This window comes from Henriciella pelagia (assembly GCF_002088945.1).
Taxonomy (GTDB): Bacteria; Pseudomonadota; Alphaproteobacteria; order Caulobacterales; family Hyphomonadaceae; genus Henriciella; species Henriciella pelagia.
In genome coordinates this window covers 1,006,943-1,064,613 of the sequence record NZ_NCSU01000007.1, presented here as the reverse complement: position 1 = coordinate 1,064,613, position 57,671 = coordinate 1,006,943, and the positions used below count along the sequence as shown (strand labels likewise).

Here is a 57,671-nt window from a genome sequence, read left to right as displayed (position 1 = left end):
CAGGGAGCTGAGGCGCGTGCCGCTGGAAATGACGCTCGCAAGTGGACCGGGCAGGTCGCGCAGGCCGTCATCATAGCCCGACCAGTCACTGTCGGAGCCACGATAATAGACGCCGTCATTGAAATTGGACTCAGGATTGATACCGACCCCGACCTTTACGTTTGCATAGTTCTCACGGGGCGTGCGCAGCGTCTTGAGATCGATTACACCGCCGCCAAACTCGCCGGGATAGGCCGCCGAATAGGTTTTCTGCACGGCAGCGCCTTCCAGCACATCCGAGGGGAACAGGTCGAGCGGCACCGTCCGGCGCAGCGGCTCGGGGCTCGGCAGCGGCGAGCCATTGAGCAGCGCCGATGAATACCGGTCGCCAAGACCGCGAACATAGGCGAACCGCTCGCCAACAACGGAAAGGCCGCTGAGACGCGTAAGCGCCAGCGCCGCATTCGCATCACCCTGGCGCTGCAGGTCCTGCGCAGTCAGGAAGGATGCGACCTGGGAGGTTTCGCGTTGCGGGGCCGGGATGAATTCACCGCGAACAACCACAGTGTCGAGGTTGCGGTCGGCTTCAGCTTCATTCTCGAGCTCGACCGGCGTGTCCGGTTCGGTTTCCTGAGCCATCGCATTCTGCGCAGGAAGCGCGCAAAGCGCCGTTGAAAGCATGAGGTAGACGTAAAAAGATCGGTCAGTCATTTCGATGTGCCCTTTCCGGTCGGACATTAGATTTCTTGAGTTTTGCCATTGAGACCAGATGGAAGGCGCCAGACCGGACCAGGCCGGTCTGGCGCAGTTTCATCAGCAAGGATCGGAAGCTTCCAGGCCGCAGCTCCAGCCCTGCCACCAGGTATCCTGCGCGTTCTGGACGGCGCCGATATAGCTCGTGGCTTCGAAGAAGCTGTCGAGCGTGGAGGCATCAAATGCCGTTGCCGCAGTTTCAGCCGCCCCGTTGACGAAGGTCGATGTCAGGCTGCTGGCGGTCCCCGTCGTGTTGGCCGATCCGGCTGCAACAGCCTCTGGCGGGGTGGTCGTGTCGCCGGAAGCGAGGGCAAGGCCACCATCACAGTCGAAGAGTACGGAGTCGAAGCTCGGATCGACATTGACGCCGCCATAGCCAACCGTTCCGTCACCAGCAGAGGTCTCCCAGCGGAAGCACTCCTTGCCATAGTCGACGACGCCGTTGACATAGCGGCCGATCGTATTGGTGTTCAGGCGGAACGCATTCGAACGGTTACCCACGAAGGTGAAGTTCGACAGGGTGGCGTTCGAGCGCGGGTCCACCGCGCCGCCAGCGGAAGACGCTTCGACGATATTGTCGCCGCCTGCGGTCCGCTGGACAACGATGGCGAACTGGATGTTGCCATTGTAGCCATTGTCGGTGTCGATGGAGTCGTCATCGTTTCCGGTCAGCACCAGGTAGCGGACATTGACACTGCCACCGAAGAATTCGACGCCGTCATCGGCATTGTTGTGGACCTGGATATACTCAACCGAGGTTCCGCTGCCCACACCGCCGAAGGTGATGCCGTTCAGTTCATTACCGGTGGAAAGCTCGTTACCGGCGAACTTGACCTGGGTGTAGGAAAGCGCACCCGAGCTGTCTGCATCATCCGCGCCGCCATAGAAGGCGTTTGGTTCGACGCCCTCGATGATGTTTTCACAGGACGCGGTGCCCGGCGTGCCAGCGATACAGTTGTTGATCGGCGCCTGGCCAAGGATGACGAGGCCGCCCCATTCGCCAATGGCGTTCTCGGCATCGACCTGCGAATTGGTCAGATCGTCTTCCGACGTGAACACGACAGGATCAGACGCCGTGCCATTGGAGAAGATCTGCGAGCCACGATTGACCACCAGATAGTCGTCACCCTCGTCGCCAAACACCGTCACGCCTGCCTCGATCGTCAGAGCAACAGAATTACCGCCAGTTGCCGTGCCGTCTGCGCCGGTGTCGACACCGACATCCACGCGGCCGACGAGTTCGTAGACATTGCCGCTTGTCAGGCGAAGATCCTCGGTAATGGTGCCAGTGATCTGGCAGACATTCGAGCTGTTGAGATCAACGCCGGAGTCGGTCGTCCCGACCGGGCATTCAGGATCGGGGAAGAGTGCGAAGGTCCAGCCCGTTGCCCAGTTCTGATCTGCGGTCTCGGTTGGTCCGAAAGCACCGATGAAGCTGGTCGTCTCGAAGAAGGAGTCGAGGGTCGAGGCATCGAATACCGTGACGTCGCCTTCCTCTGGTCCCGGGAAGAAGCCGGACGAGAGCGAGCTTGGAGAAATCGTATTGTTCGTTCCGCCAGACACTGCGGCTGGCGGGGTGGTCGTGTCGCCGGAAGCGAGGGCGAGGCCACCATTACAGTCGAAGAGCACGGAGTCGAAGCTCGGATCGACATCGATGCCGCCATAGCCGACCGTTCCGTCACCGGCAGACGTCTCCCAGCGGAAGCACTCCTTGCCATAGTCAACGACGCCGTTGACATAGCGGCCGATCGTATTGGTGTTCAGGCGGAAGGCGTTCGAACGGTTACCCACGAAGGTGAAGTTCGACAGGGTGGCGTTCGAGCGCGGATCCACCGCGCCGCCAGCGGAAGACGCTTCGACGATATTGTCGCCGCCTGCGGCCCGCTGCACAACCACCGCATACTGAATATTGCCATTGTAACCATTGTCGGTGTCGATGGAGTCGTCATCGTTCCCGGTCAGCACCAGGTAACGGACATTGACGTTGCCGCCGAAGAACTCGACGCCGTCATCGGCATTGTTATGGACCTGGATATTCTCGACCGTGGTGCCGGCTCCGATGCCGCCGAAAGTGATGCCGTTCAGTTCATTACCGGTGGAGAGTTCATTGCCAGCAAAACGAACCTGCACATAGTTGAGCGTGCCGGTGCTGTCATTCGTATCGGCGCCGCCATAGAAAGCCTGCGGCTGCACGCCTTCGATGATGTTTTCACAGGAGGCGGTGCCCGGCGTGCCGGAGATGCAGTTGTTGATCGGCGCCTGGCCGAGAAGGACGAGACCGCCCCACTCACCGATGCTGTCGCCGCCATCATCGTTTGAAGCGTCGCTATCAGCCTGGCGCTCAAGGTCGTCAGCGGAAGTAAAGACGATCGGGGCGGATGCGCTGCCGTCGGCGTCAATCATCGATCCGCGATTGACGACGAGGTAATCGTCACCCGATTCGCCGAACAGGGTTACACCCGGCTCGATTGTCAGGGTCGCGGACGTGCCACCCGCGCTACCATCGGCGCCGACATCCTCGCCAATGTCGACGCGGCCGCTGAGGCGATACGCGACGCCTGACACGTTTGGAACGGTCAGATCAGCCAGGATCGTGCCGGAAATGTCACAAGTGGTCAGACCACCAACGGCGGCGCCTTCAGTGAAGCCGCTTGGGCACGAGGCCGTGCCGCCACCACCGCCGCCGCCACCGCTACCACCGCCGCCCGGAGGCGTGCCCGGATTGGTTGGTCCCGGCGAGGATATTTCCGACCCTTGCGTACAGGCAGCCGCAGCGAGCAGTAGCGCAAATGCGCTTCCAGCAGTTTTCAGTTTCATGAGGAACCCCATCGTTTTCCGAGCTTCAAAGTTGGACCCAGCGCTGTTTTGCGCCTTGCTCGGAGCGGACGGGTATCCTTAGTGCGTGACAGTTTGACTACAGAAAATTCATGGTTTTGTGACCGGCACAGATTGCGCATCAGGCTCGCCGCCGGCCACCTGTCAAACGCAATGTTAGCGAGCAAATCTGCTCTGATTCACGACGATTTTTTCTGCCAGAAGGGGGTGTTGTAATTTTGCTGCAAGCGCTCACGAATTGCTCGGCACGACGTCACCGGACCCGAATGTGGCACGCTCCGTTCCGTCCCATTCATCGGTGTGCGGCCTATCCCGGATCAGGTCGCGACCCGTCGCAGGCCGGCGCCATGGCCCGATTCCGCAATCGGAACCTGACCAAGCTTTCGTGAAAAGATTTCGAGATGCGCGTCCGTCCATGATTCGGGCGTGTGACACAGGGCAGATGAACGATAAAAGGCGCACTCGCTCATTGCACGGATCAAACTGTCATCAGTCGCGAACCGGTTGATCGTTTCGCAAAGCGCGGCTTCATCGCTCACCGACACGCGCGATCCGAAGCCCATTCTTTCAGCATCACGTGAGAGATACGCCGAGTCGGAAACGATCACCGGCAGGCCGCTCATCGCCGCTTCCAGGATGACCAGCCCGAAGGGCTCGGTGACCCGGCTGGGCACGATCAGCGCCCGCGCCCGCCGCGCATGGCCCGCAATCTCCTCGCGGTCGAGCCAGCCCGTAAAGGTCGCATCGGGAAACCTGTCAGCTTCGGATTCGAGTTCGCCCCTACCGATGATGGTAATCTTCTGTCCCGCATCCCGCGTCGCCCGCAGCGCGATATCAGCGCCCTTGTCGCGGCCAACCCGACCGACAAACAGGAAGCCGGAATTCTCTTCCGCCCGGATCCGCTCCTGCGTCCAGGCGCTGACGGGATTGGGAATGATGGCCGTATCCGCGGCCTCGAAGCCCGCCGCCACAAATTTGTTCCGCATCTCAGCGTGAATGAATGAGAATGTGCTGGGACTGGCCCTGAATTGCGCGAGCTGGTTCAGATGAATATGACGGGCAAAGCGCCAGTACTTGTGGAATGCATTTCGCCGGTCGCACTGCTTGAAGAAACATTCCGCCGAGAGCGGCCTCGCATCGCAGGTCTGCGACTTTCCGAAATGCAGGAACGAGCCGTTCGGGCAGACGTTGAAGAAATCATGGCAGGTGACCAGCGTTCGCTCAGCCACCGGGCGCAATGCCTTGTAGATGGTCGGCGACAGGATCTGCGACCAGTTGTTGAGGTGATAGACCGTCGCAGGCGTATCATTATCGTCAATCCACGCGCCGATCTGCTTCATCGTATCGGAATTGTGGATGCCTTTGCGAAGCGCTTCCAGCTTCGAGGTTTCGAGCAGGCCCTGCGCCCCGAGGCCGACAACCGACACGCCGAGCGCGTCGAGGGCCGCATTGGGCCCCTGCCCCGTCATCAGCGTGACCGGATAGCCTCGCGCGCGATACTGGCGGATCGCCTCCATGGCGAGCATACCGGCGCCGCCCTCGGCGACGCTATAGTCATGAATGACAACGATGCGGTCAATTTCGGCCACGCAGTCTCCCTGCGTCTGCACGTCCGGCGCGAGAGCCGTAGCCGCCTACCCGCCGCCGCACATCAATGACAACCTTCTCGCCGCGCGAGTCCATGTGGTGGCAACCAATCGCGCCCGGTTCGAAGTCCGGCTCAATCTTGCGCACCATGGTCTCGCGATAGTCATTCAGCGAAATGTGGTCGATCTTCATCACGTTCAGGCCATAGCCATAGCGGCCGTGCGAATTGTCCTGCGAAATCCGGAAGTATGCGCCGTCCTGTTCCAGGATGCGCCCGCCATTCCGCGCGGTGCGGGTATCGAACACCACGGGGTTGAGCGCATGCGGCGTCCGCTTGGTCATGGCCGGCCCGTCCGCCTTGTAGAGGTGTAGTTCAGAATTCATCTCGCCGAACGGATCGGTGGATATATTGGTAAACAGCCACCAGTCCTCCCCGATCTGCACCAGGCTGGAATCGGCGGCGATGACATCATCGAGGATGGTCGCTTTGCGTTCCCACCTTGCCGGAAACTCGACGCAGCGCCACGTCTCGATCCGCCTCGCGCCGCATGTTTCCGGCATCATGAAGAGTTCGCCTTCATGCTCGAACAGGAATGGAAATGACAAGTGATAATCGGTCTTGAGGACGGGTGTGACATCCTCCAGCTCATTCTCTGCCAGTCGTCCGACGCTGATATGCCCCTTCTGGGTCGTGTAGTCGAACACTTCAAAGAAGCAGTAGGTTTCGCCATCCCTCTCCCACAGGAATGGATCGGCATAGTATTCATTCGACGGTGCGGTGTGCGCCTTCATCACCGAAGGCTCGGCGCCTGAAATATCGCTATCCATCGTCTTCAAGAAGAACATCCCCGGACGCAAGCCGAGCCTGGTCGCAATTTTTTCGATGACGCGCGTGCCCATTCCGGCTGCGAATTTCCACAGGTAGACTGCGAAATCCGCCGCACCAGCTGGCTTTGGTGTCTCAGGCGCGCGCTTCAGCGCATCAATGTCCAGAATGTCCAGCGTTGCCCGTTTCAGCTCCCGCAGGATGAGCGGCACCGTCTTCTCACACATGAAGAGGTGATTGCGCGACACGATGAATTTGGTGTTCAGCGCAGCCGAAGCGATCACTGACCTGGGACGGTTCGCGCCGGAAATGTGCACAAGCTGAATCTCGGTTACCGGTGAATTGGTGACAATGGCCTGCATGGCAGCATTGCCCACGCCATGACGCACAACGCTCGGCCCCCAGATGCCGAACCGGAACAAAGACGCGAAGTGATCGATACGCCCTGTCGAGCTGAGATCGATCACGACGTCTGCGCCAAGCCTTTCGATACCGGCCCTGTCCAGCCTGTCGACTGCGGGCAGGGTGTCGAGGATATCTGCAAACATGTCGCTCTCGGCCGGCTGTGGCCTTGCAGCGAACTTGCGTTCGAAATTCCACCAGAAACGAATGAGGGGATGACGCGGTGCCTGGTCCGGCTCGGCATCCGCCGAAACGATCAGGCCGCACATCTGCATGTCTGCGTGACGGCATATGCCTTCAGCGAGACGGAGCATCCACGGTTGCAGGTGTTCCGGGCCATCGCAAAAGAGAGCAACTTTCAGTGCCATGCCTTGCTCCCGGATCTCCCGCGCTGGCTAACATCGCATTCAGATCGAAAACAGGTTCGCTTCATCACTATCCCCGACACTGCGCCCACGGCAGATCGACGCCGTGTTCGTGCGCGAGATCCTCCAGCGCGTTCAAGGTTTCCTGTTCAAGAGCGATGCCATGGAGAGCGCTTTCATCAAAATGGGCCCAGCGCGCCTCCCCCGGCAGCCTCGCATGTCCGGGCTCATCCGGCCCGGCAATTGTTTCGGCCAGAAATTCCATGCGGTCGCCAAAGGCTTCGGGCGACATCCAGAATGAGACGTCAAGGGCGATGAAGAATTGGCCATTGTTGCCAGCCGCGTCGACGTGCTTGTACATCGAGCCGACCTGTTTCGACACACCCGCGCCGGTCAGGACTGCGCCAAGGATTTCGACCATGATGGCAAGCCCAAATCCCTTGCCGCCCGCCGCCGGCAGCAATGTGCCGGACATCACCTTGTTCGGGTCGAGGATGGGGGCGCCTTCGGCATCTATGGCAATGCCGGGCTCGAACACTTCGCCCTTGGCGGCCTTCTCACGCACCGTCGAACCAGCCACCGCAGCAGTTGACATGTCAACCAGCACGGAACGCCCGTTTGAGCGCGGCGCGCCAAAGGTGAACGGATTGGTTCCCAGTACCGCTTTCAGCCCGCCCGGTGCAGCCACTTTTGGAAAGGAATTGCTGAGAACGAGACTGATCATGCCGCGTTGCGCCGCCAGTTCGGAATAATAGGCGCCTGCGCCGAAGAAATTGCTTTCGCTGACCCCAACGACACCGACGCCGTGCTCACTCGCCAGCTCACACGCCCGGTCCATCGCCAGCTTGCCGGCATAGTGCCCGAAGCCATTATCGGCGCGCAGCCTCTGCACGGGCGGTGACAGCGGCGTAAATTGCGGGCGGGCCTGACAGTTTATCCCCCCGGCAGCCGCGCGCTTCAGGAGGATGGGCAAGCGTTCCACGCCGTGATTGCGCCGGCCCACCATGTCACACCAGACAAGGTTTTCGGTGACTGCGCCGGCCTGTACAGCATCGACGCCGGCCGATGTCAGGACGCCGAACGTGACCTTGGCAAGATCATCGCGTGGAATCCGCATGGCGCTCCGTCCTCTTGAACACACCCGTCACTTTTCCGAAGGCACGCGAAATGTTTGCGCCACTCTCTGCAAGCGTTGGCATCGGATCGGTTAGACTGAAATAGGGTAGCACGAATTTCTGCGCGAACACTGACTTCAGCCAGGATACCGGGCCGAGTCGGCCCAGTCCGTTCAGCTCCCGCAATGCCATGAAATCACGGATCGGATACCACATCCGCAGCTTGTTATTATAGCTCGTAAAGGCCTGAACGGGCTGACCGGTCAAGTGGCAGTAAATCATTTCATCAATGGGCGCGCCTGATGCCGTCACGAGGCGATGTGCCGCCGTGAAACGCGCATTCACCTCGATGATCTTCAGCTTGCCATCGCGGGTATCACGCTTGAATTCGACATTGCCGAAACCCTGCCAGCCGATCCGGTCAAAGAGCTGCTTGCCGATTTCGGCGGTCTCCGGCAGCCATTCGGACTGATGAAAACAGCACCCGCCCCGGTTCAGCGGCCAGCGGCGGATCACGCTTTTCGTGTAGTCAAACAGGCATACGCCATCAGCCGTGCGATAAGTGTAATAGCTGGACAGGAGATCGTCCGGTCCGGGGATCATTTCGACCACCATCACGTCGTGCCCCTTTGAACGGGCCAGCGCCACCTTCTCCACAATCTCGTCGAAACTGTCCTCGATGATGAAGAGCTTGCGTCCGAACTCATGGATGAAGGCGAAGGAATCGAGCGGCTTCACCATGACCGGGAAGGTGATCTCATCGCGAATGTTCTGGACATCCAGACTGGACGTGATTTCCCAGTATTTTGGCGCGGGGACATCCACTTCGCGGGCAAGCTTCAAGGTCGCCTGCTTGTCCAGCATGATGCGGCGCAGCTCCGGCACGAACTCTTCAAGCAGATAATGCTCGGCCAGGGCATCCCTGTGCGCCTCTACAAAGGCCAGTGACTCATCGCAGAACGGGAATATGATCGCGCCCTTCAGGCGGTCCACATCGCTCACCAACAGCAGCTCACGCCAGTAATGGCTGGCCGTCATGCCTTCAGGGACCGGATAGGACTCCCTGGTGTAGCGTGAATTCATCGAACGGCAGCCCGGCAGGCCGCTCGCGATGATGCGTATGCCCTTGCGGCCGAAATTGCGGGTCACGGATACTGCGTTTTCGCGTCCTCCAAGGAGGATGACGGGGGTGCCTGGGTCGAACTGGGTCATAGGGTAATCGTGCCGGCTCCGGTTTCGAACATCCGGTTCAGAAGGAGCGGAGCGAGATCGACCGTCCGGTCGCGATTGGCGACCAGGTAGTGGTGGTGGATTCCCGGATTGACATTGACCTCGTTGAAGATCGTGTCCCCCTGCCCCAGCGGCGCCGAAATATCGCTTGCTGTGACATCGAGCCCTGCAAATCTTATTCCGAACGATTTCACCAGCCTGGCGCCAGCGTCGATAATGCTTGGGTGAACATCATCGCGCACGACATGGTTTTGCGCAGCGCCATTCTCATTCACGGCAAGCTTCACGCGCACCTCTTCGTCGGCCGCCGGGACGTGGCTTGCGGTCAGGCCGGAGGCGGCAAGCGTATTGCGGCTTTCCTGGTCCAGGATGAGAGGCGAAAGAGCTGTAATCTCCTCGCCTTCCAGCCGACGCTCATTTTCTGCTTTCACCAGTGCGGATACCGATGACGTGCCATCGCCGACAACAATCGGGGAATCGCGCCGCACCGCATCGATGAATTCGCCATCGAAATAGACAAGACGGAAAGACGCTCCGACGAGTTGTTCTTCCACCATCAGGGCCTGATTGAAGCCTGCCGCATGGCGCGCGGCGGCGTGCAGGGCCTGCACGGTCCTGATGCCTGTCGTGACGCCGCGGCCGCCGCCTGTACCGTCAGCCGGCTTGACGACAACTGGCCCATTCTGGCCTGCGAGAAACGCCTCTGCCTTCTCGATCGTGGACAGCATGAACTTCGCAAAGGCCGGCGTCCGCAGATCGGTCTCTGCCATGAAATCGAACGTCATGGCCTTGTTCGCCATCAGTCTCAGCGTGATGGCGCTGTCGAGCATCAGGTCCGAGTGATCGACAAAGGTGGATGCCTGTCCCTTGCGGATCCGGACGAGACCGTTGGGACAGCGCGAAAGCTCTGCCCCAACCGCTTCAGCCGCATCCGACCAGAGACTGTTATAGAAGGTGTTCCGGATTCTGCGGAAACGACGCCGTGCCAGTCCAGCCTGCACGTCGAGCAGGCGCCGCTTGTTGCGCAGCCAGACGCGTGTAACTGGTTGAACCGACATGGGTCTAAGCCTCTCGAGGAAAGCTTGGCTGCGGGGTCTAGTCGTTGAACGCGCACCCGGTGGAGCGCAGTTGCTCCTCGACCCAGGCATTGGAGAACACGCCGCGCTTGACGTCTTCCACATAAGCGGCCTGACGTGCCTTGCTGGCGCGAAGGCGCTCAAGGATTTCCGCACCATAGTCGCGTGGAACGACGGCGATGCCGGTCAGGTCGGCCTTGATGATATCGCCGGGATGGACAACGACACCGCCGCAGCTGATTGGCGTGTTGATCTCACCTGGACCGCGATGCAGCGGGCCGAACGGCGTCGTGCCGCGCGCATAGACCGGCATACCGGTTTCCTGAACACCCGGAAGGTCGCGAATGAGGCCATCAATGATGAAACCGGCAATGCCACGATAGGTCGCCTTGTTTGCAACGAGGTCGCCGAAGACGGCATTGGTCATGGCGCCGCTGCAGTCGACAACGACAACGTCACCCGGCTTTGCGATGTCCAGCGTCTTGTGGATCATCAGATTGTCGCCGGGGTAAAGCTTGACGGTCAGCGCCGGGCCGAGAAGTTCCTTGTCATTCGACAGGTTCCGGATTTCGCCATTCATCGCGTAGAGCCGGTTCAGGCTGTCAGAGACATCCGCCGTTTCGAATTCGGCGAACCCTTCGATGATTTCCTTGGGTGGCCGCGGGAAATTGTTCCGGATCATGAAGCCTGGTCCGGGAGTCATCTCCGCTGATTTGAGTTTCTCTGCCATGCGTTGTCCCCTCTACGCTGAAGCCAATGGGTTAAGGAAAGCGCCCTAGAGCGCTTCGGCGACGGATTTGTCTCCGAAAATATTCTCGCCAAGAGGGTCACGGCCGTCGCCGTTCACCTTGATATAAAGGATGGCTGCACCCGCGGCCTTCACACGCTCGTGGAAGATGGATGAGCCGAGAAAGACGACGAGGTCACCAATACTCTCATTGAGCATGACGCAGGTCTCTTTCTGGTAGATGTGTTCGAGATCCGGATGGTCACGATCAGTCATGAAGACCGCTTTTTCTTCCGGGTTCGGGCCAAATTGCAGCTCCGGGAAGACGCAGACGGTAGAGCCTTCCGGAAGCTTCACAGGCAGGCCGATCGATACCTCGGATGCGGCGCGGTCCTTGTGCGGTGCCGGCCATGGATTGGCAGCTTCGTCATAGACTTTGAGGTGGCGCTCGGAAATCGTGAACCCGTCAGGGCTGATGCCTGTCAACGCCGCCAGTCCGTCGCGAAATTCCTCAGCGACAGCCTGCGACGGAAACTCGAAAACGTATTGCCGCTTCTTGCCATAGACTTTCCAGTCCTCGGCCTCACCGGAAGCCGTCTTCTGGGTCTCTTCATAGAACGCCGTCATGTAGTCGACGAAGTCGTCGGCAAGCACATCTTTCAGATGCACGTAGCCTTGCTCTTTGAACTGCTTGTGCGCTGAGCCAGGCTCATACTTGAACAACATGGCGTCCCCTTTCCATGCTCAGAAAAAACAAAATTGAGCCGACACCGTACTGGCCCGTTGTCGACTGTCCCCATGACCCATTTTGCCAGACTGCGATCCGCAAACTGGTCGACTGCATTGTGCTCGCTCTTCACTGCGAGCGCAATAGCCAAGCAGGATTTTCCTTACAAAAAATCCATCTTCATTCGTGGTGCCGAGACACTGGGTCATTCTGCTCTCAAATTGAGCAAGAAGCGTTTCGGTATTGAACACTCCCGCTGGACGGCCCGGTATGCATGTATCGCGCCAGACTAGGAGAAATGGCCCCGCATTCGAGCAGAGATGGTGCCACTAGCCGGCGGCACAGCGTCTTGCTCGACATTTGGAGCGACCACGTCGGCAGGCACCCGGCGATAAAAGAGGGACGCGCAGGCCAGACCGGCCATGACGAAGAAATGTATGCCGAGATCCACCGAAGATGATGACACCGCAGATGCGACAAAGATGGTGAAGCATCCGGCGCGGGCGGCCGCCGCATACTGGCGTGACTCATTGTCGGCGAGCCCTGATCGCGCCGAGCGGTCGACCAGGAACAGGCGCGCGAGAAATACGGTGAAGAATACCGCTCCAATGATGCCGAGATTGGCCAGCACGCCAACAAGGAAGCTCGACGTGCGAACACTTCCGATCCCTGCGCCAAGGCCGAACGTTTCAAAGAAGGCCCGCAAGCCGACCATGTTCCAGGATGTCCGTTCGACACCACTGGCGCTGCCAAGCTTGTTGGTGATCGATGCATCGAACGTATCGACGATGGGTGAAATCAGGTCGGGCTTGATGGCGACCGCCGTTGCTCCGGCCAGGACAAGAAGCGGCCCGAGCGACAGGAATATGGCGCGATTGGTCGAAGACCGCATCGCATAGGGCGTATTCCGGTCCGAGCGGATGAGCAGGCTTGAATAGGCGATGGTCAAATAGACGATCAGGGCAATATAACCCGTCGTCGAAAACGAGAAGAGGATGGCTGCCAGCGTTCCGATTGTGACCCAGCCTGTCATCCGGGTCCGGACACCGCCCCGCCACAGCCTGAAATTATAGGCAAACAAACCGACGGCAACTGCCGCGAAGGCAGATGCCTCTGGAAACGAGCCGGTCACGCGTTTCACGCCCATGAACTTGTGATAGAAGATCTGCGAATAATCAGCGTTGCGAATGAAATCGAGCATCGCGGACGCCCCAACCGCGAACGTCACTGTATCCACCAGCACGATCACCAGGTTCACGACCCCGGCAATGATCAGCGCCCCGCCTGCCTTCTTCATCATCTCGTTCGTGCGCGCCATGGAGGCCACGAAGGAGAAGACGAACAGTCCACTCATGAAGTAGACAGCGTGATTGAAATTCGAGCCGGAAGGATAGAGCGGCTCCTCGATGATGAACTTGAAATCCGGCGTCATCGGGAACACCATCAGCTCGCCCGCAAACAGCCTTGGCAGGAACATGCCCGACACCAGGCCCCAGAGGCAAAGCAGCAAGAGCACGAAGCCCGGTCCGCCGCGCTGCATGGGAAGGGTCGCATAACCGATACCATCGCGGCGGACGATCACCGCCAGAACGAAAAAGCCAAGGCTCAGATGACCAGGCGTGATATTGGCCCCGCCAAAGGCCATGGCTGACGCTGCACCGAGCAGGCCCATACAGCAGAGCACCGTCAGCGCCATGGCGGACGACCGCAACATCGCAAAGCCACCCAATGCGACCGTAATCAGTCCGATAAGTTCTATGCCCAAGAGATCACTCCTGGCGCAAAGGTGCCGAAGCACCCGATGACAGGTAAAACGGCCCGGTGGTCTGCACTGCCGACATTCTGATCACGACTTTGCAAGGCAACCTTTTCCTCAGGCTGAATGAACTGAACCGAAACGTTACGGCTTCCGCTCGGACACGCAAGAAACTTGCCGCTCCGCAGATCCTGTTCGGGCAGATCAGGCGGTCTGGGCCTGCAACTCCACGATCTTGCGATTGAGCGGCTGTTCGTAGTTCAGGAATACCGCCCTCGAAAGGGCAAGGAGAAGGATTATCACCGCCGGCAACACGAACGCGGCGACGGCCCATCCCGGCATCATCTGGCTTGCCCAGTACATAATGCTGAGCCCGATCACCTGATGGAGCAGGTAGAAGGAGTATGACGCTCGTCCAATCTGGACCAGAGGCTGCCATGCGAGCAGGTTCTTGAACGGTTCGTGCCACAGCGCCGCCCAGAAAAGGATAAAGATGGTCGCATAGCCGAAGACAAATTCAGCACTGAACGGTTTTCCACCCGTCAGGTGCAGGACCAGCACAAGTGCGTGGAGTGCGCTCAGACCGAAAGCCACCCTCATTCCGGTCGAGAACCGGCGTTCAGAATACACTTTGAAGGCAATCATTCCGAAGGAAAAATAGACCACATCCTGATAGAAGAGCAGTGATCCGATCTTGTCGAGCACGCCAAGATTCGTGAAGGAAAAGCCGAGCAACAGCAGCGCACAAATCCCCTGGAATGCGAACCAGCCAGTCATCCAGCGAGACTTCAGAAGATAGTAGCAGACACCGATCATCGCATAGAACCGCACTTCCACCCACAGCGACCAGTATGCCCCGTCGAGCCAGCCCCAGTCCGACTGGCCAGTGAGGTCGCCGATATATTGAGGGGGAAACGCAAAGATGCTGAGCAGGAACTCGGCCGGGCTGGCCTTGAACTGCTCTGGACCGATCGCGAGAGCGATGAGCCATGTCAGACACCCGCACAAAACCAGCGTTGGCCAGATGCGCGCCGACCTGCGCACTGCGAAATCAATCAGCGACGCCGTTCTCTCAAGGGTCATGAGGATGACGAAACCCGAAATCATGAAGAACAGGGTGACGCCGAGATACCCGACGCTGGCAAAAGGCACCCAGGCAAGCAGGTCACCATAGGGCAGCAATGGGTCCCCAGCCCCTGAGGGCGCCCAGAACGAACAAAAATGGAAGATAGCGACCCAAGCGATTGCGATGCCCCGCAGGGCGTCGAGAGGTGCCAGACGGCTACCGGCGCGTGCGCGCGGCGATTTACCGATGCGTGTCGCCTCGGTTGCTACTATACTCATAAGCATGTCCCTGACTTCACATCACATGGGATTAATGCTTATGCAAACCTCTGGCCAACTGGCGTGATCGCTGCACGACAGCCATGATTTCGAGTCCCGGAAACTGACATTTAGCCCGAGGGCCGCGTCCCGTTCAGACGCTCACCCTGCACGCGCCTGAGCGACGTGTTCATCACCAAGCAATGCGTTGGCGAAGCGGACGATAGCCTCCCGCGTCGAGCGCTTTGCCACGGCCAGCTGGAAGGGTGAAATCCCTTCCGACAGGGCGCTTCGAAGCAAGGGCACAATCTTCTCTTCCTGACTCAGTGTGTCGCAACCGATCAGATATCTGGACCGTCCCTTGCCATCGAAAAAGCCTGTCATCTTGGAGTCCCAGTGCAATCCGATATGCGGCACGCCGTATGAGAACGCGACAATATTTGCGTGAAGGCGGTGGGCGATGACCGCGTCAAACCCGGCGATCATCGAAGCCAGTTGATCGGGCCGTTCTGGCCGGGCCCGGAGAGACACATCACCAGCATCAGCGAGCCGGGATTGAATGCGCCGATAAACTTTTGCGGCACAAGACTGATCGTTGGTCGCTCCATTCGTGAAGAGGCTCACCGCAAAGCCCTCGCCCGTCAGCGTGCAGGCAAGGTCAGCATACCGGCTTATCCAGTCGGTATCATGCGCCCCTTCACCGGTATCGGCGTGGAGACGCAGAATGTTCGGGTCGGTGATGCCAAGCCCCACCCTCGGCTTCACGCGGTCGGCGCGCCGCTTTTCCGCCGGATAAAGATCGCTGGCAAGCATGCCAGGGTCATGAACCAGGCTTGCGCGCGGTGTATCGAACATGGCGTTCCACCTCTCAAGCGAAAGCTCATCCCGCAAGCCCACGGCCTCGAGACCGGGGTCAAAGGCGGCACGGAACAGTGCCTTCCCCTTGCCACTGACATGCTGTCCGACGCCCGCCCCGAATATCGCGACTCTCGCTCCGTTTTGTCGGGCAATCTCGACAGCGGACGAGATCTTCAATGGAAAATTCAGGCCCGCATCGGCAATCAGCTGGCCACCGCCAATGACGGCAATGTCGGCATCGCGCAGGTGCCAACGATAATGGTCGAGCGCATGCGACTTCAGTTGATAGCGAACAAGGCTGGCGAGCGCCGGACTGCGTAAGGACGACGGCAGCATCCCCATGACGCCGAGGACCAGACTGCGCAGGCCTGGATTCCGGCTTTGAAAGTCTGTGCGTCCCGCCAGATCACAGCTCGACACATCAAGGCGTGGGACTGCTGCGCGAAGCGCATGTTCGAAGCACTCCGCGATGATCCCGTCGCCGAGATTTGGAGAATATTTGACGTTCAGCAGCACGACTTTCATGTCGGCCCTTTCCAAGTTGCTACGATTGCCACCCCCTGTTCTAGAGGTGCTGGATGTAGGTCGGTGAGATCTTCCCTGTGAGGGCATGCCGAATGGCGAGCCAGTTCCCCTTGGCACGGCCCCAGCGGTCTACCCACGGTTCGGGCGCCACGGTACGTGCGTGATTGGCGAGCATATTCCGGCTCATCATGGTCCATGCCTTGTGCTTTGGCAGAGTGCCCTTCTTCATCAGGTAGACCGGGTTTGCGATCTGTGAATAGCCGAGGCGCAGGCCTGGAGACCGCGAAGTCTTCACACCGCAATGTACGCCGGCAAACGCGTTCGTGTGCACGAGCCGACCGCGCCCCAGAAGCTGGTTCGAGAAGTCATTATCTTCAAGCCAGCCATAATAGAGCAGATTTTCGTCAAAGCGCGTTTCGCCGATGGCCGACGCGCGATAAGCCATATTGCAACCGTACAGGCCGTCGGACTCGCCAAATTCCCGCACGGGCGGGCGCGGTTTGGCATCATATGCCTCCACAATGCGGCAGGCTTCGGCATATTTGATGCCCGGCCCCTTGATACCGTCGGCCAGCACATGACCCATAATGCCGACGATGTCCGGATTGTCATTGAAGTAGGCTTCAATCCGCTCGAGTGCGAATTTCGAGGCGACATAATCGTCATCAAAGAAAATGATGTAATCGACATCCTCCTGAAGGGCGTCGAGCGCGCGATTTCGCTGGGCGCAGAGCCCTTTCGAACCAAACACCGTCTCGATCCCGGTCATGTCGATATTGTCCGGCAGGTCTTCCGGGCCGGTTACAGACAGCAGGATCCGGTCAGCCGGGCGGGACTGACGACGCAGAATCTCGATATTTTCAGCGACCGTGTCCGGACGGCCAAGTGTTGCAATCGCTACCGCTAATCTGGTTTTTCCTGCCATCGAGATTTCCCTGTTGTTCCCGTCGGGGAAACTACAATCAGAAGCGAAGAGGCACCAGCCCATGCAATCCGCTTGCCATAGCAACAATCTGGTGCAGACATTGCAGTAACAGGCCTGCAGACCATGTGGGAGAAATAGTGGCCAGACTTGAACACGTCGTCGTCATACATGACAGTATCGAGGCTCGCGGAGGCGCGACGGGTCTCGCACGCCTGTCTGCGATTCAGTATCGCAAGCTTGGCCTGGATGTCACTTATCTGACAGGCGCAGAGGATGACAGCAGCCTGTCACAATTCGGGATCGAGACGATCGGTCTCGGCCAGAGCCGGGTCCTCGAACAGTCACGCCTTTCCGCCTTGAGGTCTGGCCTGCACAATAGCGAGGCCGCAAAACTTGTATCAGATTGGGTCAGCCGAAACGACACGCCTTCGACCGCCTACCACCTGCACAACTGGGCTCATATCCTGTCACCCAGCATTTTCGGCGCGCTCCGTCCTGTCGCCGCTCGCACGGTCGTGTCCTGCCATGACTTTTTCAATGCCTGCCCGAATGGCGGTCTCCTGCACTATCCGAGCGGAACGCCCTGCGAGCTAAAACCCATGTCCGGCGCCTGCTGGATCAGCCAGTGCGACCGGCGCAGCAGTTTGCACAAATACTGGCGCATGGCGCGGCATCTCAATCTCAATCGCGTGGCAGACTTTCGCACGAGTGACATGACCTTTGTCTGCCTTCACGATGGCATGAAATCGGTGATGCAGGACGCCGGGTTCAACCCGCCCCATCTTACCAGTATCGCAAACCCCGCAACCGCCTATCTCGACATCCCCGTCGAGGCCGCAGAGAACCGGACCTTCCTGTTCATTGGCCGGCTGAGCCGTGAAAAAGGCGCTGATATTGTTGCAGAAGCCGCCATGGAGGCGGGCGTACCGCTCACGATGATCGGCGAAGGACCACTCGGCAGTGAACTGGCGGAAAGGTTTCCCGCCATCACCTTTGCCGGTTTCTGCAGCCGCGAACAGATCGGCGAGCATGTGCGCACGGCCCGCGCGCTGGTTGTGCCGGGTCGGTGGCGGGAACCTTATGGACTGGTTGTCGCCGAAGCCGCGCTGAGTGGCCTTCCCGTATTGATCTCCCGGCCCAGCACGCTCGCAGCGAAAGTCGAGGAATTGCAGATCGGCGCCGTCTTCGACCCGCACCTCAAATCCGGACTTGCGCAACGTCTGCAAGTCTGGGCGGGCGATGATGAAACCGTGCGCAGGATGAGCCGCAACGCCGCGCCCAGGGCCAATCAGATTTGCACTTCTCCTGAAGGATGGGCAGAACAGTTCATTGAACTGATGGAAGCCAAGCTTCAGACAAGCGTGACGGACCCAGAATGACTGAACAGCCGATCAATCCCGTTGTCCTCGTTGCCAGGGAAACCCCCGAAAAGGTCCGTGAAGTGTTGCGCAGTGTCGAACTCGCCGAACTGAAGAAACTCGCAACCAGCTCCCGCCTTGCCACGTCGAATGACATGCGCGGCAAGAGCCATGACGAAGTGGTCGAACTGGTGCAGCAGCGCGCTGAACTGCGGCTCGCCTCGAGACGCCCAACCGCCTGACCGCGAACCGGTGGTGGCCGGTCCGCAGCGGCAATTCTAGTTCGTGTAATATTTCGCGTAGGACTTGTAGCCCGAGTGTCCGTAGCCTTGACGGTGGTACCGGTTTGTATCCACCCGGTTGATCGCAACACCCGCCACTTGTGCGCGGAAATCGCGCAGCAATGAGAGCGCCTGCTTCAGGGCCGCCCGGTTGGTCTTCAGCCAGCGTGACACGACAACGACCTGGTCGACCTTGCTGGTGATGATGCGGGTTTCTGCCAGCAGCAGAAGCGGGCCGGTATCGATCAGGATGAGATCGTAGCGCTCCTCGAGCTGCTCCATCAGATTATCGAATGTCCGCGATCCGAATACGTCGCGCGGCGTATGCCGGTCTGGTGTAAGCGGCAGGATATCAAGACCCGTCTCTTCATCGGTCGTGATCGCTTCTTCAATCGTGCATTCACCGAACAGACATTCCAGGAAGCCCTTTTCCGCCGGCTCCTTGAGCACCGTCTCAGACAGGCGCTTGCGGCGGAAGTCACCATCCACGATCAGGGTCTTCGTACCAGACATGGCCGACATGATGCCAAGGCCATGCGTCAGCGTCGTCTTGCCTTCATCCGGCTGGGACGAGGTGATCGCGACGGTCTTCATGTCATTGTCGAGGTCCGCGAACATGATCGACGCACGAAGATTCCGGAAGCTTTCGGCATAAGCGGAGGTCGGATTGTTGATCAGGTAACGGCGCGGATCCTTTTTCTCATTGCCGACCAGTCTCGGGAAATTGCCCAGGAATGGCACATGGAAGCTCTCTTCGATCTCTTCGCCTGTGCTGATCTGGCTGTTGAGCGCTTCAGCCGCGACCACGGCGCCGACGCCCAGCATCAGCCCAAGTGCAAGACCGATCATCAGGTTCAGACCGGTTTTCGGGAAGGAAGGCGCACGCGGGACCGGCGCGGCAGACAGCAAGCGCGCATCTGCCTCGGCGAGCCCCTCGGATTCATTGGTCTGCTTGAAGCGGGCAAGAAAGGCTTCATAGATCGAGCGCGATGCTTCGGCCGATCTTTCCAGTTCGCGAAGCCGCACGCTCGCCTGGTTGTTCTGGTTCACAGTGTTACGGATCTGGCCGAGATTGGATTGCAGGCTGGCGACGCGCTGACGGGCAATCGATACATCGCTTTCAAGGCTGGTGACAATGCGCTGAAGCTCCGTCGAGATTTGCGACTGGATGTTCGCCTCTTCATTGTTGATGCGCTGGATATCCGGGTGCAGAGGGCCATAACGGTTCTGCAGGTCCGCACGTTCACGCAGGATTTCCGCCTGCTGGCGGCGCAGTTCCGAAATGACGGGCGAGTTCAGGGCTTCGCCGCTGACTTCGGCTGATACACCACGCGCTGCAAGATCGCGCACGGTCGAGAGGCGTGCCTCGGCATCTGCAAGCTCTGCACGGCGCAGGATCAGCTGACCGTTGAGGTCGCCCATCTGCTGCTGGTTGAGCGTTGTGGTGCCGGCCGACATGAGCCCGGACGAGGCACGATACTCCTCAACCGCATTCTCAGCTGCATTCACTTCTGCGCGCAGCTCGGAAAGGCGCTCCTCAAGCCAGGCATTGGCGCGGCGTGTCGCGTCGAACTTCGCATCAAGCTGCTCGACCAGATACTGATCGACAATCTTGTTCGCGATCTGCGCGGCAAGTTCCGGGTCCTGGCTGCTTGCATAAATCTCGATGCCGTAAGTGGTCGCAATCCGACGCGCACCGGTCTTGTTCAGCAGTGAGGAGACAACCAGCTCCATTTCAACGACATCCTGATCGTCCTGTGTGGCCGTGGAAGACGCAGGAGAAGACCCGACAAGGCCTTTCAACCAGGCCTTTGCCTTGTCAGTGAAGCTTGCTTCCTGAAGCAGCGGGTTGAACTCTGGCACCTCTCTGAGGTTCAACTGGCGCACGACCTTCTCGGCGAGCGAGCGCGAGCGGATGATCTGGACTTCGGTATCAACGACGGAGGATTCCGGCGGCAGGCCGGAAAGGACTGAACCGATATCGATCACGGTCTTGTCACGCGAGTCCATTATGACGGAGGCGCTGGTCGAATAGACAGGTGTCGCCTGGAAGGTGAACACGGCGACCGAGATAAACGTGGTCAGAACCACGAAAAGGAACAGCATCAACCGACGCCGAAGCGCGCGAAGCGCCTGCTTCGGATCAGAAATCCTGTCGTCGACCTGACCATAGCCCTGTGTATACGGGACCATCTTGGCGTTTCGCTGATCTATCGGTGCCTGGCTGTTCAATTTCTTTGTCCCTCTAGGTCGCCGTCAAGTACCGCATTTTGCGGGCGTTACGGACGAACCGTGATGCCAACCATGATGCGGTTTTCGCTGAATGGCTGCTGGTTGGAGTCCTGGTCGACGTATTCGAAGGCTCCGTTCAGCGACGCATTGCGATTGAGTTTCCACTCGGTTCCGAGCGTCAGGCGCGTGCGCTCATCCGTCCGGTTGATGTTCTCATATTCGAAGTCGGACAGGCCGACCGAGGCATTGACCAGCCAGTTGCGGCGCAGTTCATGGTCGATCCGCAGGGTCACATCTGTCTGGGTTGCGCCAGCTGCGGCGAGCAGGCCCGGATCGACAACCCGGCGTGACGCAGAACCGGTAACGGTTGTCAGTTGCGTGACGAACCAGCTTGCATTGCCTTCCACAGAAAGGCCGTCAACGTCAGCGAATGCTGGGTCGTCATATTCGAACTGATGGTAGCCCACCGCGACATCTCCGCGGACAAGGAAAGGCAGCTCGAAGTCAGAACCGACACGGAACACCGTGCCCTGCGAGTCCCGGTTGAAATTGTTGAAGGCATTCGGCGCATCATAGTCACGCTCGGTGACGACGCCTTCTGCGAATACAGCCCAGTCGCGTTGCGGCGCGTAGGAGACGCGCACGCTCGCCGAAGTTTCGTCACGGTCGCGGAAGTCCTGGTCCAGCACCGGGCCGGCATTCAGGCGCACATCCTGGTAATCGATCGTTTCGGAGGACACACGGCCGCGGACCTTGATCCGCCCTGCCTCGTAATCTGCACCGATCTCGCCGCCAAGCCGGTTCTGCTCGACGGGCTCAACAGCCGCCGGGTTGCTGGCGACCGACGAGCGCGGCTCATAGGTCTGTTCGGCGATGACGTTTCCGACAAGGCTCACGGCAGAGCTGGCGTCGAGGCGACCCGCAAGACGGCCGCGAAAGTCCGTATTCGATTCAGAACTGGTGTCCTGATACTCGGTCGACTCCGATGACAGGGAAACGGCCAGTGAATGGCGTGACCAGGTCGACTGGACGTCAACAGACGGTCGGAACTGCAGATAGCTGTCTTCGGTCTCATTGGTCGTCGATGCGAAAAGGTTCGAACGGTAGCCCGCACCGATACGGAGGGCGGGCTGAGCCTCGAAGGCACCGAGCCGAATTGGCACAGGATCATATTCCGGTTGTGCCCTTTCGGTCACCGAAACGTACCTATTGCGCTCGTAAAAACTCGACTGTGCGGTCGCAGAACCTGCTGCCACTGCTGTTACGCCGGCCAGAAGTGCGATCCGGGTTGATACTATACTTGCCACTGCAATGTCCCCTTGGAGAGTCCTTACCGTGCTCAAGCAAGGACGATGCCGAAATGCCGCAACACCGGATTAAATCTTCTGCGCGGCCGTCTGCGGCCTAGTTCCGATAGTCCGATGTCTTCTCTGGCGAGTACGAAGACGGCATTTCAGACGATTGCGAAAACAGGCTGAAGTCAGACTTTGCCGCCTTGAAGCGATCGCCGCGCGACGACCTCGTTCCTGTGGACACTGACCGCTTCGACAGATGAAGCTCGGCATCAAACACCGCAGGGCTGGAGCCAGCCAGCCCGGACATGAATGCCGCATAGGACCGCAAGGACCCGCACGCTTCCTGTTCGGGCTGAGCAAGCAAGGTGAAGGCGTCCACGATCTCGGCTCGATCGATGGCGTCCCAATTGGCAAATGAGGCTTCAATCTGCTCCGCGGCTGGAATGAGCGCGTCACACTGGAAATTGTTCTTGATCAGCGACGCATAGAGTTGCGCGTTCGATACGTCATTATTGGCGGCGATGGCCCCTGGAGCGGCGAGTGCGCCTGCGAGCACACCAGCCACGGCAAAGTGGATCTTCATTGTATTGTCCCCGTAGCGTTCAAGCTAACATTACGGTACCTTAACGATACGACAATTGCACGAGATTTTTGGAGAATCCTCAGAAAAATCTTTCAACCACCCGGATCGTGTCACCAGGTTGCACCTTGGTGGTTGGTTTCAGCTCAATCCGGTATTCCTGATCATCGTCCACGCCCTTGATCATTACGATTTTGCGGTTGGCGCGGTAGGTAAACCCCTCGGCTGTCGCAATCGCATTCATCACTGTGAGGCCATTCGTGTAAGGATATTCTCCCGGTCGCGCGATTTCGCCCAGGATATAATAGGGCCGGTAATTCGTGACCTCTGCGTTCACACGCGGTTCGCGCAGGAAGCCGGCGGCGAATTTTTCCTCAGCCAGACGCTGGAACTGCCGGACCGTCAGGCCGTCGACATCAATCTCACCGATAAGAGGCATGGACACATAGCCCTGTCCGTCGACCACAAACTCACCAGACAGTTCCGGCTCATTGAATACTGTGACCCGCATCTTGTCGGCCGGGCCGAGCGTGTATTCAGTCGCAACGCGCTCGGAGATGGCCGTGTCCCCTGCGCCCGCCTGCGGCGAAACGATCGGCACGGATTCGCACGCGGCAAGCAGCCAGCAGAGCAGAACGCCGAGAAAAGCGTGAATTGAATACTTCGGCATGTATTGCCCTCCCTAACGGGTTGAAATGTAACGCATTGTATCGCCTTCTAACCGCACAGCAGTCAGCCGGCCAGAAAAATACGCGCCTGTATCTATGTTGATACGCCGGTTGTCACTATAGGCGTGATCCACGGGCGTGTGGCCATGGACGACCACAAGGTCTTCCCGGCCGGTTGCTGTCAGGAACTCGTCCCGGATCCACAGCATGTCATTTTCGGACTGCTCCTCGAACGGACGGCCAGGCTTCACGCCGGCATGCACAAATCCATATCCGCCAATGCGCTTGCTGACGTCCAGCGTCCTGAGAAAATGGAGATGGTCCTGCGGAAACTTTGCAATGAAGTCGTCATGGGCGATCCGCCATTCCTCGTTCATTGTGAAACTGCGCGGCGGCCGGACGCCATAGGAAACAAGCGTCTCCCGTCCGCCATAGGTCGCCCAGTTTGGCCCGTATTCGGGCCGATCGAGGAATTTCAGCAGGGCCTCTTCATGGTTGCCTTTCAGGAACGTCGCGGTCGGCCAGCGCTCATTCAGCGCTAGCAACATCTCGATGACCTGACGCGATTGCAGGCCACGATCAATATAATCCCCAAGAAAGACAAGGTGCGGCTCTTCGGTGGACTGTGCATCCTCCTCAAGCCGCTCAAGCAGGTTTTCCAACAGGTCGCACCGGCCATGAATGTCCCCAATCGCGTAAACGACAACGCCGTCCGGGACACTGGCCTCCGGCGCCGTGGAAACCGCCGCCAGCTGGGGAGCGCTCGCCTCTTCTGGCTCGGCAAGCTTGGCCACCCGTCTGGCGGGCCCGGACAGCGACCAGCGCGCCAGGAGCTTCTGAACACTGCCAGCCCAACCCACAAGCCTGGATTTCGTCCAAGCGGCTGCGTTACTCGCGCGTGCCCTTAAGGCACGCCAAGTCGCTGCAATGGATTTTCCTATCGCCTGGCGAGTCAATCGTGTCCCCCTGGACGACGCCAACCTGTATTACTGACGCAAAATTACTATAAAGCAATTATCTGGCCAGCACCATTACGGAGGATTGTGGAATTATTGAGGTGGTCAGAATGCTCGGGAAATGAGCATGAATATTCCGGTCCAGGCGAGACTGCAGAAAACAATGAAGAAAACGAAAGTTCTCCATAGAGGCCACTTCGCTTCTGAATCATCTCTTTCGTCTGACATCAAGAGTTCCGGAAACGTTGTATTCTGGTTCATGGCCAACTCTCTACGCAGTGCTCTGAAAATCGAACGCGCCATTACAAGCATGGTTCAAAATAAATCAGAGTTTCTCTGAATACTTCGCATGCATTGAGTCTGGCTGTATTGATTACAGACGCCTTCAATTTACAAAGCGAATGTGAGATCAAGTCGAAAACAAAGTGTTAAGCGAGGAGCGAAAACGGCCCCGTGACCTATCCTTCCATGCCCATACGCCTCCTCGCCACTTTGGCACTTCTGATCGCAGGCGTGATCGTCTCGGTTGTCTCATTCCGGGACGAACTGACAGCCGCATCAATCGCCCGCGACGGAATTTCCGCCGCCAGTGCTCGAGACCTCATTGAAGACGGCAGACCTGCGGCCCTGCTTTTTGCGGCAGCCGACAGGATGGATGCCGGCGACCACTCCGGGCGCGAACTCGGCATGCAGCTCCTGAACGCAGGACTTGAGCGATCGCCGCATAATGCGGATGCGCTGGCGAGGCTGTCTTATCTGCAGTCGCTGGATGCCGGCCGGTTCTCGCGCGACGCGGCCGAAAGCCTGAACCTGTCAATCAAGCAGTGCGGATATTGCAGCAAGGACCTGCTGCGCTGGCGCCTGCAATACGTGCTGCTCTACTGGCAGGATGTGCCAGAACAGATCAGGCGGTCCGTCTTCCAGGGCGCCGATTTCCTGCGCTGGTGGCACTCGGACCACGAATTCCTGGCCGATGCCCGCCGCTACGCACAGTCAGAACTTATTCCGTTCAACCAGTACCAGAGAGCCGTGGGGTCGCAGGTCCGCCCTCATGAACTTCCAGACGATTGAGCTCGATTCCCTGCTCGCTGAGTAGGGTCCGGATCTTTGACTTGAACACCGCCTTGCTGAACGTCTGCGCATGCTCGATGAGCTGCTCGCGCGAGAAGTCTTTCGGATCAAATCGCTCGATCGCCGAGACGAAGGCCGCAACACTCTGCTCGTTGACCAGGATGCCCGAAACGCCGGGCACGACCGTGTCCAGAGCGCCACCCCGACCATAAGCAATGACCGGCTTTCCCGCCGCCATGACTTCCACCGGAATCATGCCGAAGTCTTCCTCGCCCGGGAAAATCAGCGCCTTGCAGCTCGCAAAGTGGCGCTTCAGTTCTGCAAACGGGACGCGGCCGAGGAATGTGATGTTGTCGCGCGCCTTCTTTTCCAGCGCTGCACGCTCCTCACCATCTCCGACAATGATGAGTTTCAGGCCGAGTTCGTTAAAGGCATCGACAACGAGGTCGAAGCGCTTGTATCCGACCAGTTCGCCCGCAGCGAGGAAGTAGTCCGCGCCCTCGTCCGGCGTGACCGCGGAAAACTCATCAACCGCCACCGGCGGAAAAATCACATCGGACTCCCGGCGGTAGAATTTCTCGATCCGCTTGGCGACAAAGTTCGAGTTGGCGACAAACCGGTCCACGCGGGCGGCACTTGCCACATCCCAGGTGCGCAGGCGATGCGCGATACCCGGAAACAGGATTTTGGCGGGCCAGCCGGCAGATGCGTGATAGTGGTGATACTGGTCCCAGATATAACGCATCGGGGAGTGGCAATAACAAAGATGGAAAGACCCCGGCTTGGTGATCACACCCTTTGCCGGCCCGGATTCGGAGGAGATGACGAGATCGTATTCCGACAGGTCCAGCTCTTCCAGCGCTCGCGGCATGAATGGCAGGTATTTCTGATAGTGCCTGTTGGCGAACGGGAGCCTGGAAATAAAGCTGGTGTGGATCGTGTGACGGTTCAGCGTCTCGGACAGTTTCGACCGGTCAACAACGTGTGTGAAGATGTCGGCATCCGGAAACATTTCCGCGAAGGTTTCGAGCACCCGCTCACCGCCTCGCATCCCGTTCAGCCAGTAATGTACAAGGGCGACACGCATGTCAGTCCTTTCAGTCTACCTGAAGGGGACCGGTGCAAGCTCCGGGCCGCGTGGGCTTAGCGAGCGCCGCGTGCTTCCAGCACGGCCGGGATCGTCTTCACCATGATCATGATGTCTTTCCCGAGATGCCAGTTCTCCACATAGTTCACGTCGAGATTGACCCTGTAATCATAGGACGTGTCGCTGCGCCCGCTGACCTGCCAGAGACCGGTGAGGCCAGGACGCGCGCTGAGATAATAGCGAATATGGTCGCCATAGCGCGGCACTTCATCATGCACGATCGGCCGCGGCCCTACGAGGGACATGTCCCCGCGCAGGATGTTCCATAGCTGTGGAATTTCATCCAGGGATGACTTGCGAAGAAATTTGCCCAGCGTCGTGATGCGGGGATCATTGCTGAGCTTCTGCGTGCGCGCCCACTCTTCGCGCGCCTCCGGATTGTTCTGTAGGTATTCCGCCAGTCTCACATTGGCATCCGTAACCATCGAGCGGAACTTCAGGCAGCCGAATTCGCGATTGTTACGACCAATGCGCTTGTGGGAGTACAGCACCGGTCCGCCATCCTGCAGCTTGATGCCAAGCGCGATGAGGATGAGGAGCGGCGCTCCGAACACCAATAAAGATCCTGAAACGAGAATATCAAACGCTCGTTTGTACACACTTGTGCCGCATCTCGATGCCACCGTCGTGCCATTGTTCTGTTTTCGAGCACTGGTGGCGATCGGCTGCGATCCGACCGCACCTTCCATATGATTCCCACGCATCGTAAAAAGTGTCCCCCACCCATTAAAGCTCCCCAGCGCGAATTGTCCCTTGCGCCAGACGAACCGTGTACTGTTAGGCGATGTCCCGTCGCCTGATTGCATCCTGCACCAGTTTATACATTAACACAATGTTAATTTTCGAGAATCTGGCAACAAAATTCAGATTTATGGTTAACTCGTGCGGTATGGATTTCCTGATCTCCGTCCACAGATATCTTGTGACGCAGCCGTCATGATTTCGCGGCCCGGAAGAATCCGATTGACTCGCGCGCGGCCCTCGATTGTACCAGTCCAGTCGGGGGACGGATAAATGCCGGAAAGTTGGATTCAACCAGCGAGTTCAGCCTGCATAGGCGCCGTTCTGAGCGTGCTGCTGGCGAGCATTTTCATGGGCGGCGCCGATCATGCTTACGCCACCTCCATTTGCGTTCTCGGACTTCTCCTGATTGGCGCCTTCGCGCTGTTTCTTGCGAAGTCCCCGCCCGCCGAACCCCTCATTCTCGGAGGCTTGCTGGCGGCCATGGCGCTATCGGGCGCAGCCGGAAACTGGGATGTCGCGCGCACCGAATGGCTGCAGCTCTGCGGCGCAGCCGCGATCTGGAGCACCGGCCGCATCCTCGGGCGCGACCGCTACATCATCAAGCTCGCCTGGTATGCCTCCATGGCGACTGCGATGACAGTCGGGGTGTTCGCCATGATCGTCTACGGGCTGAGCTTCGGCGATGCGCCCGGCGTGTCCCGTATGAAATTCACCTTCGGGTCGGCCAACAGCTTTGCCGCGCTCATGGCCATCGGCGTCATATTGAGTGCCGGCCACATCGCGTACAAGCTCGCCCACCACACATCGCACGACATCTCGATCTGGTCCCGTATCGGCCAGCTGCCCGGCAAAACCATTCTTTCCCTTTCCGCTCTTGTCGTCTGCGCCAGCTGTGTTCTGCTCTCCCTGTCACGGGCGAGCCTTATCCTGACCGCGCTCGCCCTGATGGTCGTGGCCATTGCTTCAGTCCTGTCGGCCCGCGACCTGAGACGCTTCTGGAACAGGTCGGTACGGCAACACCCGATCGCATCGACATCGGCAGTCGCCGTATCCCTGTTCGGGATCGCGCTGCTTCTCGCCACTGAAACCCAGCTCGGTTCGCGCGCCGTCGATCTGCAGGTTGACGCCCAGGATCGCTGGCTGGCCTATCACGAATACTGGAAGGCCTGGCAGCATCATCCGGTGTTCGGCCACGGTCTTGGCAGCTTCAACCAGGTAAATGAACAGCTCACCACGATCGAGAATGCGCCGCAGCTCGTTACCCTGGGGGCTGCTCACAATGTCGGTTTGCAATGGCTGCTACAGACAGGGTTCGTGGGCACGCTCATCATGGCCCTCATCTGGCTGGCCATTCACTGCAGAATAGTCCGTGCACTGCTCAAACCGGTTGAAGGCGCAAATTTGGGTTTTGTCATTGCGGTGCTGGCTGTGTCCGTTTATCTCAGCCTTCACAGTATGATCGACTTCCCACTCGAGCTCCCGGGCATCATGTGGGTGTACAGTTTTCTTTTGGGGCTGGCTTGTGGCATTGCCACCTCTGATACTAAAAGTACCGAAGTGAGCCAGGCATCATAGCAGCTTCGAGCCTGATCTTCTGATGCTTCAGCTCTACAGAAAGTAAGGGGCGCAACATTGTCAGCATCATTCATTGCCGTCGCCAATCTTAAAGGCGGCGTCGGCAAATCTACGACAACACTGATGCTGGCCGATGGGATGGCATACTATTACGGCGCGAACGTCCTGGTTGTCGACTTCGACCCGCAGGCCAATTCCAGCCAGATGATGTTGTCCGAGCGCGGCGTACAGATGGCCTATGACCAGGGCAAGGGTGTCATCAAGCTGCTGGACCAGTTTGCACAGGACCGACCACCAAACCTTGCCGACCTCATCCTGCCGAACGCCGTCAGCCTGGTTGAACTGCGCAAGGATGAGGACCGCGACGAACGCCGTGGCTGGATCTCCACGCTGCCGGCCCATCCCAGCCTCCGCTTTACGGAAATGCATGTCGAGGAACGACTCTACTCCTCCGGCATGCGGCCGAGCCAACTGGCGACAAGGCTGAAGAACCACCTTGCCGAAGCACTGGAGCCTGTCGAAGGCCTTTATGATCTCATCCTCATCGACACGCCGCCCTACCTCTCGCCGCTGGCGCGCGCGGCCCTGATGCTGGCCGATTTCTATGTGACGCCAACGCTGGCCGACCCGGTATCGATCTGGGGCACAAAACAATTCTCCGACTGGGTGTCGGAAAATGTCTGCACCGATATTGCGATGAAGAATTATGTCGTCGTCACACGCTTCAAGAATACGCGCTATGCTCGCTCGGCCGAGCAGGAATTGCGCGAAATCTATCTGGCTGATCGCATGTTTGGCCCAACCATTCCGGAGTCCGTGCAGGTCCTTCAGGCCATGGATCGCGCCGATGTGGACAGCTACAACACGATGCGGGGCAAGTACGGCAATTTGCGCAATGACGTGAAGCGGCTGTCGGAAAGCTTCACGAATTTTCTCGCAACGAATACCGGCTCACGGCTCCCTGAACTCATCCGCAGCTAGTCGCTGGCGTCGCGTGCTCAGACGGGATCTTTTTCCCGTGCCGGCAGGATCGCCACACTCACGCTTTGCAGGGATGCGATTGTCCATTGCCGAAGGGCGATGAATGCCAGCGCCAGATAGGCTGCACATCCGGCGATCGCCGTCGCAATGATGAGCAGCGGGACCGGCTGGCCCGCCATGGCACGCGAGACAGCGTAAACAGCCACAAGGGCCAGCAGCGAGAGCAATACGCCGGGCAGGATCGACCTTGCGACATGGGCAAAGGAAAGCTCTGTCATGTGTGCGAGCTTGCGCAGCAGCAGCACGACATAGAGCAGCGTCGAGGGCACAAGGGCCATCGTCACCGCAACCGTGCCGAACTGCACCGTCGCAAGAAGGGCGACCAGCATCAGTGCAATCTCCATCACGCGTGCCCGGAACAGGAATTTCGACTGTCCGACCGCAGCCAGCTGCGCTGTGCAGACCAGGTCGACCGTGTGGAGGATCTTTATCCAGCACATGATCTGCAGCACCGGCACCATGTCCACCCATTGTTCACCGAGAAGGAACAGCGTGACCGGCCGCGCCAGAATGCTGAGCGCGCCAAGAACGAGGATCATGATGCTGACCGTGACTGCGACGAGCCGGGTCCATAGTTCCGGGGGCAACCTCTCCTCCCGCGACATGCGCCCGACCGCCTGCCAGGTCAGCACCCTGAATGTCTGCGCGAAGAGGTCGAATGCGGCCGTCGCGGTCCGTGCCCCCATCCTGAACAGGCCGACCGCCGTGGCACTCAGAAAGCCGCCCAGGATGATCGCCGCGCCATAGGCCGAGACAAAGGACATCGCGGCGGCCCCGTAGAGGCCCATCGAGAAATCGATGATCGACCGGGCGTGCTCGCGATCGAGCGCCGGCAGGGGAATGGCCCGCACCTTCACGGTCAGCATCGCTGCCATGACGGCCGCAGCACAGTACCTGTTGGCAATCAGCGCCCAGACACCCCCGCCATTCACAAGCATGACCACACCGAGCACAAAACCGCAGACTTCGGATGTCAGCAGAGATGCGTAGTAATATTTCACGTCGCCCTTCCGCAGCAGCATGGCTTCCTGCCAGCTCGCCATCATGGCGAGCATGGGCACCAGAGCGGTCGCGGCAATCAGGGCCGCCAGCAGTCCACCCCAGCCAGCCAGCTTGACGACCCCGGCCACCAGAAGGATCGCGAGAGCGAAGAAAATTGAGAAAATGATCTGCAAGCCGAAAGCGGTGCGCTGTGTCGTATCGAAGTTCGGCTCTTTCAGGACGTAATTGTAGATGCCCGAATACATCTGCATCACCGCAAAATTCATCAGGATCGAGGCAAGGACAAAGATACCGAACAGCTCAACCGTCAGGAACCGTCCAGCCAGCAGCAGCAGGATGAGCGACATGGACTGCGAAATCGCACGCACGACAACGCCCACGACAGCGAGCACGCCAACCTGGCGCTGCGAATTGTCCTGCATTTCATCGCTCATACTGTCCCCTGGCCACCCTGCTGCACCCGCTCGCGATAGACGACAGCAATTTTCATTCCTGTTTCTATCGCTGAAAGTGCGGCAAAATCTTGCTTGCTGCGCAGCGTTATCTGCACGTCCCGCTCACAGCGTTCGCCGAAGGCGGAAGAGGCGATACACGCCTTCCCGCATGGCCTTCAGCGGCCGTTTGAGCCGGGCCGCCACACCCAGACGCTTGCGAACAAAATACTCCCACTCGGTGAGGAAAAGATAGCGATTTGACCGTCGCAACATTGTCTCCACCGCACTTGCAATGTCGTCGCGGCCAAGCCGCACGGCCCTGTTTCGCACATCATGCATGGAATCGACTTCATTTCGGGAGCGAAGATGGAGCCGGGATATCCGGGACATGTCATACACTGACCAGTCAAAGCTCGGTGCGTCCGCCCTGTTCACACCGGCAAGGTCCAGCATCAGCATGGTGCGCGCACACTTCTGGCAGGTCGAGCAATTGGAGAATGCCCCCTCCTGGTGTCCGTGGGCGCAGACATTCATGATCGAAAGGGACCGCTTGTCGTCGGCAAGTGTCAGCGTCTTGTCCCATCGCTCCCATTCGGTGCCATAGTGGTTCACCTCAAGCGTGTCAGACCCGAACAGCCTGTCCGTATCCGGATGAGAGCCCCAGGGCATCTGCGCGAATGCCGGCATAGAGGATGAAATGTGGATCTTGTGCAGCTGTCCCGATAGCGAATGGGCCGCCGCCGCATAAGCAATCCCGTGTGAAAGATAGGCCCAGGCATCCATGAATTCGGGAACCGCCGACATGAGATTGCTCGCGACGGGAATGAATTTGCGACCGGTCAGGTCTGCGAAGGACTGGTAGGCGGTCAGCGTCTCAAACGCTGCCGCGATGTCAGCCTCGTCATCACCGACATGAACCACATGCAGGAGCGCCGTGATGGCGTCCTGAAGCTGGTGCACGGTGAAAAGAGAATCGACACCGGCTGTAAAGAAACAGGCTTCGTCCGTAGTGCCCGTAGACGCTGGCCCATCCCGCGGCGCCGATGGAGCAGCCGTCTTGATCATGCGCCTATTTGGATACCAGCCTGTCCAGATCGTCTGAAGCTTCGCAAAATTTTCAAAGACCGTTTCAGAGACGGGAATATCCTGGGAATAGTCCTCCGCGAGCACGAAAGCGATTGCTGCCCCCAGCAGGAAGAACTGGTCACTCGACACCGGGTCAGGCACCCAGCCAGGCGCGGTCATATGCACCGAAAACGGCTTGCGGCGGCGCGGCTGATAGACTGCCACCTGCTTCAGGAAGCGCCCTCGAACCAGTTCAGTCGATAAGAGTTTCATGCCTGTCCCCGACGGCGCTCGAATGCCATGCCTCCACTCTGGCGCAAGATTTGCACCACGTTTCCTGCCTAAAGCATGGCCAGACGCATTTGGCAAAAAGTCTGTATTTTTGTTAATGAATGGCCTAATGTGAAGGTGGGACAAAATTGGGGACAAGGTGACTTGAGCCTGATTCACGTGGGGTGGATCAGGACTATCCAGACCTGAAGCGACCAGTCGGGGGTTTGCACCGGCCAGTCTGGCGCAGGCTTCGAATTTGAAAGCCGGGTCTGGGTATCCTCTGAAAAAACGGGATCTGGCCAAAGGCCTTTGCGCTGCCAATTTTCGCGGACGTTGGGGCGCCCAGGCGGCCCGGCCCCGACAGAATGAAGCCAAAGAGGGGGACGTTTGGCTATGATCGCACTATTGGTTGCAGATGGGGGACACCCTGCACGCCTGCGAACGCTCTGCCGCAAGCTCGACACTGAAATTCCATCCGAAGCGTGCTTCGAAATTCTGTATGGTCGCTCCGAGACGGCATTCTGGCTCGATAGCAGTTCGCATACGGACGGGCAGGGCCGGTATTCTTTCATGGGCGATGCCAGTGGTCCGTTGTCCGAGACGATCAGCTACAATGTGGAAACCGGACTTGTCCGCACCCACTCCGTAGCCGGAACGTCCATCTCGCGCGACACCATCTTCGACTTCATCAATCGCCGTATCGAAGCCATTGGCTTTGTAGACCAGTGTCCGGCACCCGTCCCCTTCAAGGGCGGGTATGTCGGTTATCTTGGCTATGAACTGAAAGCCGATTGCGGCGGACGCAGGACACACGTTTCGGGCCAGCCAGATGCCCAGTTCGTATTCGCTGACCGCATCGTCGCCTTCGATCACCAGACCCGGACGGCCTGGATGATCTGCGTCATAGAGCCGGGCACCGAACAGGTCGCCGAAGCCTGGTTCAGCGCCGTCGAATCTGCCCTGAAGAACAACTATCTCGTCGCCAAGCCGAAGTTTTCAGCGCTGAACGAAAGCGATCCGAACAATCCGCCTCGCTGGCAACCACGTCAGTCCGAAGCTGACCTGGTGCGGGCCGTTGATCGTGTGCGCGACACGGCCGGCCGCGAAGTCCTTCGCGAAGTGACCCTCTCCAGCAGCTGGTCAGCCACCTATGACGGCCCCGCCCTCGGTATCTACCAGAAGCTCCGGGGCAGCCAGAGCGTACCCTTTGGCGCTTTCCTGAGGTTCAGCGATCTCAAGGTTCTGAGCTTCTCGCCCGAAAGGATGGCCATCATCACGCGCGACGGCAAGGTCAGGAGTGAACCTGCCAGAGGGTCTGTTCCAAGGGGCGCAAGCCCGGCGCATGACGAGGATCTCAAATCCAGGCTGCAGAACAATCAGCAGAGCCGCGCCCGAAACCTGAATGTTGCGGAACTCGTCGCCAGCGACCTTCGCAAAGTGTGCCGCATGGGCACAATTCGGGCGGAAACCCTGTGCGTCGTGGAATCGCTTTCTGCAAACCACCATATGGTCAGCCGCATATCGGGCAAGCTGCGCGGTGACGAAACGGCCGTGACAGGGGTTCGCGCGCTGTTTCCGGCTGGCTCCGTGGTCGGCCCGCCAAAACAGCCCGCGCTCGATATCATCGACGAAATTGAATCCGCCCCCCGGGGCATTCTCTCCGGTTCAGTTGGATACTTCTCCCTCGATGGGGCCGCGGACTTTAATGTCTGTGTTCGCACCATCGTCATCGAGGGGGACCAGGCCTCGACGGCATCGGCAGACTCCATCGTCGCCCTGTCCAGTCCGGCCGCCGAGATCAAGGACCTGATGCGCAAGGAGGAGGGGCTGCGCACGGCACTCCTCTCGGAAGCGCCTCTCGAGTTCGAAACGGTGAATATCGACGCGCCGATCCAGGCGTCCGCAGAATAAGAGACCGGCAGCGAACTCCTCTCGACAAAGGAAAGGTAAACCCATGGAAACTGTGTTCATTGTTGGAGGCGCCGGCTATGTCGGAAGCCACTGCACCAAGGCCATTGCAGAAGCCGGATACAGGCCGGTGGTGGTCGACAATCTGTCCAATGGTCACGAACAGTTCCTGAAATGGGGCGAGTTTGAACACGCCGACATTCGCGATGCGGAGCGGCTCGACGCTGTCTTCGCCAGACACAAGCCGGCAGCAGTCGTGCTGTGCGCCGCACTGATCGAGGTCAAGGACTCGCAGGTCGAGACGGCGCTCTACTATGACAACAATGTCTCCGGCGCGATCAATGTCATTGGCGCGTCCGAACGCCATGGCGTGCGGGCCTTCGTGTTCTCGTCGACCTGCGCCGTCTACGGCGAGCCGGCAGAACAACCCCTTCGCGAGCACTTCCCCATCCAACCGATCAGCCCTTACGGCCGCACCAAGGCGATGGTTGAAGGCGTTCTGGCGGACATGCGCCAGTTCAAGAATTTCCCAGCCATATCGCTGCGCTACTTCAATGCGGCGGGCGCATCCTGGCAGGACGGGATCGGAGAGCGCCACACGCCGGAGACCCATGCGATCCCACTCGCAATCCAGACCGCCCTAGGTCGCCGGGAAGGCTTCAGGATTTTTGGCACCGATTATGACACGCCAGACGGCACGGCTGTGCGCGACTACATTCACGTCCTGGATCTTGCCGATGCGCATGTCCGCTCCATTCGTCACCTGCTGGATGGAGGACAAAGCGACATCTTCAACCTCGGAACCGGGCACGGTCATTCGGTGAAGGAGCTGGTCACAGCCGTGCAGGATCTTTCGCCGCAACCGTTCATCGTCGGCACCACGGACCGCCGCCCCGGTGATCCAGCCCGCCTCGTCGCCGACAATTCCAAGGCAAAAGACATTCTCGGCTGGGAGCCGACCTGTTCATTCGCGGATATTATCGAGAGCGCCTGGAAGTGGCACGCCGATACAGAACCGAGGATTTTTGGACTTGATGCGAAGCCCACAGTCGACGCTTCGGGCACGCCCATGGAGCAAGAGCAAACAACCGTCGCCGCACAGTAATTGAGACGAGGCCCCAAAAAGAAAACGCCCGACTCGCAGAGGCCGGGCGTTGTATTTGATATCAGCTCTTCAGCTGCGCAATCAGATCGTCAATGTCGCCATTGTTCTGGTCAAGAATAGCCTTGAACTGTGCGCGCTGCTCGATCGCAAACCACACATCCTGGACCTGGATATCGACCACCTTCCATGGCCCGTCCTGGATGACGCGCCAGCTGATCGTCTGGGGCATCTCACCCTCAGGCGTGACCTGGGTCGAGACGATGACATCACTGCCGCCGCGCTTGGCAATATCGGTAACGTTCAATTCGCCGCCCGAAAATCCGCCAAGGTGGGCTTTGAGCTGGTTTTTCGCGTAAACCTGGAAAGCCTCGACATAGCCCGTTTTCTGGGCGTCATTCAATTCGGCCCAGGTGTTGCCGAGTGCGAACTGCGCGACGCGGTCAAGGGCAACAAGTTCAAGGATGCTGTCAGCTTCGGCATCGGACACGGTCTTGTCGTCGAGGGCGCTGATCGTGCGGTCAGCGGCCTCATCGACCACCTGAACGGCGCCGGAGTTTTCTTCGCTGGCATGGGCCAAGGCTGACGTCGAAGCGAAAGTGATCATGCCGAGCAGGCAGGCCGATAAGAGTTTTCCGGTTCGGCTTTGGATTGATGCAGGCATTCTGTCTGTTCCCTGTGATTGGGCGCGTGGCGAAGCGCCCGCGGCGTGACCGAAGATCGTTCTGATCCCCCGCAGCCATGATGGCATGCGAGAATTCAAACGCAGACACACCGGAAGGGTTGCACCGCATGACCATGGTGCGAGTGCCGAACCGCAGCACGGTGACCAAAGCTGTTCCTGTTCAGCACACCCAATCGCGCGGCCTTCTCCTGTGTCCGGCAAATGATGTATTCGCGGATCGACAGGGCTTCCTCCTCGTTGAGGACATCCCAGCGATCGTGTAGGGGCCTTCAGCGTCAATCGTGTCAGTAGTCCGGACAGGCTCTTCTGTCGCTCATCACAGCACTGACATGCCGTCTGGACGCCTGCGCCTGAAGCCCCTTGCGCAGCTCATCCACGCGCACCCTCACATGCGAATCTCGAAGCAGTTACGGAGCCAGCGGGCCCCGTTTCGAAACTTCCCGCAGATAGTTCATCGATGACAGGACCACTTTTGCCATCCGGCTGCCGCCACGCTCCACCGCATTCAGGCGCGAGGTCTCCAATGCCTGAACCTCTTCGAAGGCCAGGTCGACGAGCAGGTCTTCCCGCGTCGGAAAGATATTGTGGGCCTGCGCCTCACTCATGGCGAGCTTCTTTGCGACAGCTTTCAGCGTGACGTGATGCAACCCGTCTTCCAGCGCCATCTTGCGCGCGCACTCAAGCATCAGGCGGCGGCGCTCATCAGCTGACAGCCTCGATCGCTGGCAACGGTCACGCCCTGAGCTTCCGCCGATCGTGACAATACCGTCCGGATCACTGATCGAAGCGGGCCGCTCAACCTCCCCGCCGCGATGACGCCCTTGCCAGTAGCCCTTAGGCGGGCGCTCGATATCCAGCCGGTCACATATCTTGGCAAGCCCGTTGGGCGACACACCGAACTCCTCGGCGAGGACAGATACCGGCTTCGCCCAGACAAGGTCGAGCAGTTCGCAACGCTTCAGCTTGGTGGGTGCGGCCATATTTCGTGTCTAATCCCAATACCCGCAAAGACAATCGGGCGGCTGAAGCCGCCATGCATGCGGGACCTATGCAAGCATTCGGTTAAACATTTTCGAGAGCAGCGTTTGCAGGCAAAGGTTTTGTGGTAGGTATTGATCAAACGGACGACAAGATCCGGCCACTCTGGCGAGACCGTCAGGATCGATCAATCGATGCACGGGGAGGAAATATGACAACGTTCAAACTCAATGGTCGCGATGTCACAATCGATGCGGAGGATGATACCCCGCTCTTGTGGGTCATCCGCGACGAAGCCAATCTCACCGGCACGAAGTATGGCTGCGGCATCGGCCAGTGCGGCGCGTGCACGATCCATATCAACGGAGAGGCGCGGCGCTCCTGCATCACACCGCTAGCGGCGGCAGAGGGTGCCGAGATCACCACGATTGAAGGCCTCGATCCCGCCGGCGAGCACCCCGTCCAGAAGGCGTGGCAGAACCTGCAGGTTCCTCAGTGCGGCTATTGCCAGTCTGGCCAGATCATGACGGCAGCAGCCGCCCTCAAGCAGAACCCCGACATGAGCGATGACGATATCGACGCCATAATGACCGGCAATCTCTGCCGCTGCATGACCTATAATCGCATTCGTGCTGCTGTGCGCGAAGCGGCCAATACGATGCGGGAGGGCTAAGCGATGAAAAACCTGAAGACCCCACAATTCTCGCGCCGTGGCTTTCTGGTCTCGACAGCCGGCGCCGGCGTCGCATTCAGCTTCCTCGCCGCCTGCTCGCCAAGCGGTGAAACCGTTACCGAACCAGCGATGCCAGCCGGCGACCCGGAACCGGAAGTCACCTATGAGCCGGTCAAGTGGTACACGATCGACAATAATGGCATCGTTACCGTCAACATCATCCGCGCAGAAATGGGCCAGCATGTCGGCACCGCCTTGGCCCGCATCCTCGCCGACGAGCTTGAAGTCGACTGGGAAAAGGTCCGCATCAATCACGTCGATTCCGATCCAAAATGGGGCCTGATGGTCACTGGCGGCAGCTGGTCGGTCTGGCAGACCTATCCGCTCTATTCACAGGCAGGTGCGGCAGGCCGTGAGGCCCTGATCGCTGCGGCGGCGACCTCCATGGGCGTGGCAGCAGGCGATTGCCGCGCTGAGAACGGCTCGGTTATCTGCGGCGAGCAGTCCATGAGCTATGGCGACATCGTCGCCGCTGGAATGGAGAAGACTTTCTCCGACTCCGAACTCGCCGCCATCGAGCTGAAACCCGTCAGTGAGCGAAAGCTGATCGGCAAGCCCGTCAAGAGCCTCGACATCAAGGAAAAGACAGATGGCACCGCCATCTTCGGCATCGATGCCAAGCTCGACGGCATGGTCTATGCCCGCCCGGTACTGCCGCCGACACGGTATGGCTCGACCGTCAATTCCATTGATGACAGCGCCGCCCAGTCCATTCGCGGCTATCAGCAGGCCATCGCCATCGATGATCCGTCGGGCACGACCTCCGGCTGGGTGCTGGCAATCGCAGACACCTACCCTGCCGCCATCAAGGCCGCCGACGCGATCCAGGTGGACTGGACACCCGGCCCCGGCGCAGACGTGTCTGAAGAAGACCTGCAGGCCCGCGCCCGCGAACGCCTCGCTGACACCAGCGTCGGCGCAATCCTCGACACTGGCGATGTCGAGACAGCCGCAGCATTCGATAGTGCCGAAACCATCGTCGATGAGACCTATACGACGAGCACTGTCCTTCACTTCCAGATGGAGCCGGTGAACGCCCTTGCCGCGATGAATGGCGATGTCATGGAAATCCATACCGGCAATCAGTGGCAGAGCCTTGTCCTGCCATGGCTCGCCAGCGCCCTCTCCATGCCGGCGGAAAAAATCGTGCTGAAGACCTATCGGCTCGGTGGCGGCTTCGGACGCCGGCTGAATGGCGACTATGCCGTCCCTGCAGCCATCGCTGCAAAGCAGCTCGGCAAGCCGGTCAAGCTCGTCCTGACCCGCGAAGATGACTCACGGTTCGACTCCGTGCGCTCGCCCAGCGTGCAGCGCGTGCGCCTTGCTGCGGATGCCGATGGCAACGTGACCGGCATGGAGCAGCATGTTGCCGCCGGCTGGCCGACCAAGGCCATGGCCCCCTTCTTCATGCCTGCCGGCGTGAATGGAGAGAAATTCGACCCGTTTGCCATAAGCGGTGCCAATCACTGGTATTCGGTCGGTGCACACCGCGTTCGCGCGATCGAGAATGATCTTGCGAATGAGACCTTCCGGCCTGGCTGGCTCCGCTCGGTCGGTCCGGGTTTCACCAACTGGGCGCTCGAAAGTTTCATGGACGAAGCGGCCATTGCCCTTGGCAAGGACCCGGTCGAGTTCCGCCTTGCCCACCTGACCGGTGAAGGCCGCCAGTCTGGCTCTGCCCCGAACGCCGTCGGTGGCGCGAGGCGCCAACATGAAGTCTTGCGCCTCTGCGCCGAGAAAGCCGGGTGGGGCAAGTCGCTGCCGGCAGATACCGGCATCGGCATCGCGACCAGCTTCGGACAGGAGCGCGACATGCCGACCTGGGTTGCCTGCGCCGCGCAGGTCCATGTCGACCGGTCGACCGGGAAAGTCACGGCGGAGAAGCTGACACTCGTCGCCGATGCCGGCACGATCGTTGATCCTGATGGTGCGCTCGCCCAGATGGAAGGCGCCTCGCTCTGGGGCCTCTCCATGGCGTTGCACGAAGGCACGGCTTTCGAGAAGGGTGAAGTGAAGGACCGTAACCTCAACACCTACACACCGCTCCGCCTTCAGAACACGCCAGAGCTCGACATAACCTTCGTGGAGAGCCCGGAAGTGCCCGTCGGCCTTGGCGAGCCGGCAACCACGATTGTCGGTCCTGCCATTGGCAATGCGATCTATCAGGCAGTTGGCGCACGCCTGCGTCATATCCCGATCACGCCGCAAGCGGTGAAGGCGGCGCTCGACGCCTGAGCGCCCCGGTAAAACTCTGACAGACAGCCGCCGGCCAGTTCGGCGGCTGATTTTTATTCGCATGACAAGAGAATTTTCGAGTGGCTCTGGCCCTTCTCGAGAGAGCGCATTAGTCTGAAAATGAACGGACGGGATTTTCGACGTGCTGCGCACCCGGATTCGATCATCCGCCACCCCCGGCACGAGGAGGCTGACTTCATGGCAAACATCAAGGTAAATGGTGAAACGGTAAGTGTGGACGCAGAGGATTCTACGCCCCTGCTCTGGGTGCTCCGCGAACATCTCGGCCTTACCGGCACGAAATATGGCTGCGGCATTGCCCAATGCGGAGCCTGCACCATCCATGTCGACGGCCAACCGGTCCGCTCCTGCACCTATCCTGTCGGAGCCCTTTCGGGGGAAGAAGAGATCACGACCATTGAGGGGCTCTCCGAAGATGGCAGCCACCCTGTCCAGCAGGCCTGGGTCGAAATGGACATTCCGCAATGCGGCTTCTGTCAGCCCGGCATGATCATGGCGGTTGCGGGCCTGCTCAACAACAAGCCGGACGCCACCGATGAGGACATCGACCAGCAGATCACCAATATCTGCCGGTGCGGGACCTTTGCTCGCGTGCGCAAGGGCATCCACCTCGCCAAGACGAAAAAGGCTTAAGGGGAGACGACGGACATGGGTGATACAATCAAACTTTCCCGCCGCAATTTCATCATCGGCACTGGTGCCACCGGGCTGACCATCGGCATTCTGGCATCCTGCTCGCCGGGCGAAAGCGCGGATACGCCAACCCCGCCCATGGCGGACGCCGAACCGGTTCCCGAGGTCAATGCCTGGGTCCACATCAAGCCCGATGACACAGTAACGATCCGTATCGCCCGCTCGGAAATGGGTCAGGGCACGCTCACGGGTCTCGCCCAGCTCGTCGCCGAGGAGCTCGAATGTGACTGGGAGAAGGTGACGACCGAGTATCCGACGCCCGGTGAAAACCTCGCGCGTGACCGCGTCTGGCGTGATTTCTCGACTGGCGGCTCGCGCGGCATTCGCGGCAGCCATGACTATGTTCGCGAAGGCGGCGCTGCGGCACGCCTCATGCTCATCCAGGCCGCCGCCACCCGCTGGGGTGTTCCTGTCAGCGAATGCTCGGTTGCCAAAGGCGTCATCACGCACGGCCCATCGGGCGACACGCTCACCTATGGTGCCGTGGCGGACGATGCCAGCAAGATCACCCCGCCGACGGACATCACCCTCAAGGACCCCTCCGAGTGGACGATCATCGGCCAGCCGAAGCAGCGTCTCGATACGGTCGACAAGACCACAGGCGCGCAGAAATACGGCTCCGACATCATGCTTGACGGCATGCTGAACGCGGCCATCAAGCAGCCGCCGAAACGCGGCGCAACGCTCGCCTCCTTCGATGAGTCCGCCATTGCCGACATGCCGGGCGTTCGCAAGGTCGTTGAGATTGACGGGCAGTTTCCCGGCGTTGCTGTTGTCGCTGACTATTGGTGGCAGGCAAAGACTGCGCTCGATGCCCTGCCGATCGAGTGGACTCCGGGAGAAGGCTCTGACTTCTCCAGCAGTGCCTTCGAAGCCGAGCTGGACGAAGGGCTTGAGGCCGAAGAGGCCTTTGTCGGCAACAAGATCGGCGATGTCGATGCTGCGTTCGACAGCGCCGCACAGATCGTCGAGGCACGCTATAATGCGCCGCTCCAGAACCATGCCTGCATGGAACCCATGAACGCGACCGCCATCTGGACCGAGGATAAATGCGAAGTCTGGTGCCCGACGCAGAACGGCGAGGCGGCGCTGGCCGCTGCCGCCGAGGCTGCCGAGATACCGATCGCGCAGTGCGATGTGCACAAGCTCCTGCTCGGCGGCGGCTTCGGTCGGCGCGGCATGAACGACTATGTCACCCAGGTCGTGAAGATCGCCAAGCAGATGCCGGGCACGCCTGTCAAACTGCTATGGACCCGTGAAGAAGACATGGAGCATGGCTTCTATCACCCGATCACCAAGGCCCGGTGCCAGGGCGCGCTCGATGCTGACGGTAATCTGACAGGGCTGAAGATCCGCATTTCCGGACAGTCCATCCTGTCCGGCCTGATGCCACAGGCCCTGAATGACGGCATGGACGCCTTTGCCTTCCAGGGCCTGCTCCCAAGCGGTGTGGATGCGCGCGCTGAAGACCAGACGCTGAAATACACCTTCCCGGCTGTCCTCTTCGATCACGCGATGCGGAACCCGCCCGTTCGCCCCGGCTTCTGGCGCGGCGTGAACGCGAACCAGAATGCGATCTATCTCGAATGCTTCATGGACGAACTTGCCCATGCGGCCGGCCGGGACCCGCTGGAGTTCCGTCTCGCCCATACACAGGACAGCCCGCAGCTCGCCGCCGTCCTGCAAGCCGTGGCTGACAAGTCCGGCTGGGGTGCGGAGGATGGGCTTTCCCGCGGCCTGTGCGCCTTCTACTCCTTCGGCAGCTACACCGCCGCCTGCGCGGAAGTGACCGTCAGCGAAGAGGGCGAGCTGAAAATCCATCGCATCGTTGCCGCCACCGATCCCGGTTATGCCGTGAACCCGCAGCAGATCGACGCGCAGGTCGCCGGCTCCTTCGTGTACGGCCTCTCGGCTGCGCTCTATGAGGAAGTGACCTTTGAGGACGGCGAAGTTCAGCAAAAGAACTTCAACACCTACCCCTCGATGCGCATCGCCGCGATGCCCGAAGTCGAGACGATTGTCATGCCGTCCGGCGGCTTCTGGGGCGGCGTGGGTGAGCCGACCATCGCGGTCGCGGCGCCTGCCGTCCTCAATGCCATCTATGCGGCGACCGGCAAACGCATCCGCCAGCTCCCGCTCAAGGACCAGTCACTGAGGGACGCATGATCCGAAAGGTCCGGGGCCTCATCCTTGCGGGCCTCCTCGCAGGGGCTGGTCTGGCTGCCTGCTCGCCAGCGGCAACGCCCGATGAGAGCGTAGGGGCGCAGGCCAATGCAGGGCTCAGCCCTGTGGCTGGCCTCGCCCTGACCTGCTCAGGCTGCCACTCAAGTATGGGTGGTGGCATCGCCGACATCAGCGACTATACGAGCGAGGCCATCATGACGGCGCTGGACCGATATCGTCTCGAAGTCGACGGCACGACGGTCATGCACCGTCTGACCCGCGGCTATAGCGAAGACCAGCTTCAGGCCATCAGCGACTATCTCGGTGCGGGGCAAGACGAATGAGCAAGCGTGTCACCCTCTCTCGCAGGCACTTGCTCGCTGGCCTCGCGGGAACGGCAGCGCTGCCCGTACTCGCACCCCGTGCGATTGCGCAGACAAATGCCCGCCTCGTTGTCATCGGCGGCGGCTTTGGCGGCGCGACAGCTGCGAAATTCCTCAAGCACTTCCTGCCCAATACCTCTGTCACCCTGATCGAGCCGAATGAGACCTTCGTCGCCTGTCCCTTCAGCAATCTCGTGATTGGCGGACAGAGAGAGATCAGCCAGCAGGCTTTTACCTATGACGGTCTGCGCGCGCTCGGGATCGACGTGGTCCACCAGACCGCAGGGGATGTGGATGTCGATGCCCACACCGTCTCCCTTCTGGAAGGCGGCGGGTCGGTTGCCTACGACAAGCTCATCATGTCGCCCGGCGTGGATATCCGCTGGGGCGCGCTCGAAGGCTATGACGAAGCTGCCGCGGAAGTCATGCCGCACGCATGGAAGGCGGGCGCTCAGACCTCGCTCCTTCGCCAGCAGCTCGAAGCGATGGAGGATGGTGGCCTGGTCGTCATGTCCGCCCCGCTCGCCCCTTTTCGTTGCCCGCCCGGGCCCTATGAGCGTGCGAGCCTCATTGCGCACTATCTGAAGACGCAGAAGCCGGCATCAAAACTCCTTATCCTCGACGCCAAGGACAGCTTCTCAAAGAAGCCGCTCTTCCTCGAAGCCTGGGCAAAGCTCTACCCGGATCATCTTGAATGGCGCGGCGCAGCTGATTTCGGGCGAGTGGTGTCCGTCGATGCCCCGACCATGACGCTGTCGACTGACTTTGAAGACATCGCCGCCAGCGTCGCCAACGTCATCCCGCCGCAAAAGGCAGGCGAGATCGCTGAGCGGGCCGGCGTCGCCGACGAGACAGGCTGGTGCCCGATCAATCCTCTCGACTTCTCATCAACCCTGCAGCCGGACATTCATGTCATCGGCGACGCAACCATCGCCGCGCCAATGCCGAAATCAGCATTCTCCGCGAACCTGCAGGCCAAGTTCTGCGCCATGCAGATCGCGCGTCAGGTTGCCGGACTCGACCTTGAACCGACCGTGCTCGCCAATACTTGCTACTCCTATATTTCGCCCGATCAGGCGATCTCTATCACCGGTGTCTATTCGAATGCCGATGGCCAGCTTGCCAGTATCGACGGCGCGGGCGGCCTTTCCCCCGAAAACGCCGATGACAGCGTTCGGACCGCCGAAGCCGCGCAGGCCGACACCTGGTTCCGCACCATTACGCAAGAGGCGTTTGGGTGAGAGTTGTCCTTGGCTGCGCCATGTCGATATGGCTCGCAGCGTGCCAGCCGGATGACGCCTATCAATTTGCCAGCGATGTCGAGGTCGAGGGAGACGCCATCGTGCGCAGCCTCGAAGGCAAGGCCGGCAATGCCGAACGCGGCCTCACCGTCTTCACAGACCGCGACCAGGGCCATTGCGTGCTCTGCCACGCCATCGAAGGCCTCGATGTGGAATTTCAGGGCGATGTCGGTCCACCGCTCACCCATTTGGGCGATCGTCTGACCGAAGGCCAGATACGGATGCGCATTGCGGGCGCACAGAAAATTTGGCCAGAAACCGTTATGCCCTCATATTACCGCAAGCACGGTCTAAACCGGGTCGGACGCGAATATCTCGGAGAACCTGCGCTCAGCGCGCAGCAGATCGAAGACCTCGTGGCCTATCTTTCAAGTCCGAAGGCCTGAAATGGAAATGATGAAACAGGACAAGTTCAATTTCATGCTCGACCGCAGGCGGCTTCTCACGCTTGGCACGGCCGGCCTGGTGTGCGCAGCCTTTCCAATGTCGACCTCCGCAGAAGCTGCAGACGCTGACAAGGCCATCAGGGACCTTTTTGGCGACGGAGAGCTGAACGAAGGCCGCGTGACGGTTGACCTCCCACCTATCGCGGAGAACGGAAATTCGGTCGCCATCAAGGTCACGGTCGATAGTCCGATGACCGAGAACGATCACGTCAGACGGATCGCCATCATCTCGCCGCGCAACCCGCTCGCTGAAGTGGCCGAATTCCAGCTCGGACCACGCGCCGGCAAGGCCGAGGTCGCCACCCGTATTCGCATGGCCGGCACGCAGACAATCCGTGCTGTCGCCGAAATGAGCGACGGCAGCCTGTGGCTCGGCAAGGCGAGCACGGTCGTCACGCTCGCCGCCTGCATCATCGGATAGGAGACAGCATGTCCATTCGCATTTCCGCTCCCGATACCGCCAGCAAGAACGAGGTCATCGAGCTCAAGGCGCTGATCCAGCACCCGATGGAAACAGGCTACCGCCGCAACAATCGCGGCGAGATCATCGAACGCGACATCATCACTACATTCGAGTGCACCTATGACGGCGACACGGTGTTCCAGGCGAGGTTTCATCCGGGCATTGCCGCAAATCCCTTCCTGACCTTCTACACCCGCGCGACCAAGTCTGGCACGCTGGAGTTTCGCTGGACGGACCAGAACGGCCAATCCTGGGCTGAAACCCATTCGCTCACCGTCAAATGAAGTGGCTGGCCCCGGTCATCACAGTCTTCACTCTCGCGGCCGCATGCGCGCCGGCCCCGACAGCCGATGAGACGCGAGAAAAACTCCCTGCTTCAGACCTGACTTCCGGCTATAAATTCCTGCAGGCAGACACCCAGGCCCTTCAGGATGACGATTTCGCCAATCCCGGTTTTCTCTGGGTCGATCGGGGGCGCGCCCTCTTTGCAGCCGCCCCCCAGCAGTCGAAAGCCTGCGCGGCCTGCCACGGCGAGGACGGTGCTGAACTGAAAGGCGCTGCTGCGCACTACCCTTCCGTGGACGAAACCACCGGCAAGCTCACCAATATCGAAGGGCGCATCAATCTCTGCCGCACGCGCCATCAGGGGCTGGAGCCTCTCGATTATGAGACCGACGATCTGCTCTCGCTGACCGCCTTTGTCTCGCATCTCTCCAGGGGTGAGCCGGTGAAGGTTGATGTGTCCGGCCCCGCCGAGGTCTGGTACCGGCGCGGTGAAGACTATTTTTTCACGCGCCGAGGGCAATATAATCTTGCCTGTAATCAGTGCCACAACGACAATTGGGGAAGGCAGCTGCGCGGCGACACGATCAGTCAGGGGCATGGCACCGCGTTTCCCGGCTACCGGTTTGAATGGCAGTCACTCGGATCGCTGCAGCGCCGCCTTCGAGATTGTGATGCCGGCGTGCGGGCAGAGCCCCTGGCCTACGGTTCAGACGACTATCTCGCCGTCGAACTCTACCTCGCGAAACGCGCCGAAGGCCTGCCCATCGAAGTGCCCGGAGTGCGCAGATGACCAGACAGGACCTCTCCCTCAGCATCCGGATCAATCTCGGCCATGGCGGTCGCTTCGGCCCCGGCAAGGCATCCCTTTTGGCTGCCATAGACGAGGCCGGCTCGATCTCGAAGGCAGCGAGCGGCCTCGGTATGTCCTATCCCCGCGCGTTGAAACTGATCGAAGACATGAACCGCGACTTCGCCGAACCGCTTGTCAAATCAACACATGGCGGCACAGAGCGCGGCGGCTCGGAGGTAACCGAGACCGGCCACCAGGTGCTCGCCCTCTATCATTCGGTGAATGAAGCCTCGCTTTCCAGCAGCATGACGGCGCTGAAGAAGCTGATGGCTCTTGAGCGCGACGATTAGCACTGGCCTCGATCTAAATGAGCGTTTACAACGGCATTCATGCCACCGCCGAACGCTCGATACCTTGAACACGCCGAAGACGTGCTCAGCCAGTTTCTGGCGTGGCATGCGAGCGATGGCGCTGCCCTCGTCATGATCACGGGCACGCATGGCGGGGCTGTTCGCGATGTGGGGGCCCTGATGGCCGTCAGCGCGACCGGCGCTGTTGCGGGCTATATTTCCGGCGGATGCATAGACGCCGATGTCGCCCTTCAGGCCATGCGAGCACTGGAGATCGGACAATCGCGCAGCTTGCGCTATGGTGCCGGCTCTCCTTTCACGGACCTGCCTTTGCCCTGCGGCGGTGCCATAGACCTCATCATAGACCCCGCCCCGGACATTGCCGCCGTCACGGCCTGCCGCGAGCGCCTGCAGGCCCGAAAGCCTGCACATCTTTGCCTCAGCGCCGCCAACGGGTTCAAGGCGCGCTACACGCCGAAGCTAAGGCTCCGCATTGCGGGGCGCGGCGCAGACTGCCTCGCCCTTGCGCGTCTCGCCAGCGCGAGCGGGATTGAAACTGTCCTCCAGCTTCGCGATGGCGAAGACATCTCACACGCCAGGCAAGAAGGCTTTGAGGACGCGGAGGCGCTGGACACGCCCAGCGCACTTCCTGCCAATTGCGATGATCCTTTCACGGCTTTCGTCCTGATGTTCCACGACACGGACTGGGAAGTGCCGCTGCTACAGCAGGCGCTGGATGGAGCCGCCTTTTATGTCGGCGCCGTCGGCAGCGCCAGAACACATCAGCGCCGGACCCAGCAATTGCTGGCGAGCGGGGTAGCCCAGCCTGCGGTCAACCGGATTCGCGGCCCCATCGGCCTCATTGGATCCATGCGCGATGCATCGATGCTGGCGGTGTCGGCCATGGCCGAAATTGTCGAGGCCTACCACATCCAGAAGTCCAATGTGCTCGCTTCCACGGCGGTCATCCTGCTGGCGGCAGGACAATCGACGCGGTTCGAGAATGGCGACAAGCTGCTCGCTGACCTGGACGGCGCGCCCCTGCTGGAAAGATCGGCGCGGCTGCTCCAGACCGTCCCTTGCGCAGCGCGCATCGCCGTCACCGCTCCGGGCCAGGCCGAACGCGCGTCGATCCTTGCAAGGCATGGCTGGACGATCGTCGAAAACCCGGTGGCGAAGGACGGCCAGTCCACATCCCTTCGCACCGGTGTCGAGGCGGCCCGCCAAACCGTTGGGGCCGCATCCGTCATGATCCTCCTCGCCGACATGCCGGGTCTCAGCGACGCGCACCTCTTCGAGGTCGCCACCAGACACGCAGAGGGCTACAGCGCGGTCATGAGTGAGGCAGACGGCATCTTTCTTCCACCCGCCATGTTTTCAGACGAGACTTTTGACGCGCTTTGTGGCCTGACCGGCGACACGGGCGCAAAATCGGTCTTCGCCAAGCTCAGCGATACCGCCGCCATTGCGCTCCGGGCTGAAGAAGCCCGAGATGTGGATACGCTGGCCGATCTCATGGCCAGCCTGGAGACCCGATATGCCTGACAGTCTCGCGCCGATCACTCCGCCGCCCCTGCGGGACGCCTTCGGTCGGACGGTGACCTATCTTCGCCTGTCCGTGACGGACCGGTGCGACCTTCGCTGCGCCTATTGCATGGCCGAGCACATGACATTCCTGCCGAAGAAGGACCTGCTGACGCTGGAAGAGCTTGAAACCGTTGCCACTGCCTTCATTCGCCGCGGCGTCCGCAAGATCCGCATCACGGGTGGGGAGCCTCTGGTTCGCAAGGATATCGGCCAGCTGTTTGACCGCCTCGGCACCCATCTCGGCGCAGGCCTCGATGAGCTGACACTGACCACCAATGCCACCCTGCTGGAGCGCGATGCCGAACGCCTGCATGCCGCCGGCGTGCGCCGTGTGAATATCTCCCTCGACACGCTCGACCCGGACATGTTCCGCGAAATCACCCGCCGCGGAGACTTCGACAAGGTCATTCGTGGGATCAATGCCGCGCAGGAGGCCGGCCTCAAGATCAAGATCAACACGGTCGCGCTCAGGCATCAGAACGCGGCCGAGATTCCGCACATGGTGGAATGGGCGCATGGTCGCGGCTTCGACATGACCCTGATCGAAGTCATGCCGCTCGGCGACACTGGCGAAGACCGCATCGACCAGTACGTTCCGCTCTTCGAGATCCGCGACCGGCTCGACCAGCTCTGGACGCTGGAGGACGAAGCTACGGACACGAGGATGGCAGGCCCTTCGCGCTATGTCCGCATCCGTGAAACCGGCGGGAAACTCGGCTTCATTACGCCGCTCACCAACAATTTCTGCGCCGGATGCAACCGCGTCCGCGTAACCTGTACCGGGCGCATCTATATGTGTCTCGGCCAGGATGACCATGTTGATCTCAGAAGCGCCCTGCGCAAAAGCGACAGTCCTGAACAGGCGCTCGATGCCGCGCTTGACCGGGCGCTGCTCAGGAAGCCCGAAAAGCATGACTTTGCTATTCGTGACCGCGCCGAGACCCCTGCCCTACCCCGCCACATGTCGGTGACCGGAGGCTGATCAATGGCAGAAATCCTCTATTTCGGACGTCTCAGCGATGTGACGGGTACCTTCTGCGAGCAGGTCAGCCTGCCGGCGTCCGTTTCCGACACGTCTGCGGTCCGGTCCTGGCTGGACCAGGAGAACGCGCTCGACGGCGCGCTGCTTGAGGCCTCCGTCCGCCTCGCAGTCAATGGCGAGATCGTCACTGATCCCTATCCGGTCACTGACGGGGACGAAATAGCCTTCCTGCCCCCTGTCGGAGGCGGCTGACCATGATCAGGATTTCCGACCAGCCCTTCGATGCTGCCGAAGCCCTCAGCGAATTCACGGCTCGCGCCACCGGCGCAGGCGCGGTGGTGAGCTTCACGGGGCTGGTGCGCGATCAGGCCTCCTCCAGCAAGGTCGAGACCCTGCACCTTCAGGCTTACTCACCCATGACCGAGACCGGCATCGCAGAGGCCCGCAAGGCGGCACATGAGCGCTGGCCCCTGATTGACAGTCACATCATCCATCGCACGGGCGACATGTCTCCCGGCGATGCCATCGTCTTTGTCGCCACAGCGTCCGCGCACCGGCGCGCGGCGTTCGAGGCCGCCGACTTCCTGATGGACTATCTCAAGACCGAAGCGATTTTCTGGAAAAAGGAAACGACCGCCTCGGGAACGCAATGGATTGAACCCCGCGCCGAAGACTATAAGGATCGCGCCCGCTGGACGCGAAGCTGAAGGACACACACCATGCACGGCATCAATGAAAGCCTCGAATTCATCCCGGTCCGCATCGCCATCCTGGTGATCAGCGACACGCGCACCTTCGACACCGATACGTCCGGCACCACGCTCGCCCAGCGCATCGAAGGCGCAGGACACGTCGTCGCCGACAGGAAGATCGTGACCGACGACAAGGCTGCGATCCGCGCCCAGGTCTCAACATGGATCGCAGACCCGGATATCGACGTCGTGATCACGAGCGGCGGAACGGGCCTGACCGGCCGGGACGTGACCCCGGAGGCGCTCACGCCGCTCTTCGACAAGGTGATCGAAGGCTTTTCGGTAATCTTCCACCAGGTGAGCTTCCAGAGTGTCGGCCTCTCGACCCTGCAGTCGCGCGCCATTGCCGGCCTCGCCAGCGGAACCTTCATCTTCTGCCTGCCCGGCTCCACCGGCGCGGTGAAAGATGGCTGGGACAAGGTCATCTCGCTTCAGCTCGATAGCCGTCACAAACCCTGTAACCTGGTGGAACTGATGCCCCGCCTGATGGAGCATCTGGAGCACGCACATTGAGTGACCTGACCCATATCGGGCCGGACGGGCGCGCCCGTATGGTCGATGTCGGCGACAAGGCCGTCACGCAGCGCACCGCCATTGCGCGTGGCCGGGTCGACATGGCGGCCGATACGCTGACGCTCGCGACCAGCCGTGACACCAGGAAAGGCGACCCGATCGCGATCGCCGAGCTGGCGGGCATCATGGCCGCAAAGAAAACGGCCGACCTCATCCCGCTCTGTCACCCGCTTCCGCTGACAAGCGTGAAGGTCGACATTGAGCCGATTGCTGGCGAGAGCGCCGTTTCCGTCACCGCGCGGGCAAAGACAAGCGGCCAGACCGGCGTCGAGATGGAAGCGCTGACTGCCGTGTCAGTCGCCTGCCTCACGCTCTACGACATGCTGAAAGCCGTCGACAAGGCGATGGTGATTGGCGGGATCGAACTGGTCGAGAAAACGGGCGGAAAGTCCGGAGACTACCGGAAGGGCGAGCCTTGAACGACCTGACAAGCGTCGACGAGGCCCTGCGCCTCCTCGCCGAACACGCACCGACCCCCACCATGGAAAACGTCGCCCTCGCCGACGCGCTTGGCCTGCGACTGGCGAGCGATGTCGTTGCGCAGGTGTCGCGTCCGCCTGCCGCCGTCTCGGCAATGGATGGCTATGCCGTCCGTATCGCCGATGTCGCGGCCACCGGTTCGACCCTCGATGTCATCGGCGAAGCGCCTGCTGGCGCGCCGTTTGAAGGAACGCTCGGCCCCGGACAAGCGGTTCGCATCTTTACCGGCGGCGTCCTGCCGGCGGGGGCAGACCATATCGTCATACAGGAAGATGCCACCCGCGACGGTGATACCCTTACCTGTCACCGCGCCTATGACACGGCCGAACACATCCGCGCAGCCGGCGTGGACTTTGAAGCAGGGGCCACACTGCTCCGCGAAGGCACAGTGCTCGGTGCGGCTGAGCTTTCCCTGATCGCTGCAGCAAACCTTGCGACCCTCTCAGTATACCGGCGTCCCCGCGTGGGCATCCTTGCCAATGGCGATGAGCTGCGCCCACCCGGCTCAGACCTTCAGCCCGGCCAGATCGTGAATTCGAACCCGATTGGCCTCTCAGCCCTGATCTCGAGCTGGGGCGGCGAAGCTGTCGATCTCGGGGTCGCACCGGACGATCTCGACGCCATCTCGGAGCGTATTGAGACAGCAAAGCGGATCGATATCTTCCTGCCTGTCGGCGGAGCATCGGTCGGCGATCATGATCTGATGCGGCCGGCCTTTGCGGGTGCAGGCTTTCAGTCAGTGTTCGAGAAGATCGCCGTGCGGCCCGGCAAGCCAACCTGGTTCTCCACGAAGGACGACGCCGTCACACTCGGCCTGCCCGGCAATCCGGCATCGGCCTTTGTCTGTGCCTGGCTGTTCCTGAAGCCCCTCATTACCGGGCAGGAACACAGTTTCGTGCCCGCCCGGCTCTGCTGCGACCTGCCATCGAACGGACCGCGCACGCATTTCATGCGCGCCAATGCCCGCATTACCGACGAAGGCATGGTTGAGGTGAAGCCTGCCGGCAGTCAGGACAGCTCGCTCATTTCACCCTTTGTCAGCGGCAATGCGCTTTTGATGCGCAAATCGAATTCGCCCGCACTTGTGGCGGGCGAATGTGTGGATGTCTTGCTGATGAAGCCGCTGGGGCTGTCTTCCTGAGCGGCCGCTTACGGCGCCTCATACCCGGTCTGTGACATCACATAGGCGATAACAGCCGTACGGTCGTCGGGGCGCTGCACACCGGCAAAGCTCATATTGTTGCCGGGCAGGAAATCTCGCGGCCGTGCCAGCCACTGGTCGAGCAGCTCTGGGGTCCAGATGAAGTCAGCTTCCTGAAGCGCAGCTGAATATTCGAACCCATCCGACGTGCCGACTTCCCGGCCGAACATTCCGTAGAGGTTCGGGCCAAGGACGACGGCTCCACCATCGGTCAGCGTGTGACAGGACTGGCACTGCAGGAAGACGCGCTTGCCGCGGTCAAAGTCAGCCGATGCGTAGGGTTCCGGCAGGGCGGCAAATTCCGAGCTGCCGGCGGCTTGCGTTGTCTCAGGCGTCTCGGCCTCCGCCGGTTCCGCCGGGTCGGCGTCTGGCGTTTCGGTTTCTACAGGTGGTGGCGGAGCAGCTTCGCCGGGCTCGTCGCCTGAGCCGCCGCACGCGGTCACCAGCCCCATGCCGATTACCAGTGCCATTGCCGTAATGCTTTTCTTCATCTCGCATACTCCCGATTCGATGGTCGCTTGAGCGGGAACTTACAGCCCCGCTCGCATTCAGCAAATGGAAAGGGAAAAGCACGGCGTAAAGAACAAGCAGATGCCCTAAGACAGGACACTAGCCCCCGGCTTCCTCGCTTGCTTCTTCGACCAGCGAACGCAAACGGGAGAATTCCCGCCTGTCAGCGAATGGGCGGCGTTGTGTCATTCGCGGGAAGGTCGTTGACATCACCGACGTCGAGCAGCGGGCTGGCTTCGATCTTGTCGGCATCAAGCAGGCTCACGACACGCAGCAGGGCGGCGACAAGCGTTGCCTGTTCCCAGTCTTCCAGCCTGGAAAACCGCGTCCGGAAAGACGACTGGAGGAGGTCCGGCGCGCTTTGCAGCGTACTCTTTCCCTGTTCGGTGATGTGCACCCACACACGGCGTCTGTCGCTCTCACCACGTCGACGTTCGATCAGGCCGCGGTCCTGCAATTTGTCGAGCAGAATGGAGATGGTCGCCTGCTTCAGGTCGACAGCGCGGGCAAGATCGCCGGTCAGCATTTCGCCACGTGTACGCAGCACCTGCAGGACAAGCAGCTGCGACGCGGTCAGCCCCGTCTGGTGGGCAACAGTGCGAACATTGACGGCTGTTGCCTTCATGATCCGACGCAGCGCCACGAGCGCCACTTCGCTCTGTTCGGTCATCCCCTCGCTCCAGATATCCGCATTCACCGCAGACAATCTGGCGGCTTCAAATCCTTCGGATAATTGGGGCATACAGAATATTCCTTTTAGCGCAAATATATTTTATCATCTAATTATCTATGGAACATATAGGCGGGCAGATTGGTTTCGTAAGTGTATGAAATGAAATTTCACAGTTCTGACGAAGGGGGTTGAACCTCCAAAAGAGATCATTAGATAGTTTGTCAAACAAATTATGGTCCCTTTGCCAGGCAATTGAATGAGCAAGATATGAGCACCGACACAGTCGAAATATCTGGCGCTGCCCAACAGTCGAGCGCCGCACATATCGAAATTTCCGCGCCGCGCAGCGAAGACGGCGCGGCTGTGCACGATCTGGTCGCCGCATGCCCCCCGCTGGATACCAACTCGCTGTACATGAACCTGATCCAGACCACCCACTTCGCGCAGACCTGCGCGCTCGCCCGCGCTGACGGCGAAGTTGTTGCCTGGGTTTCGGGTCATATCCCACCGGAGGAGCCAGACGTTTACTTTCTCTGGCAGGTTGCGGTGGGCGAAAAGGCGCGCGGCCAGCGCATCGCAAAGCGCCTTGTCGCAGACATTTTTTCAAGACCGGCCTGCTCGTCCGTCAAATACCTGAAGACGACGATCACGCCGGATAATGAGGCCTCCTGGGGCCTGTTCCGGAGCATCGCCCGCTGGCTGGATGCTCCACTCAAAGAGGGCGCGTTCTTTGACAAGGACCGCCACTTCAAAGGCCGTCACGACAGTGAGATCCTCGTGACCATTGGCCCATTCGAGCTGCCGGCCGGCACCTGACATCAATCCCGGCCGCCGCTCATCATCACACCAGACCACACAGGAGCCGAACGTATGGCGTTCACAGATATCACCGACATCCAAGACAACATTTTCGAACGACGGGAATCGAAGGTCCGCAGCTATTGCCGCAACTTCGACACTCTCTTCGTCAAGGCCTCCGGCTCGGAAATGACCGACGCATCCGGCAAGACCTATATCGACTTTCTTGCCGGCTGTTCGACGCTGAATTACGGCCACAACGACCCGGACATGAAAGCCGCCCTGATCGAGCACATCACGCGCGACGGCGTGGCCCACGGCCTCGACATGTACACCGACGCGAAGGCCGACTGGCTCGCAGCGTTCGAAAAGCACATCCTCACGCCGCGTGGCATGAAGGACTACAAGATCATGATGACCGGCCCGACCGGCACGAACGCCGTCGAGGCGGCTGTAAAGCTGGCCCGCAAGGTCACCGGTCGCAGCAATGTTGTCGCCTTCACCAACGGCTTCCACGGCATGACGCTCGGCGCCCTCGCGCTGACCGGTAATGCTGGCAAACGTGCAGGCGCTGGCCTGGGTGGCAGCGGCCTGCACGGCACCACCCACCTTCCTTATGCCGGCGCTTTCGGCGACGATGTCGACACGCTCGACCAGATCGAGATGATGCTTGAGAACTCGTCTTCCGGCCTCGACGCGCCTGCCGCGTTCATCTTCGAGCCCATTCAGGGCGAAGGCGGCCTCAACGCTGCTTCGAAAGAGTGGATGCAGGGCATTGCCCGCCTCGCCAAAAAGCATGGTGCGCTGCTCATCGTCGATGACATCCAGGCCGGCTGTGGCCGCTCGGGCGACTATTTCGGCTTTGAGATTGCCGGTATCCAGCCTGACATCATCACCCAGGCCAAATCGCTTTCGGGTATGGGTCTTCCCTTTGCCTGTGTCCTTCTCAAGAAGGAGCACGACATCTGGAAGCCAGCCGAGCACAATGGCACGTTCCGCGGCAACAACCACGCCTTCGTGACGGCGCGCGTCGCGCTCGAAAAATTCTGGAGCGATGACAGCTTCCAGAAGGAGGTCCGCGAAAAATCGGAAATCCTGACGGAAGGCTTGAAGAAGATCGCGAACCTGATCCCGGGCGCAAAGCTGAAGGGCCGCGGCATGATGCAGGGCGTCGACGTCGGCACCGGCGACCTGGCCTCGGACATTTGCAGCCGGGCCTTCGAGAAAGGCCTGATCATCGAAACATCGGGCGCCAATGACGAAGTCGTGAAGGTCCTCGCGCCGCTCACGACCCCCGTCGATACCTTCCAGAAGGGCCTCGGCATCCTGCGGGAAGCCGCCGAGGAAGCAACGTCCAGCGCCAAGATTGCAGCGGAGTAACACCATGATTGTACGCGACCTGAACGAAATCAAAGGCACAGACCGCGCAGTCTCCGACGCGCAGTGGACGTCCTACCGCCTGCTGCTCGCAGATGACGGCATGGGCTTCAGCTTCCACATCACTGTGCTCGAAGCCGGCTCTGAGCATACCTTTCACTACAAGAACCACTTCGAGAGTGTATACTGCATGAAGGGCAAGGGCTCGATCACCGACATTGCCACGGGCGAGACGCATGAGATCAAGCCCGGCGTTGTCTACGCACTGAACCTTCACGACAAGCACATCCTGCGCGCGGAGGAAGAGCTGCACATGGCCTGCTGCTTCAATCCGCCAGTAACCGGCCATGAGGTCCACCAGGCAGACGGCTCCTACGCCGCACCCTCAGACCTCGAGACCGCAGGCTAGGTCCAGCCTGGCTTCTGTGGGACGCCGCCCGCCCGACAGGGGTGGGCCGGCATCCACACGCAACCAACAGAAGAGACATTTCATGTCACACACCGTTGAAAAGATTGGCGGCACGTCAATCGCAAACACGCCCGTTATCCTCGACAACGTCCTCATCAATGGGCGCGAGGGCGATGCGCTCTACAACCGCATTTTCGTGGTCTCGGCCTATGCCGGCATGACCAACCTGCTGCTGGAGCACAAGAAGTCCGGCAAGCCCGGCGTCTACGCGCTTTTTGCCAGCGCCGAAAACAAGTGGCAGTGGAGCGAGGCCCTGACCGAGCTGTCGCAGGCGATGCGCGAGAAGAATGCCGAAGTCTTCGGAGACCATTCAGATCGCAAGATTGCCGACAATTTCGTGCTGGAGCGCGTCGAAGGCGTCCGCAACTGCCTGATCGACCTTCACCGCCTCTGCTCATACGGACAGTTCCGTCTCGACGAGCACCTTCTGACGGTTCGCGAAATGCTCGCGGCGCTGGGCGAAGCCCATTCCGCACACAACACCACACTGCTGCTTCGCCAGCGCGACATCAATGCCGTCTTCGTCGACCTCACGGGCTGGCGCGACGACGAAAAGCGCACGCTTGACGAGCGCATCAGCGGTGCGCTCGAGAGCATCGACTTTTCAACGGAACTTCCGATCGTCACCGGCTATGCAGGGTGTCTGGAAGGCATGGTGAAGCTATACGACCGAGGCTACACAGAAGTGACCTTCTCGCGCATCGGCGCGCTGACGGGCGCGAAGGAAGCCATCATCCACAAGGAGTTTCACCTTTCCAGCGCCGACCCGAAACTGGTTGGCGATGACAAGGTGCGCAAGATCGGCGAGACCAATTACGATGTCGCCGACCAGCTCTCCAATATGGGCATGGAAGCGGTCCACCCAAAAGCCGCCAAGGGCCTGCGTCAGGCTGGCGTTCCGCTTCGCGTAAAGAACACGTTTGACCCGAATGATGCCGGCACGATCATCACCGACGGCTTCCGTCCCGAAGAGCCGCGCGCAGAGATCGTCACAGGCATTCC

The 57,671-nt window shown here is 60.1% G+C and carries 55 protein-coding genes (2 of these 55 running past the window's edge); 29 read left to right on the top strand and 26 right to left on the bottom strand.

All coding sequences use genetic code 11. The features are described from left to right. The 13 genes from B8746_RS07955 to B8746_RS07890 form a co-directional block, all read right to left on the bottom strand. Positions 1-690 carry the start of a TonB-dependent receptor domain-containing protein gene (locus B8746_RS07955; RefSeq protein WP_233124032.1) on the bottom strand. The gene continues 1,932 nt to the left of window position 1, outside the view, so only the first 690 of its 2,622 coding nucleotides appear in the window; it begins with the start codon at positions 688-690; its stop codon lies off the left edge, out of view. A gap of 102 nt (positions 691-792) precedes the next feature. After that, positions 793-3,549 (bottom strand): right-handed parallel beta-helix repeat-containing protein, encoded by a 2,757-nt coding sequence (locus B8746_RS07950; protein ID WP_233124030.1) that lies wholly within the window; start codon positions 3,547-3,549, stop codon positions 793-795. 335 nt (positions 3,550-3,884) lie between these two features. Further along, positions 3,885-5,156, bottom strand: a complete 1,272-nt coding sequence (locus tag B8746_RS07940; protein ID WP_095380843.1) for a glycosyltransferase family 4 protein — start codon at positions 5,154-5,156, stop codon at positions 3,885-3,887. Beyond that, entirely contained in the window at positions 5,143-6,750 is a 1,608-nt protein-coding gene (locus B8746_RS07935) for a glucosamine inositolphosphorylceramide transferase family protein (RefSeq protein ID WP_084393081.1), read from the bottom strand. The genes B8746_RS07940 and B8746_RS07935 overlap by 14 nt, the downstream gene beginning before the upstream one ends. Positions 6,751-6,817: 67 nt before the next feature. Then, on the bottom strand, positions 6,818-7,864 hold the full coding sequence (locus B8746_RS07930) for an Ldh family oxidoreductase (protein WP_084393080.1): 1,047 nt from the start codon (positions 7,862-7,864) through the stop codon (positions 6,818-6,820). Next, complete coding sequence (locus B8746_RS07925; RefSeq protein ID WP_084393079.1) at positions 7,845-9,074, bottom strand: carboxylate--amine ligase; 1,230 nt, start codon at positions 9,072-9,074, stop codon at positions 7,845-7,847. The genes B8746_RS07930 and B8746_RS07925 overlap by 20 nt, the downstream gene beginning before the upstream one ends. Further along, positions 9,071-10,150: a hypothetical protein gene (locus B8746_RS07920; protein WP_084393078.1), complete on the bottom strand. Its 1,080-nt coding sequence runs from the start codon at positions 10,148-10,150 to the stop codon at positions 9,071-9,073. Before B8746_RS07920 ends, B8746_RS07925 begins: the two co-directional genes overlap by 4 nt. A 37-nt stretch (positions 10,151-10,187) precedes the next feature. After that, the gene (locus B8746_RS07915; RefSeq protein WP_084393077.1) at positions 10,188-10,898 is read right to left on the bottom strand and encodes an RraA family protein; all 711 of its coding nucleotides are present in this window, start codon (positions 10,896-10,898) and stop codon (positions 10,188-10,190) included. Positions 10,899-10,943: 45 nt separating this feature from the next. Then, complete coding sequence (locus tag B8746_RS07910) at positions 10,944-11,621, bottom strand: hypothetical protein (protein WP_084393076.1); 678 nt, start codon at positions 11,619-11,621, stop codon at positions 10,944-10,946. 290 nt (positions 11,622-11,911) lie between these two features. Beyond that, positions 11,912-13,387, bottom strand: coding sequence for a hypothetical protein (locus tag B8746_RS07905; protein ID WP_143434552.1), 1,476 nt, complete (start codon positions 13,385-13,387; stop codon positions 11,912-11,914). Positions 13,388-13,582: 195 nt separating this feature from the next. Beyond that, on the bottom strand, positions 13,583-14,722 hold the full coding sequence (locus B8746_RS07900; RefSeq protein WP_158084567.1) for an acyltransferase family protein: 1,140 nt from the start codon (positions 14,720-14,722) through the stop codon (positions 13,583-13,585). A 141-nt stretch (positions 14,723-14,863) separates the two neighbouring features. Beyond that, positions 14,864-16,084, bottom strand: coding sequence for a polysaccharide pyruvyl transferase family protein (locus B8746_RS07895; protein ID WP_158084566.1), 1,221 nt, complete (start codon positions 16,082-16,084; stop codon positions 14,864-14,866). Between the two features lie 40 nt (positions 16,085-16,124). Next, positions 16,125-17,009, bottom strand: a complete 885-nt coding sequence (locus B8746_RS07890) for a glycosyltransferase family 2 protein (protein WP_084393072.1) — start codon at positions 17,007-17,009, stop codon at positions 16,125-16,127. A 137-nt stretch (positions 17,010-17,146) separates the two neighbouring features. Between B8746_RS07890 and B8746_RS07885 the strand changes: the two genes are divergently transcribed. Both B8746_RS07885 and B8746_RS07880 read left to right on the top strand, forming a co-directional pair. Beyond that, positions 17,147-18,388 (top strand): glycosyltransferase, encoded by a 1,242-nt coding sequence (locus B8746_RS07885; protein WP_084393071.1) that lies wholly within the window; start codon positions 17,147-17,149, stop codon positions 18,386-18,388. Next, the gene (locus B8746_RS07880; RefSeq protein ID WP_084393070.1) at positions 18,385-18,609 is read left to right on the top strand and encodes a hypothetical protein; all 225 of its coding nucleotides are present in this window, start codon (positions 18,385-18,387) and stop codon (positions 18,607-18,609) included. The genes B8746_RS07885 and B8746_RS07880 overlap by 4 nt, the downstream gene beginning before the upstream one ends. Positions 18,610-18,645: 36 nt before the next feature. Here the strand turns inward: B8746_RS07880 and B8746_RS07875 are convergent, their stop codons facing one another. The 5 genes from B8746_RS07875 to B8746_RS07855 all read right to left on the bottom strand — a co-directional run bounded on the left by B8746_RS07875 (position 18,646) and on the right by B8746_RS07855 (position 24,283). After that, a complete protein-coding gene (locus tag B8746_RS07875; protein ID WP_084393069.1) occupies positions 18,646-20,841 on the bottom strand; it encodes a GumC family protein in 2,196 nt (731 codons plus the stop codon). A gap of 86 nt (positions 20,842-20,927) precedes the next feature. Beyond that, complete coding sequence (locus B8746_RS07870) at positions 20,928-22,187, bottom strand: outer membrane beta-barrel protein (RefSeq protein ID WP_158084565.1); 1,260 nt, start codon at positions 22,185-22,187, stop codon at positions 20,928-20,930. 97 nt (positions 22,188-22,284) lie between these two features. Continuing rightward, complete coding sequence (locus B8746_RS07865; RefSeq protein WP_084393067.1) at positions 22,285-22,758, bottom strand: hypothetical protein; 474 nt, start codon at positions 22,756-22,758, stop codon at positions 22,285-22,287. Between the two features lie 79 nt (positions 22,759-22,837). Continuing rightward, on the bottom strand, positions 22,838-23,425 hold the full coding sequence (locus tag B8746_RS07860; RefSeq protein ID WP_084393066.1) for a polysaccharide biosynthesis/export family protein: 588 nt from the start codon (positions 23,423-23,425) through the stop codon (positions 22,838-22,840). A 12-nt stretch (positions 23,426-23,437) separates the two neighbouring features. Further along, entirely contained in the window at positions 23,438-24,283 is an 846-nt protein-coding gene (locus B8746_RS07855) for a metallophosphoesterase family protein (protein WP_198943711.1), read from the bottom strand. Positions 24,284-24,847: 564 nt separating this feature from the next. Here B8746_RS07855 and B8746_RS07845 point away from each other — a divergent pair. Continuing rightward, positions 24,848-25,450, top strand: coding sequence for a hypothetical protein (locus B8746_RS07845; protein WP_084393064.1), 603 nt, complete (start codon positions 24,848-24,850; stop codon positions 25,448-25,450). On the opposite strand, the gene B8746_RS07840 is transcribed toward B8746_RS07845, so the two are convergent. Further along, a complete protein-coding gene (locus tag B8746_RS07840; protein WP_084393063.1) occupies positions 25,389-26,537 on the bottom strand; it encodes a glycosyltransferase in 1,149 nt (382 codons plus the stop codon). The genes B8746_RS07845 and B8746_RS07840 overlap by 62 nt on opposite strands. Positions 26,538-26,593: 56 nt before the next feature. After that, positions 26,594-27,301, bottom strand: a complete 708-nt coding sequence (locus B8746_RS07835) for a sugar transferase (protein ID WP_095380842.1) — start codon at positions 27,299-27,301, stop codon at positions 26,594-26,596. 310 nt (positions 27,302-27,611) lie between these two features. Here B8746_RS07835 and B8746_RS07830 point away from each other — a divergent pair, with 310 nt between their 5' ends. Next, complete coding sequence (locus B8746_RS07830; protein WP_084393061.1) at positions 27,612-28,916, top strand: O-antigen ligase family protein; 1,305 nt, start codon at positions 27,612-27,614, stop codon at positions 28,914-28,916. Between the two features lie 57 nt (positions 28,917-28,973). Further along, on the top strand, positions 28,974-29,897 hold the full coding sequence (locus tag B8746_RS07825) for a ParA family protein (RefSeq protein ID WP_084393060.1): 924 nt from the start codon (positions 28,974-28,976) through the stop codon (positions 29,895-29,897). Positions 29,898-29,914: 17 nt separating this feature from the next. Here B8746_RS07825 and B8746_RS07820 read toward each other — a convergent pair whose 3' ends face one another. Both B8746_RS07820 and B8746_RS07815 read right to left on the bottom strand, forming a co-directional pair. Further along, positions 29,915-31,393, bottom strand: a complete 1,479-nt coding sequence (locus B8746_RS07820) for an oligosaccharide flippase family protein (protein WP_084393059.1) — start codon at positions 31,391-31,393, stop codon at positions 29,915-29,917. A 123-nt stretch (positions 31,394-31,516) separates the two neighbouring features. After that, entirely contained in the window at positions 31,517-32,731 is a 1,215-nt protein-coding gene (locus B8746_RS07815) for a hypothetical protein (protein WP_084393058.1), read from the bottom strand. Between the two features lie 393 nt (positions 32,732-33,124). Between B8746_RS07815 and B8746_RS07810 the strand changes: the two genes are divergently transcribed. Continuing rightward, positions 33,125-34,642, top strand: a complete 1,518-nt coding sequence (locus B8746_RS07810; protein WP_084393057.1) for a chorismate-binding protein — start codon at positions 33,125-33,127, stop codon at positions 34,640-34,642. 43 nt (positions 34,643-34,685) lie between these two features. Then, complete coding sequence (gene galE, locus B8746_RS07805; RefSeq protein WP_084393056.1) at positions 34,686-35,744, top strand: UDP-glucose 4-epimerase GalE; 1,059 nt, start codon at positions 34,686-34,688, stop codon at positions 35,742-35,744. Positions 35,745-35,805: 61 nt separating this feature from the next. On the opposite strand, the gene B8746_RS07800 is transcribed toward galE, so the two are convergent. Next, positions 35,806-36,405, bottom strand: coding sequence for an MlaC/ttg2D family ABC transporter substrate-binding protein (locus B8746_RS07800; RefSeq protein WP_158084564.1), 600 nt, complete (start codon positions 36,403-36,405; stop codon positions 35,806-35,808). Positions 36,406-36,833: 428 nt separating this feature from the next. Continuing rightward, complete coding sequence (locus tag B8746_RS07795; protein ID WP_084393054.1) at positions 36,834-37,406, bottom strand: TetR/AcrR family transcriptional regulator; 573 nt, start codon at positions 37,404-37,406, stop codon at positions 36,834-36,836. Between the two features lie 209 nt (positions 37,407-37,615). Between B8746_RS07795 and B8746_RS07790 the strand changes: the two genes are divergently transcribed. The 18 genes from B8746_RS07790 to B8746_RS07705 all read left to right on the top strand — a co-directional run bounded on the left by B8746_RS07790 (position 37,616) and on the right by B8746_RS07705 (position 52,782). Continuing rightward, positions 37,616-38,077 (top strand): (2Fe-2S)-binding protein, encoded by a 462-nt coding sequence (locus B8746_RS07790; protein WP_084393053.1) that lies wholly within the window; start codon positions 37,616-37,618, stop codon positions 38,075-38,077. A gap of 3 nt (positions 38,078-38,080) precedes the next feature. Then, positions 38,081-40,372 carry a xanthine dehydrogenase family protein molybdopterin-binding subunit gene (locus tag B8746_RS07785; RefSeq protein WP_084393052.1) on the top strand — a complete coding sequence of 764 codons (2,292 nt, stop codon included), beginning with the start codon at positions 38,081-38,083 and terminating at the stop codon, positions 40,370-40,372. Positions 40,373-40,570: 198 nt separating this feature from the next. After that, the gene (locus B8746_RS07780) at positions 40,571-41,026 is read left to right on the top strand and encodes a (2Fe-2S)-binding protein (RefSeq protein ID WP_084393051.1); all 456 of its coding nucleotides are present in this window, start codon (positions 40,571-40,573) and stop codon (positions 41,024-41,026) included. Positions 41,027-41,041: 15 nt separating this feature from the next. After that, entirely contained in the window at positions 41,042-43,252 is a 2,211-nt protein-coding gene (locus B8746_RS07775; RefSeq protein WP_084393050.1) for a xanthine dehydrogenase family protein molybdopterin-binding subunit, read from the top strand. Further along, positions 43,249-43,593 (top strand): c-type cytochrome, encoded by a 345-nt coding sequence (locus B8746_RS07770; protein WP_084393049.1) that lies wholly within the window; start codon positions 43,249-43,251, stop codon positions 43,591-43,593. The genes B8746_RS07775 and B8746_RS07770 overlap by 4 nt, the downstream gene beginning before the upstream one ends. Then, the gene (locus B8746_RS07765) at positions 43,590-44,873 is read left to right on the top strand and encodes an NAD(P)/FAD-dependent oxidoreductase (RefSeq protein ID WP_084393048.1); all 1,284 of its coding nucleotides are present in this window, start codon (positions 43,590-43,592) and stop codon (positions 44,871-44,873) included. Before B8746_RS07770 ends, B8746_RS07765 begins: the two co-directional genes overlap by 4 nt. Beyond that, positions 44,870-45,319: a sulfur oxidation c-type cytochrome SoxX gene (gene soxX, locus B8746_RS07760; protein WP_084393047.1), complete on the top strand. Its 450-nt coding sequence runs from the start codon at positions 44,870-44,872 to the stop codon at positions 45,317-45,319. The genes B8746_RS07765 and soxX overlap by 4 nt, the downstream gene beginning before the upstream one ends. A 1-nt stretch (position 45,320) precedes the next feature. Further along, a complete protein-coding gene (locus B8746_RS07755) occupies positions 45,321-45,800 on the top strand; it encodes a SoxY-related AACIE arm protein (protein ID WP_233124027.1) in 480 nt (159 codons plus the stop codon). An 8-nt stretch (positions 45,801-45,808) separates the two neighbouring features. Beyond that, positions 45,809-46,126 carry a thiosulfate oxidation carrier complex protein SoxZ gene (gene soxZ / locus B8746_RS07750; RefSeq protein WP_084393046.1) on the top strand — a complete coding sequence of 106 codons (318 nt, stop codon included), beginning with the start codon at positions 45,809-45,811 and terminating at the stop codon, positions 46,124-46,126. Further along, positions 46,123-46,917 (top strand): sulfur oxidation c-type cytochrome SoxA, encoded by a 795-nt coding sequence (gene soxA, locus B8746_RS07745; protein ID WP_084393045.1) that lies wholly within the window; start codon positions 46,123-46,125, stop codon positions 46,915-46,917. Before soxZ ends, soxA begins: the two co-directional genes overlap by 4 nt. Beyond that, on the top strand, positions 46,914-47,267 hold the full coding sequence (locus B8746_RS07740) for a winged helix-turn-helix domain-containing protein (RefSeq protein ID WP_084393044.1): 354 nt from the start codon (positions 46,914-46,916) through the stop codon (positions 47,265-47,267). The genes soxA and B8746_RS07740 overlap by 4 nt, the downstream gene beginning before the upstream one ends. Positions 47,268-47,306: 39 nt before the next feature. Beyond that, a complete protein-coding gene (locus B8746_RS07735; protein WP_084393043.1) occupies positions 47,307-48,812 on the top strand; it encodes an NTP transferase domain-containing protein in 1,506 nt (501 codons plus the stop codon). Then, positions 48,805-49,836: a GTP 3',8-cyclase MoaA gene (moaA, locus tag B8746_RS07730; protein WP_084393042.1), complete on the top strand. Its 1,032-nt coding sequence runs from the start codon at positions 48,805-48,807 to the stop codon at positions 49,834-49,836. The genes B8746_RS07735 and moaA overlap by 8 nt, the downstream gene beginning before the upstream one ends. A 3-nt stretch (positions 49,837-49,839) precedes the next feature. Continuing rightward, complete coding sequence (locus B8746_RS07725) at positions 49,840-50,088, top strand: MoaD/ThiS family protein (protein ID WP_084393041.1); 249 nt, start codon at positions 49,840-49,842, stop codon at positions 50,086-50,088. Between the two features lie 2 nt (positions 50,089-50,090). Next, a complete protein-coding gene (locus B8746_RS07720; protein ID WP_084393040.1) occupies positions 50,091-50,543 on the top strand; it encodes a molybdenum cofactor biosynthesis protein MoaE in 453 nt (150 codons plus the stop codon). Between the two features lie 12 nt (positions 50,544-50,555). Then, positions 50,556-51,101 carry a molybdenum cofactor biosynthesis protein B gene (gene moaB / locus B8746_RS07715; protein WP_084393039.1) on the top strand — a complete coding sequence of 182 codons (546 nt, stop codon included), beginning with the start codon at positions 50,556-50,558 and terminating at the stop codon, positions 51,099-51,101. After that, on the top strand, positions 51,098-51,580 hold the full coding sequence (gene moaC, locus B8746_RS07710) for a cyclic pyranopterin monophosphate synthase MoaC (protein ID WP_084393038.1): 483 nt from the start codon (positions 51,098-51,100) through the stop codon (positions 51,578-51,580). Before moaB ends, moaC begins: the two co-directional genes overlap by 4 nt. Next, entirely contained in the window at positions 51,577-52,782 is a 1,206-nt protein-coding gene (locus tag B8746_RS07705; protein WP_084393037.1) for a molybdopterin molybdotransferase MoeA, read from the top strand. Before moaC ends, B8746_RS07705 begins: the two co-directional genes overlap by 4 nt. An 8-nt stretch (positions 52,783-52,790) precedes the next feature. Here the strand turns inward: B8746_RS07705 and B8746_RS07700 are convergent, their stop codons facing one another. Beyond that, entirely contained in the window at positions 52,791-53,333 is a 543-nt protein-coding gene (locus B8746_RS07700; RefSeq protein ID WP_233124024.1) for a c-type cytochrome, read from the bottom strand. Between the two features lie 182 nt (positions 53,334-53,515). Then, positions 53,516-54,094 carry a MarR family winged helix-turn-helix transcriptional regulator gene (locus B8746_RS07695; protein WP_084393036.1) on the bottom strand — a complete coding sequence of 193 codons (579 nt, stop codon included), beginning with the start codon at positions 54,092-54,094 and terminating at the stop codon, positions 53,516-53,518. 198 nt (positions 54,095-54,292) lie between these two features. On the opposite strand from B8746_RS07695, the gene ectA reads away from it, so the two are divergent. The 4 genes from ectA to B8746_RS07675 all read left to right on the top strand — a co-directional run. Beyond that, positions 54,293-54,841, top strand: a complete 549-nt coding sequence (ectA, locus tag B8746_RS07690) for a diaminobutyrate acetyltransferase (RefSeq protein ID WP_084393035.1) — start codon at positions 54,293-54,295, stop codon at positions 54,839-54,841. Positions 54,842-54,895: 54 nt separating this feature from the next. Next, entirely contained in the window at positions 54,896-56,203 is a 1,308-nt protein-coding gene (gene ectB, locus B8746_RS07685; protein WP_084393034.1) for a diaminobutyrate--2-oxoglutarate transaminase, read from the top strand. A 4-nt stretch (positions 56,204-56,207) separates the two neighbouring features. After that, the gene (locus B8746_RS07680) at positions 56,208-56,609 is read left to right on the top strand and encodes an ectoine synthase (protein WP_084393033.1); all 402 of its coding nucleotides are present in this window, start codon (positions 56,208-56,210) and stop codon (positions 56,607-56,609) included. Positions 56,610-56,691: 82 nt separating this feature from the next. Then, positions 56,692-57,671, top strand: partial view of an aspartate kinase gene (locus B8746_RS07675; protein WP_084393032.1) — the 5' portion only. Its footprint extends 469 nt past the window's final position; the window shows 980 of its 1,449 coding nt (coding positions 1-980); it begins with the start codon at positions 56,692-56,694; its stop codon lies off the right edge, out of view.

Coding starts and splice junctions, on each gene's coding strand:
- B8746_RS07785 (WP_084393052.1), top strand. CDS start 38,081: ATGAAAAACCTGAAGACCCCACAATTCTCGCGCCGTGGCTTTCTGGTC.
- B8746_RS07865 (WP_084393067.1), bottom strand. CDS start 22,758: ATGAAGATCCACTTTGCCGTGGCTGGTGTGCTCGCAGGCGCACTCGCC.
- B8746_RS07720 (WP_084393040.1), top strand. CDS start 50,091: ATGATCAGGATTTCCGACCAGCCCTTCGATGCTGCCGAAGCCCTCAGC.
- B8746_RS07875 (WP_084393069.1), bottom strand. CDS start 20,841: ATGGTCCCGTATACACAGGGCTATGGTCAGGTCGACGACAGGATTTCT.
- B8746_RS07890 (WP_084393072.1), bottom strand. CDS start 17,009: ATGGCAGGAAAAACCAGATTAGCGGTAGCGATTGCAACACTTGGCCGT.
- galE (WP_084393056.1), top strand. CDS start 34,686: ATGGAAACTGTGTTCATTGTTGGAGGCGCCGGCTATGTCGGAAGCCAC.
- soxA (WP_084393045.1), top strand. CDS start 46,123: ATGAAGTGGCTGGCCCCGGTCATCACAGTCTTCACTCTCGCGGCCGCA.
- B8746_RS07835 (WP_095380842.1), bottom strand. CDS start 27,301: ATGCGTGGGAATCATATGGAAGGTGCGGTCGGATCGCAGCCGATCGCC.
- B8746_RS07740 (WP_084393044.1), top strand. CDS start 46,914: ATGACCAGACAGGACCTCTCCCTCAGCATCCGGATCAATCTCGGCCAT.
- B8746_RS07735 (WP_084393043.1), top strand. CDS start 47,307: ATGCCACCGCCGAACGCTCGATACCTTGAACACGCCGAAGACGTGCTC.
- B8746_RS07950 (WP_233124030.1), bottom strand. CDS start 3,549: ATGAAACTGAAAACTGCTGGAAGCGCATTTGCGCTACTGCTCGCTGCG.
- B8746_RS07780 (WP_084393051.1), top strand. CDS start 40,571: ATGGCAAACATCAAGGTAAATGGTGAAACGGTAAGTGTGGACGCAGAG.
- moaA (WP_084393042.1), top strand. CDS start 48,805: ATGCCTGACAGTCTCGCGCCGATCACTCCGCCGCCCCTGCGGGACGCC.
- B8746_RS07900 (WP_158084567.1), bottom strand. CDS start 14,722: ATGAGTATAGTAGCAACCGAGGCGACACGCATCGGTAAATCGCCGCGC.
- B8746_RS07700 (WP_233124024.1), bottom strand. CDS start 53,333: ATGAAGAAAAGCATTACGGCAATGGCACTGGTAATCGGCATGGGGCTG.
- B8746_RS07725 (WP_084393041.1), top strand. CDS start 49,840: ATGGCAGAAATCCTCTATTTCGGACGTCTCAGCGATGTGACGGGTACC.
- B8746_RS07895 (WP_158084566.1), bottom strand. CDS start 16,084: ATGAAAGTCGTGCTGCTGAACGTCAAATATTCTCCAAATCTCGGCGAC.
- B8746_RS07915 (WP_084393077.1), bottom strand. CDS start 10,898: ATGGCAGAGAAACTCAAATCAGCGGAGATGACTCCCGGACCAGGCTTC.
- moaB (WP_084393039.1), top strand. CDS start 50,556: ATGCACGGCATCAATGAAAGCCTCGAATTCATCCCGGTCCGCATCGCC.
- B8746_RS07765 (WP_084393048.1), top strand. CDS start 43,590: ATGAGCAAGCGTGTCACCCTCTCTCGCAGGCACTTGCTCGCTGGCCTC.
- B8746_RS07800 (WP_158084564.1), bottom strand. CDS start 36,405: ATGCCTGCATCAATCCAAAGCCGAACCGGAAAACTCTTATCGGCCTGC.
- B8746_RS07920 (WP_084393078.1), bottom strand. CDS start 10,150: ATGTCGGTTCAACCAGTTACACGCGTCTGGCTGCGCAACAAGCGGCGC.
- B8746_RS07925 (WP_084393079.1), bottom strand. CDS start 9,074: ATGACCCAGTTCGACCCAGGCACCCCCGTCATCCTCCTTGGAGGACGC.
- B8746_RS07775 (WP_084393050.1), top strand. CDS start 41,042: ATGGGTGATACAATCAAACTTTCCCGCCGCAATTTCATCATCGGCACT.
- B8746_RS07695 (WP_084393036.1), bottom strand. CDS start 54,094: ATGCCCCAATTATCCGAAGGATTTGAAGCCGCCAGATTGTCTGCGGTG.
- B8746_RS07770 (WP_084393049.1), top strand. CDS start 43,249: ATGATCCGAAAGGTCCGGGGCCTCATCCTTGCGGGCCTCCTCGCAGGG.
- B8746_RS07845 (WP_084393064.1), top strand. CDS start 24,848: ATGCCCATACGCCTCCTCGCCACTTTGGCACTTCTGATCGCAGGCGTG.
- B8746_RS07935 (WP_084393081.1), bottom strand. CDS start 6,750: ATGGCACTGAAAGTTGCTCTCTTTTGCGATGGCCCGGAACACCTGCAA.
- B8746_RS07840 (WP_084393063.1), bottom strand. CDS start 26,537: ATGCGTGTCGCCCTTGTACATTACTGGCTGAACGGGATGCGAGGCGGT.
- B8746_RS07820 (WP_084393059.1), bottom strand. CDS start 31,393: ATGAGCGATGAAATGCAGGACAATTCGCAGCGCCAGGTTGGCGTGCTC.
- B8746_RS07810 (WP_084393057.1), top strand. CDS start 33,125: ATGATCGCACTATTGGTTGCAGATGGGGGACACCCTGCACGCCTGCGA.
- B8746_RS07790 (WP_084393053.1), top strand. CDS start 37,616: ATGACAACGTTCAAACTCAATGGTCGCGATGTCACAATCGATGCGGAG.
- B8746_RS07930 (WP_084393080.1), bottom strand. CDS start 7,864: ATGCGGATTCCACGCGATGATCTTGCCAAGGTCACGTTCGGCGTCCTG.
- B8746_RS07880 (WP_084393070.1), top strand. CDS start 18,385: ATGACTGAACAGCCGATCAATCCCGTTGTCCTCGTTGCCAGGGAAACC.
- soxZ (WP_084393046.1), top strand. CDS start 45,809: ATGTCCATTCGCATTTCCGCTCCCGATACCGCCAGCAAGAACGAGGTC.
- B8746_RS07830 (WP_084393061.1), top strand. CDS start 27,612: ATGCCGGAAAGTTGGATTCAACCAGCGAGTTCAGCCTGCATAGGCGCC.
- ectA (WP_084393035.1), top strand. CDS start 54,293: ATGAGCACCGACACAGTCGAAATATCTGGCGCTGCCCAACAGTCGAGC.
- B8746_RS07680 (WP_084393033.1), top strand. CDS start 56,208: ATGATTGTACGCGACCTGAACGAAATCAAAGGCACAGACCGCGCAGTC.
- B8746_RS07755 (WP_233124027.1), top strand. CDS start 45,321: ATGGAAATGATGAAACAGGACAAGTTCAATTTCATGCTCGACCGCAGG.
- B8746_RS07860 (WP_084393066.1), bottom strand. CDS start 23,425: ATGCCGAAGTATTCAATTCACGCTTTTCTCGGCGTTCTGCTCTGCTGG.
- B8746_RS07795 (WP_084393054.1), bottom strand. CDS start 37,406: ATGGCCGCACCCACCAAGCTGAAGCGTTGCGAACTGCTCGACCTTGTC.
- B8746_RS07815 (WP_084393058.1), bottom strand. CDS start 32,731: ATGAAACTCTTATCGACTGAACTGGTTCGAGGGCGCTTCCTGAAGCAG.
- B8746_RS07910 (WP_084393076.1), bottom strand. CDS start 11,621: ATGTTGTTCAAGTATGAGCCTGGCTCAGCGCACAAGCAGTTCAAAGAG.
- ectB (WP_084393034.1), top strand. CDS start 54,896: ATGGCGTTCACAGATATCACCGACATCCAAGACAACATTTTCGAACGA.